55 protein-coding genes (2 of these 55 running past the window's edge) are annotated in these 56,877 nt (G+C 60.4%); 27 read left to right on the top strand and 28 right to left on the bottom strand.

Annotated elements, in window-relative coordinates:
• Together nadD and AC3WQN_RS11475 are read right to left on the bottom strand one after the other, a co-directional pair.
• Positions 1-437 carry the 5' portion of a nicotinate-nucleotide adenylyltransferase gene (nadD, locus tag AC3WQN_RS11480; RefSeq protein ID WP_371850655.1) on the bottom strand. 286 nt of this gene lie to the left of the window's left edge, so 437 of the gene's 723 nt are visible here — the first part of the coding sequence; the start codon lies at positions 435-437; its stop codon lies beyond the left edge, outside the window.
• A complete protein-coding gene (locus AC3WQN_RS11475) occupies positions 406-1,677 on the bottom strand; it encodes a glutamate-5-semialdehyde dehydrogenase (RefSeq protein WP_103400399.1) in 1,272 nt (423 codons plus the stop codon). The genes nadD and AC3WQN_RS11475 overlap by 32 nt, the downstream gene beginning before the upstream one ends.
• 163 nt (positions 1,678-1,840) lie before the next feature.
• On the opposite strand from AC3WQN_RS11475, the gene AC3WQN_RS11470 reads away from it, so the two are divergent.
• Positions 1,841-2,524, top strand: a complete 684-nt coding sequence (locus tag AC3WQN_RS11470; protein ID WP_103400400.1) for a DNA-3-methyladenine glycosylase — start codon at positions 1,841-1,843, stop codon at positions 2,522-2,524.
• Positions 2,525-2,567: 43 nt separating this feature from the next.
• Positions 2,568-3,884 (top strand): bifunctional DedA family/phosphatase PAP2 family protein, encoded by a 1,317-nt coding sequence (locus AC3WQN_RS11465; RefSeq protein WP_103400401.1) that lies wholly within the window; start codon positions 2,568-2,570, stop codon positions 3,882-3,884.
• A 7-nt stretch (positions 3,885-3,891) separates the two neighbouring features.
• Here the strand turns inward: AC3WQN_RS11465 and AC3WQN_RS11460 are convergent, their stop codons facing one another.
• The 3 genes from AC3WQN_RS11460 to AC3WQN_RS11450 are packed head-to-tail and all read right to left on the bottom strand — an operon-like array spanning position 3,892 to position 5,568.
• A complete protein-coding gene (locus AC3WQN_RS11460) occupies positions 3,892-4,482 on the bottom strand; it encodes an LON peptidase substrate-binding domain-containing protein (RefSeq protein WP_103400402.1) in 591 nt (196 codons plus the stop codon).
• 10 nt (positions 4,483-4,492) lie between these two features.
• A complete protein-coding gene (locus AC3WQN_RS11455) occupies positions 4,493-5,203 on the bottom strand; it encodes an LrgB family protein (protein WP_172736545.1) in 711 nt (236 codons plus the stop codon).
• Between the two features lie 2 nt (positions 5,204-5,205).
• A complete protein-coding gene (locus AC3WQN_RS11450) occupies positions 5,206-5,568 on the bottom strand; it encodes a CidA/LrgA family protein (protein ID WP_103400404.1) in 363 nt (120 codons plus the stop codon).
• 194 nt (positions 5,569-5,762) lie between these two features.
• Here AC3WQN_RS11450 and AC3WQN_RS11445 point away from each other — a divergent pair, with 194 nt between their 5' ends.
• The 3 genes from AC3WQN_RS11445 (at position 5,763) to AC3WQN_RS11435 (ending at position 8,709) form a co-directional block, all read left to right on the top strand.
• Entirely contained in the window at positions 5,763-6,218 is a 456-nt protein-coding gene (locus AC3WQN_RS11445; RefSeq protein WP_095080571.1) for a MaoC family dehydratase, read from the top strand.
• A gap of 103 nt (positions 6,219-6,321) precedes the next feature.
• A complete protein-coding gene (locus AC3WQN_RS11440) occupies positions 6,322-8,040 on the top strand; it encodes a C13 family peptidase (protein WP_103400405.1) in 1,719 nt (572 codons plus the stop codon).
• Between the two features lie 27 nt (positions 8,041-8,067).
• Positions 8,068-8,709: an oxidoreductase gene (locus tag AC3WQN_RS11435; protein ID WP_103400406.1), complete on the top strand. Its 642-nt coding sequence runs from the start codon at positions 8,068-8,070 to the stop codon at positions 8,707-8,709.
• 183 nt (positions 8,710-8,892) lie between these two features.
• Here AC3WQN_RS11435 and AC3WQN_RS11430 read toward each other — a convergent pair whose 3' ends face one another.
• From AC3WQN_RS11430 to mpl, 3 genes are read right to left on the bottom strand one after another with little or no spacing between them, the layout of a single operon-like run.
• Positions 8,893-9,177 carry a YceK/YidQ family lipoprotein gene (locus AC3WQN_RS11430; protein WP_103400407.1) on the bottom strand — a complete coding sequence of 95 codons (285 nt, stop codon included), beginning with the start codon at positions 9,175-9,177 and terminating at the stop codon, positions 8,893-8,895.
• On the bottom strand, positions 9,170-9,802 hold the full coding sequence (ubiX, locus tag AC3WQN_RS11425; RefSeq protein WP_095145387.1) for a flavin prenyltransferase UbiX: 633 nt from the start codon (positions 9,800-9,802) through the stop codon (positions 9,170-9,172). The genes AC3WQN_RS11430 and ubiX overlap by 8 nt, the downstream gene beginning before the upstream one ends.
• On the bottom strand, positions 9,799-11,148 hold the full coding sequence (gene mpl / locus AC3WQN_RS11420; RefSeq protein WP_095145386.1) for a UDP-N-acetylmuramate:L-alanyl-gamma-D-glutamyl-meso-diaminopimelate ligase: 1,350 nt from the start codon (positions 11,146-11,148) through the stop codon (positions 9,799-9,801). The genes ubiX and mpl overlap by 4 nt, the downstream gene beginning before the upstream one ends.
• A gap of 197 nt (positions 11,149-11,345) precedes the next feature.
• On the opposite strand from mpl, the gene AC3WQN_RS11415 reads away from it, so the two are divergent.
• Positions 11,346-12,473, top strand: a complete 1,128-nt coding sequence (locus AC3WQN_RS11415) for a J domain-containing protein (protein WP_103400408.1) — start codon at positions 11,346-11,348, stop codon at positions 12,471-12,473.
• Between the two features lie 36 nt (positions 12,474-12,509).
• Here AC3WQN_RS11415 and AC3WQN_RS11410 read toward each other — a convergent pair whose 3' ends face one another.
• Positions 12,510-14,423, bottom strand: coding sequence for a sigma-54-dependent Fis family transcriptional regulator (locus tag AC3WQN_RS11410; RefSeq protein ID WP_103400409.1), 1,914 nt, complete (start codon positions 14,421-14,423; stop codon positions 12,510-12,512).
• 302 nt (positions 14,424-14,725) lie between these two features.
• Here AC3WQN_RS11410 and exaC point away from each other — a divergent pair, with 302 nt between their 5' ends.
• The 9 genes from exaC (at position 14,726) to AC3WQN_RS11365 (ending at position 24,253) form a co-directional block, all read left to right on the top strand.
• A complete protein-coding gene (gene exaC / locus AC3WQN_RS11405; RefSeq protein WP_103400410.1) occupies positions 14,726-16,246 on the top strand; it encodes an acetaldehyde dehydrogenase ExaC in 1,521 nt (506 codons plus the stop codon).
• Positions 16,247-16,556: 310 nt separating this feature from the next.
• Positions 16,557-17,927, top strand: a complete 1,371-nt coding sequence (eat, locus tag AC3WQN_RS11400; protein WP_103400411.1) for an ethanolamine permease — start codon at positions 16,557-16,559, stop codon at positions 17,925-17,927.
• A gap of 102 nt (positions 17,928-18,029) precedes the next feature.
• Complete coding sequence (locus AC3WQN_RS11395; protein WP_103400412.1) at positions 18,030-19,424, top strand: ethanolamine ammonia-lyase subunit EutB; 1,395 nt, start codon at positions 18,030-18,032, stop codon at positions 19,422-19,424.
• 11 nt (positions 19,425-19,435) lie between these two features.
• Positions 19,436-20,260, top strand: a complete 825-nt coding sequence (gene eutC, locus AC3WQN_RS11390; protein WP_103400413.1) for an ethanolamine ammonia-lyase subunit EutC — start codon at positions 19,436-19,438, stop codon at positions 20,258-20,260.
• A gap of 129 nt (positions 20,261-20,389) precedes the next feature.
• Positions 20,390-20,851, top strand: coding sequence for a GNAT family N-acetyltransferase (locus AC3WQN_RS11385; protein ID WP_095080534.1), 462 nt, complete (start codon positions 20,390-20,392; stop codon positions 20,849-20,851).
• A 248-nt stretch (positions 20,852-21,099) separates the two neighbouring features.
• A complete protein-coding gene (locus AC3WQN_RS11380; protein ID WP_095145379.1) occupies positions 21,100-21,756 on the top strand; it encodes a DedA family protein in 657 nt (218 codons plus the stop codon).
• A gap of 5 nt (positions 21,757-21,761) precedes the next feature.
• Positions 21,762-22,574 carry a M90 family metallopeptidase gene (locus AC3WQN_RS11375; protein WP_103400446.1) on the top strand — a complete coding sequence of 271 codons (813 nt, stop codon included), beginning with the start codon at positions 21,762-21,764 and terminating at the stop codon, positions 22,572-22,574.
• A gap of 175 nt (positions 22,575-22,749) precedes the next feature.
• On the top strand, positions 22,750-23,277 hold the full coding sequence (ppa, locus tag AC3WQN_RS11370) for an inorganic diphosphatase (protein ID WP_095145377.1): 528 nt from the start codon (positions 22,750-22,752) through the stop codon (positions 23,275-23,277).
• Positions 23,278-23,506: 229 nt separating this feature from the next.
• Complete coding sequence (locus AC3WQN_RS11365; protein ID WP_103400414.1) at positions 23,507-24,253, top strand: XRE family transcriptional regulator; 747 nt, start codon at positions 23,507-23,509, stop codon at positions 24,251-24,253.
• A 361-nt stretch (positions 24,254-24,614) separates the two neighbouring features.
• Here the strand turns inward: AC3WQN_RS11365 and AC3WQN_RS11360 are convergent, their stop codons facing one another.
• The 6 genes from AC3WQN_RS11360 to AC3WQN_RS11335 all read right to left on the bottom strand — a co-directional run bounded on the left by AC3WQN_RS11360 (position 24,615) and on the right by AC3WQN_RS11335 (position 34,300).
• The gene (locus tag AC3WQN_RS11360) at positions 24,615-25,508 is read right to left on the bottom strand and encodes a helix-turn-helix transcriptional regulator (RefSeq protein WP_103400415.1); all 894 of its coding nucleotides are present in this window, start codon (positions 25,506-25,508) and stop codon (positions 24,615-24,617) included.
• 205 nt (positions 25,509-25,713) lie between these two features.
• Positions 25,714-28,818: a type I restriction endonuclease subunit R gene (locus AC3WQN_RS11355; RefSeq protein WP_103400416.1), complete on the bottom strand. Its 3,105-nt coding sequence runs from the start codon at positions 28,816-28,818 to the stop codon at positions 25,714-25,716.
• A complete protein-coding gene (locus tag AC3WQN_RS11350; RefSeq protein WP_103400417.1) occupies positions 28,815-29,867 on the bottom strand; it encodes a PDDEXK nuclease domain-containing protein in 1,053 nt (350 codons plus the stop codon). The genes AC3WQN_RS11355 and AC3WQN_RS11350 overlap by 4 nt, the downstream gene beginning before the upstream one ends.
• Positions 29,864-31,126 (bottom strand): restriction endonuclease subunit S, encoded by a 1,263-nt coding sequence (locus AC3WQN_RS11345; RefSeq protein WP_103400418.1) that lies wholly within the window; start codon positions 31,124-31,126, stop codon positions 29,864-29,866. Before AC3WQN_RS11345 ends, AC3WQN_RS11350 begins: the two co-directional genes overlap by 4 nt.
• Positions 31,116-33,020, bottom strand: coding sequence for a class I SAM-dependent DNA methyltransferase (locus AC3WQN_RS11340; protein ID WP_103400419.1), 1,905 nt, complete (start codon positions 33,018-33,020; stop codon positions 31,116-31,118). Before AC3WQN_RS11340 ends, AC3WQN_RS11345 begins: the two co-directional genes overlap by 11 nt.
• A gap of 176 nt (positions 33,021-33,196) precedes the next feature.
• Complete coding sequence (locus AC3WQN_RS11335) at positions 33,197-34,300, bottom strand: endonuclease NucS domain-containing protein (RefSeq protein ID WP_103400420.1); 1,104 nt, start codon at positions 34,298-34,300, stop codon at positions 33,197-33,199.
• A gap of 591 nt (positions 34,301-34,891) precedes the next feature.
• On the opposite strand from AC3WQN_RS11335, the gene AC3WQN_RS11330 reads away from it, so the two are divergent.
• From AC3WQN_RS11330 to AC3WQN_RS11305, 6 genes are all read left to right on the top strand, one after another.
• Positions 34,892-36,067, top strand: a complete 1,176-nt coding sequence (locus AC3WQN_RS11330) for a GGDEF domain-containing protein (protein WP_103400447.1) — start codon at positions 34,892-34,894, stop codon at positions 36,065-36,067.
• A gap of 119 nt (positions 36,068-36,186) precedes the next feature.
• Positions 36,187-37,335: a Fic family protein gene (locus tag AC3WQN_RS11325; protein ID WP_103400421.1), complete on the top strand. Its 1,149-nt coding sequence runs from the start codon at positions 36,187-36,189 to the stop codon at positions 37,333-37,335.
• Positions 37,336-37,419: 84 nt separating this feature from the next.
• Positions 37,420-37,662, top strand: coding sequence for an exodeoxyribonuclease VII small subunit (locus AC3WQN_RS11320; protein ID WP_095145375.1), 243 nt, complete (start codon positions 37,420-37,422; stop codon positions 37,660-37,662).
• Positions 37,659-38,546 (top strand): (2E,6E)-farnesyl diphosphate synthase, encoded by an 888-nt coding sequence (ispA, locus tag AC3WQN_RS11315; protein WP_103400422.1) that lies wholly within the window; start codon positions 37,659-37,661, stop codon positions 38,544-38,546. Before AC3WQN_RS11320 ends, ispA begins: the two co-directional genes overlap by 4 nt.
• Positions 38,547-38,732: 186 nt before the next feature.
• On the top strand, positions 38,733-40,631 hold the full coding sequence (dxs, locus tag AC3WQN_RS11310; protein WP_103400423.1) for a 1-deoxy-D-xylulose-5-phosphate synthase: 1,899 nt from the start codon (positions 38,733-38,735) through the stop codon (positions 40,629-40,631).
• 167 nt (positions 40,632-40,798) lie between these two features.
• On the top strand, positions 40,799-42,682 hold the full coding sequence (locus tag AC3WQN_RS11305; RefSeq protein ID WP_103400424.1) for a TonB-dependent receptor domain-containing protein: 1,884 nt from the start codon (positions 40,799-40,801) through the stop codon (positions 42,680-42,682).
• Positions 42,683-42,843: 161 nt separating this feature from the next.
• Here the strand turns inward: AC3WQN_RS11305 and AC3WQN_RS11300 are convergent, their stop codons facing one another.
• From AC3WQN_RS11300 to nrdR, 12 genes are all read right to left on the bottom strand, one after another.
• Entirely contained in the window at positions 42,844-43,641 is a 798-nt protein-coding gene (locus AC3WQN_RS11300; protein ID WP_103400426.1) for a cobalamin-binding protein, read from the bottom strand.
• Complete coding sequence (locus AC3WQN_RS11295; RefSeq protein ID WP_103400427.1) at positions 43,641-44,060, bottom strand: MFS transporter; 420 nt, start codon at positions 44,058-44,060, stop codon at positions 43,641-43,643. The genes AC3WQN_RS11300 and AC3WQN_RS11295 overlap by 1 nt, the downstream gene beginning before the upstream one ends.
• On the bottom strand, positions 44,057-44,674 hold the full coding sequence (gene ribA, locus AC3WQN_RS11290) for a GTP cyclohydrolase II (RefSeq protein WP_103400428.1): 618 nt from the start codon (positions 44,672-44,674) through the stop codon (positions 44,057-44,059). The genes AC3WQN_RS11295 and ribA overlap by 4 nt, the downstream gene beginning before the upstream one ends.
• Before the next feature lie 145 nt (positions 44,675-44,819).
• Positions 44,820-45,557: a substrate-binding periplasmic protein gene (locus AC3WQN_RS11285; RefSeq protein WP_103400429.1), complete on the bottom strand. Its 738-nt coding sequence runs from the start codon at positions 45,555-45,557 to the stop codon at positions 44,820-44,822.
• Between the two features lie 18 nt (positions 45,558-45,575).
• Positions 45,576-46,079 carry a phosphatidylglycerophosphatase A family protein gene (locus AC3WQN_RS11280; protein WP_103400430.1) on the bottom strand — a complete coding sequence of 168 codons (504 nt, stop codon included), beginning with the start codon at positions 46,077-46,079 and terminating at the stop codon, positions 45,576-45,578.
• Positions 46,076-47,041: a thiamine-phosphate kinase gene (thiL, locus tag AC3WQN_RS11275; protein ID WP_103400431.1), complete on the bottom strand. Its 966-nt coding sequence runs from the start codon at positions 47,039-47,041 to the stop codon at positions 46,076-46,078. Before thiL ends, AC3WQN_RS11280 begins: the two co-directional genes overlap by 4 nt.
• Positions 47,042-47,058: 17 nt before the next feature.
• Entirely contained in the window at positions 47,059-47,559 is a 501-nt protein-coding gene (gene nusB, locus AC3WQN_RS11270) for a transcription antitermination factor NusB (protein WP_095080503.1), read from the bottom strand.
• Positions 47,556-48,032 (bottom strand): 6,7-dimethyl-8-ribityllumazine synthase, encoded by a 477-nt coding sequence (gene ribH / locus AC3WQN_RS11265; RefSeq protein ID WP_003228649.1) that lies wholly within the window; start codon positions 48,030-48,032, stop codon positions 47,556-47,558. The genes nusB and ribH overlap by 4 nt, the downstream gene beginning before the upstream one ends.
• 91 nt (positions 48,033-48,123) lie before the next feature.
• Entirely contained in the window at positions 48,124-49,215 is a 1,092-nt protein-coding gene (gene ribBA, locus AC3WQN_RS11260) for a bifunctional 3,4-dihydroxy-2-butanone-4-phosphate synthase/GTP cyclohydrolase II (RefSeq protein WP_095080500.1), read from the bottom strand.
• A 31-nt stretch (positions 49,216-49,246) separates the two neighbouring features.
• Positions 49,247-49,912: a riboflavin synthase gene (locus AC3WQN_RS11255; RefSeq protein WP_095145364.1), complete on the bottom strand. Its 666-nt coding sequence runs from the start codon at positions 49,910-49,912 to the stop codon at positions 49,247-49,249.
• A gap of 44 nt (positions 49,913-49,956) precedes the next feature.
• Complete coding sequence (ribD, locus tag AC3WQN_RS11250) at positions 49,957-51,090, bottom strand: bifunctional diaminohydroxyphosphoribosylaminopyrimidine deaminase/5-amino-6-(5-phosphoribosylamino)uracil reductase RibD (protein ID WP_103400432.1); 1,134 nt, start codon at positions 51,088-51,090, stop codon at positions 49,957-49,959.
• Entirely contained in the window at positions 51,087-51,551 is a 465-nt protein-coding gene (gene nrdR, locus AC3WQN_RS11245) for a transcriptional regulator NrdR (protein ID WP_166590477.1), read from the bottom strand. Before nrdR ends, ribD begins: the two co-directional genes overlap by 4 nt.
• Before the next feature lie 128 nt (positions 51,552-51,679).
• On the opposite strand from nrdR, the gene AC3WQN_RS11240 reads away from it, so the two are divergent.
• The 3 genes from AC3WQN_RS11240 (at position 51,680) to trxA (ending at position 53,851) form a co-directional block, all read left to right on the top strand.
• On the top strand, positions 51,680-52,144 hold the full coding sequence (locus tag AC3WQN_RS11240; RefSeq protein WP_103400434.1) for a YbaY family lipoprotein: 465 nt from the start codon (positions 51,680-51,682) through the stop codon (positions 52,142-52,144).
• On the top strand, positions 52,141-52,797 hold the full coding sequence (locus AC3WQN_RS11235; protein ID WP_103400435.1) for a class I SAM-dependent methyltransferase: 657 nt from the start codon (positions 52,141-52,143) through the stop codon (positions 52,795-52,797). The genes AC3WQN_RS11240 and AC3WQN_RS11235 overlap by 4 nt, the downstream gene beginning before the upstream one ends.
• Before the next feature lie 181 nt (positions 52,798-52,978).
• The gene (gene trxA, locus AC3WQN_RS11230; protein WP_103400436.1) at positions 52,979-53,851 is read left to right on the top strand and encodes a thioredoxin; all 873 of its coding nucleotides are present in this window, start codon (positions 52,979-52,981) and stop codon (positions 53,849-53,851) included.
• Here trxA and AC3WQN_RS11225 read toward each other — a convergent pair.
• Positions 53,848-54,204: a hypothetical protein gene (locus AC3WQN_RS11225; RefSeq protein WP_103400437.1), complete on the bottom strand. Its 357-nt coding sequence runs from the start codon at positions 54,202-54,204 to the stop codon at positions 53,848-53,850. The genes trxA and AC3WQN_RS11225 overlap by 4 nt on opposite strands.
• A gap of 128 nt (positions 54,205-54,332) precedes the next feature.
• Here AC3WQN_RS11225 and AC3WQN_RS11220 point away from each other — a divergent pair, with 128 nt between their 5' ends.
• The 3 genes in view from AC3WQN_RS11220 to AC3WQN_RS11210 are tightly spaced (at most 47 nt apart) and all read left to right on the top strand, a layout consistent with a single transcriptional unit that may run on beyond the window.
• Positions 54,333-54,935 (top strand): DUF2796 domain-containing protein, encoded by a 603-nt coding sequence (locus tag AC3WQN_RS11220; protein ID WP_103400438.1) that lies wholly within the window; start codon positions 54,333-54,335, stop codon positions 54,933-54,935.
• A 47-nt stretch (positions 54,936-54,982) separates the two neighbouring features.
• Positions 54,983-55,693, top strand: coding sequence for an ABC transporter ATP-binding protein (locus tag AC3WQN_RS11215; protein WP_103400439.1), 711 nt, complete (start codon positions 54,983-54,985; stop codon positions 55,691-55,693).
• Between the two features lies 1 nt (position 55,694).
• Positions 55,695-56,877: the 5' portion of an ABC transporter permease gene (locus AC3WQN_RS11210; protein ID WP_103400440.1), read on the top strand. It continues 83 nt past the right edge of the window; only the first 1,183 of its 1,266 coding nucleotides appear in the window; it begins with the start codon at positions 55,695-55,697; its stop codon lies off the right edge, out of view.

Here is a 56,877-nt window from a genome sequence, read left to right as displayed (position 1 = left end):
CAGCGGTGCCAAGTGGGCAGGCCGCAAAATGCGTCCCAGCCCAAAAGCAGAAACAACTGGTCATCAGCGGCGAGTTCCGCGCGCATCAGCTCCAGGGTGTCGATAGTGTAGGACGGTTTGTCGCGCTTGAGCTCGCGGTCGTCCACCTTCAACGGTGCAACCCCAACTACCGCGCATTCGACCATCGCCAGACGGTCAAGCGCCGATACCTGCGGCGTATCCCGATGGGGCGGCCTGGCGCTGGGCGTCAGGCGTACCTCATCGAGCGTCAATGACTCGGCCACTTCCAGCGCACCGCGCAAATGGCCAACGTGCACCGGATCGAAGGTCCCGCCCAGGACACCAATGCGCCGAGGCCGGGGTTCGAGGGCAGTCGCAGCGGCGCTTTTGCCGAGGTCGCCCAAGTCAGACCGACTCCTGACCGCGCAACTGGCCATCACCGACCACAATGTACTTCTCGCAGGTCAGACCTTCGAGCCCCACCGGGCCACGGGCGTGCAGCTTATCAGTAGAAATGCCAATCTCGGCACCCAATCCGTATTCGAATCCATCGGCAAAGCACGTTGGCGTGTTGATCATCACCGACGCCGAGTCGACTTCAGCCACGAAACGCCGGGCTTCGCCCTGGTGTTCGCTGACGATCGAGTCGGTGTGGTGCGAGCCGTAATGGTTGATGTGTTCAATTGCCTGGTCCAGGCCATCGACCACCAGGATCGACAAAATCGGCGCCAGGTATTCGGTGTTCCAGTCTTCCTCGGTCGCGGCCACGGCGTCGATGATGCCGCGGGTACGCTCGCAGCCACGCAGTTCAACGCCTTTTTCGCGGAACTGGGCAGCCATGGCCGGCAGGAAGTCCTTGGCGACCGCCTGGTCGACCAGCAGGGTTTCCATGGCGCCGCAGATGCCGTAGCGGTACGTCTTGGCATTGAACGCAATGCGCTGGGCCTTCGCCAGCTCGGCGTGGGCACTGACGTAGACATGGCAGATGCCGTCCAGGTGCTTGATCACCGGCACGCGGGCATCGCGGCTGACGCGTTCGATCAGGCCCTTGCCGCCGCGCGGCACAATCACATCGACGTACTCGGGCATGGTGATCAGCGCGCCAACGGCGGCGCGGTCGGTGGTTTCGACCACTTGCACCACGGCCGCCGGCAAGCCGGCCTCGGCCAAGCCGCGCTGAATGCAGGCGGCAATGGCACGGTTGGAGTGAATCGCCTCGGAACCACCGCGCAGGATGGTCGCGTTACCCGACTTCAGGCACAGGCTCGCGGCATCGATGGTCACGTTCGGCCGCGACTCATAGATGATCCCCACCACACCCAGGGGCACGCGCATCTTGCCGACCTGAATACCTGACGGCCGATAACTCATGTCGCGGATCGAGCCTACCGGGTCGGGCAACGCCGCCACCTGGCGCAAACCGACGATCATGCCGTCGATGCGTGCTGGGGTCAGGGCCAGACGTTCGAGCATGGCCGGCTCAAGCCCATTGGCCCGGCCAGCGGCCAGGTCAAGTTCGTTGGCGGCGGTCAACTCGTCGCGAGCGGCATCCAGCGCGTTGGCGGCCGCCAGCAGGGCACGGTTTTTCTGCCCGGTACTGGCACGGCCGATCACGCGGGAAGCGTCGCGGGCAGCGCGACCCAAACGGGTCATGTAGTCAAGAACGGACTCAGTCATGGTCTGGTGTGGTCTTGGCAAAGAGGAAACGGAAGATTATAGCTGCCGCGCCCGCCTACTAACAGCGGTGACGGGCGGATGGTCAAAATAGACAGCATTCAGCCTCGATTAAGGCCGTCGTTGTTATCATAACGTCATATTTGGTCTCTATAACGCTGCCCCCATGCCCAAGCCGAGCACTCCGAAGCCGCCAAAAGCCCTGCCCGACAGCTTTTTCAACCGCGACGCTCAACTGCTGGCCTGTGAACTGCTGGGCAAAGTGATCCGTCATCGGGTCGGCGATCTGTGGCTTTCGGCGCGCATTATCGAGACCGAAGCCTATTACTGTGATGAAAAAGGCAGTCACGCCTCCCTTGGCTATACAGAAAAGCGTAAGGCTTTGTTTCTGGATGGCGGTCACATCTATATGTACTACGCCCGGGGCGGTGACTCACTGAACTTCAGCGCACACGGGCCGGGCAATGCGGTGCTGATCAAGTCGGCCTACCCCTGGGTCGATGACGTATCCGGGCCGGCAAGCCTGGCCCAGATGCTGCTCAACAACCCCGACACCAATGGCCGGCCACGCGCATCGCAAAAGCTCTGCGCCGGCCAGACGCTGCTGTGCAAGGCGCTGGGGTTGAAGGTACCGATCTGGGATGCCAAGCGCTTCGACCATGAAGTACTGTTTGTCGAAGACATCGGCAGGCCGCCCAATCGTGTTATTCAGACCACGCGCCTGGGCATCCCCCATGGCCGTGACGAACACCTGATGTACCGCTTCGTCGACAGTGCCTACGCTCCCTACTGCTCGCGGAACCCTCTGCGCCGGGGCCAGGTCGAAGGCCGCGACTATTTGCTGATCTGAACCACCGCCCTGCGGACTAACGAAAAACAATGGAGTTGTCTCTATGGGCCCTTGGCTCGATAGCCTGACCGTCTGGTTGACGGCAAACCCGCAATGGCTGGCGGTTGCGGTATTCGTCGTCGCCTGTGTCGAGTGCCTGGCGATTGCCGGCCTGATCGTACCCGGCACCGTACTGCTGTTTGCCGTGGCCGTACTGGCCGGCAGTGGTGCCCTGTCATTGGGCGAAACCCTGCTGCTGGGTTTTCTCGGCGGCATGCTGGGTGACGTGGCGTCGTACTTCCTGGGGCGGCACTTCCACCAGAACATCCGACGCCTGCCCGGGCTACGACACCACCCCGAGTGGATCGGCAGCGCCGAAGCCTATTTCCAGCGCTACGGGATCGCCAGCCTGCTGGTCGGGCGCTTTATCGGGCCATTGCGGCCGATGCTGCCCATGGTGGCCGGGATGTTCGACATGCCCTTCCCGCGTTTTTTTGCGGTGAGCCTGCTCGCTGGCGCGGGCTGGGCAGTGGCTTACCTGCTGCCGGGCTGGGCCACCGGAGCCGCCATTCGCCTGCCATTGCCCGAAGGATTCTGGCCACAGGCCGGGCTGGTGGTCGGCAGCATTGCGGTATTGATCGGCCTGAGCATCAACAGCAGCTTGCGCAGCCATCGCCGGGCCACCCTGCTGATTTCCGGCCTCAGCCTGGTGATACTGGGCGGACTGTTTATCGGCTACTCGCACCTCACGGCCTTCGACCAGGGTTTGATGACACTGGTCCAGGAACACCGCAGCCCCTTGCTGGATGAACTGGCGGTGATGTTCACCCAGCTCGGCGAGTTCAAGCACATGCTGGTGATCAGCGCGGCACTGACGATCCTGCTGTTGGTCACTCGACAATGGCGACACATGGTCTTCGCCGGCGCCACCCTGCTGATCACCGCGCTGGCCAATACCGGCACCAAGCACCTGTTCGCCCGCGTGCGCCCGGAAGTGCTGAGCGACCCGTTGACCAGCTACAGCATGCCCAGCGGCCACGCCTCAGGCTCGTTTGCGCTGTTCCTGACCCTGGCCGTGCTGGCCGGTCGCGGCCAACCGCAGCGGATGCGCCTGACCTGGCTACTGCTGGGCTGCTTGCCAGCCCTGACGATTGCCTTGTCGCGCGTTTATCTGGGGGCCCACTGGCCGACCGATGTGCTGGCTGGCGCCATGCTGGCAGCCTGTGTCTGCGCTGCCAGCCTGTGGTTGAGTCAACGCCAGGCACCACTGGAGGCGATGCCGGCAAAAGCCTGGTGGCTGGTACTGCCAACGATGGTGGCACTGTTCGGATTCTTCGCGTTGTGGCATTTACCCCATGCGATAGAGCGGTATGCCTACTGACAAAACATCAGACAAACAACTCGCCCTGCAACTTGTCCAGCAACGCCTGAATCGCATCCAGGCGTTGCTGTGGGTCGTCGAGCTGCAGCAAGTCAATCTTGTCCAGCTCCGAAAACGGCAGCAGATAGGCCAACTGATTGGCCAGCGATTGCCGGCCTGAAACCTCGCCGCCCATATTCAGCGCCTCGACCATCGGGTGTTCGGCCAATGCCTTGAGCAAGGCGATCAGATCGGCATCTTCATCCTGCAACGATTGTTCAGGCGCTTCCCCCAGCCACTCGACGTCGGCGACGATCAACTGATCCTGGCGGACGTCGGCCCCCAGCACATGAAAGCGTCGCCCGCCCTGCACACGAATCCCCAGCAAACCGTTGTCCTGCTGGGTGAAGTCGGTGATCCGCGCTTCGCACCCGAAAACCGCACAGCCGCTGGCGGCAGCACCGACTTCCTCGCCCTCCAGGATGCACACCACGCCAAAGCCTTCGCCCTGCTTCATGCAGCGGCCAATCATGTCCAGGTAGCGCGCCTCGAAAATCTGCAAATCGAGGGTACAACCAGGGAACAGCACCGTGTTCAGAGGGAAAAGCGCCAGACTCATAAAGATTTCCTTAAACCACCATCGACACCGCCAACGGCAGGAGCACTGCCGTGGCCACGCCCATCAGGCTCATCGCCAACGCGGCAAATGCACCGCACTCTTCACTTTCCTGCAAGGCCACCGAAGTGCCTACCGCATGGGCGGTCATGCCCAACGCCATGCCACGCGCCTCGGGTCCATGGACACCCAGCCGGGTCAAAAGGGCCGGACCGAAAATCGCCCCAATCACCCCGGTAATCAATACGAACACCGCGGCCAACGCCGCCACACCCCCAATCTGCTCGGCCACCAGCATCGCGATCGGCGAGGTCACCGACTTCGGCGCCATGGTCATCAGGATCATGTGCTCGGCGCCAAACCACCAGCCCAGTAACACCCCCATGCCGGTGGCGACCACGCCACCTATCACCAGCGTAGTAAACACTGGCCAGAACAGTTGGCGAATCCGCCGCAGATTGAGATAGAGCGGTACCGCCAGCGCGACGGTCGCCGGTCCCAGCAGGATGCTGAGGATTTCCGTACTTTTACGGTATTCGGCGTAGGTCAACCCACAGGCGAGCAGCACGCCGATCACCAGCAACATCGAGACCAGCACCGGCTGCAGAAAGATCCAGCGGGTTTTCTCGAATGCCGCCAGCACCAGCTGATAGGCCCCCAGGGTAATGCCGATGCCGAACAACGGATGATGAATGACCGCCGCCAATGCACCTTGCCAATCCACCATCATGGCCTGTCCTCCCGTTGCGCCTGACGCTTGACCATGCGTTGCATCAGCACGCCAGCAAAGGCCATGGACAACAGCAGCGACAGGACCAGCGCGCCGACAATGGCCCAGAAATCGGCGGCGATATCGGCCGCATACACCATCACACCCACGGCCGGCGGTACCAACAGCAGCGGCAAGTAACGCAGCAGGCTGCCGGCCGCCAGGTTCAACGGCTCGCCCACTTCACCGCGGATGATCAAGAACACCAGCAACAGCAGCAGACCGACGATCGGCCCCGGCAACACCGGCACAAACAGATGGTTGATGGCGGTGCCGAGCAACTGAAACAGCACCAGCCAGGTCAGGCCGCGAAGCAACATTCGACATCTCCAGCAAAACTTGTCCCCCCCACAAGCGGGCCGGACATTATAAGCATGGCATCTGCTATGCATGGGTATTCGCCAAAGGTATGGAAGCTTGACCGGAACAAACCGCCATGATGATCTAAAGTGGTTGTTCGGGCCCCGGCCCCCACTCAAAAACTATAAAAGTGATGAACTCAAGGAGAGTCTCAATGCCCTATGTTCCAGTTGCAGAGCTCAATGATTATGTCGGCAAGGAACTCGGACGTTCCGAATGGCTCACCATCGATCAGGAACGCATCAACCTGTTCGCTGAAGCCACAGGCGATTTTCAGTTCATCCACGTTGATCCGGTCAAGGCAGCACAAACCCCGTTTGGCGGCACGATTGCCCACGGCTTCCTGTCGCTGTCACTGATTCCGAAACTGATGGAAGACATCCTCATCCTGCCGCAAGGCGCGAAGATGTTGGTCAACTACGGCCTGGACAGCGTGCGTTTCATTCAACCGGTGAAAGTCAATTCCAGGGTTCGCCTCAAGGTCGAGCTGGGAGAAGTGACCGAGAAGAAACCCGGCCAATGGCTGCTCAAGGCCATCGCCACGCTGGAAATCGAAGGTCAGGAAAAACCGGCGTACGTCGCTGAATCGCTGTCGCTGGCGTTCGTGTAACCCTTGTCGGGTGCGAGGCGGCTGTAGCTGTTTCGCACCGCGTCTCTATATATCAGACACATAGCTGCGGCATACTCGGTCGCCTAATTGCCCGGATCCTGCTATGCGCTCACTTGCACCTCTTGCACTGACCCTGTTGCTCACCGCATGTGGCGACGGCGAATCGCTTTTGCCGCCTGACGCACGGCTGCCCGATGGTGGTCGGTATCGGGGCGATCTGGTCAATGGCTTGCTGCAAGGCGAGGGTCGCATCGACTACCCGAACGGCAGTTGGTATGCCGGCCAGTTCGACAAGGGCCAGTGGCATGGTCAGGGCGAATGGCACGGCAGCAATGGCGAGGTTTATCGCGGCGGCTTCCACCAGGGCCTGTTCCATGGCCAGGGCACGCTGACCACTCAGGACAGCAGCTACACCGGTGGTTTCAAACTGGGTCGACGCGAGGGCGAGGGCACGCTCAAGGAAAGCGGCATGATGTACCGCGGCGAGTTCAAGGCCGATCAGTATTCCGGTCTCGGACGCCTGGAGCTCGAAGATGGCAGCCAGTACCAGGGCCAATTCGCCCATGGCAAACCCAATGGCGAAGGCCAGCGCAGCGATGCCAGCGGCAATCAGTTCAGTGGGCATTTCGTCGATGGCCAGCTGGACGGCAACGGCACCTTCAGCAGCGCCGAAGGCGACGCCTATGCCGGCGGTTTCAAACAGAATCAGCTACATGGCAAGGGTCGCTACGAAAACGCCGACGGCGATGTCTGGATCGGCCAGTTCAAGGAAGGCGCCCTCAATGGCAAGGGCGAGTTGATCGGCGCTGACAACAGCCACTATATCGGCCACTTCAGCGACTGGCGCTTCACCGGGCAGGGTCGCCTGAACCTGGCCGACGGCAGTTTTTACATCGGTCAGTTCGACAATGACAGTTATCAGGGGCATGGCACCCTGGTACTGACCGATGGCACGGTGCAAAGCGGTGAGTGGATCAACGGTCAACGCGTACGCGATGCTGATGGCAAATTGCTGCCCGACACCCTCGAACTGGGGCTGCTCGCGCAGGGACGGTTGCTCGAAGCGGCACTGGCCAATGTGCCGGCCTCAACGCCTGCGATCGAGCTGTACAGCCTGACACTGGGCGGTGATGGCAAGCAGAGCGTGTTCCTGCGCGAGTCCGACTACGTCAGCAACATGCTCGCCAGCCGCTTCGGCGCCTACGGCCAGATCCGCCTGGTCAATCATCGCGAGCACCTCGGTGACCGGCCAATGGCCACCCGCGAAAACCTGCGTCGCGCCGCCCTGACCCTGGCCGAACGCAGCGGGTCGGAAGACTTGCTGTTCATCTACCTGACCAGTCATGGCACTCAAGAACACGAACTGGTACTCGACCAGCCCCGAATGGAGCTGGCCGACCTGCCGGCCGATGAATTGGCCAGCGTACTGGCCCCGCTGAAAAACCGCGACAAGATCATCGTGATTTCCGCCTGCTATTCCGGCGGTTTCATCCCGGCGCTCAAAGACGAACGCACCCTGATCATGACCGCCTCCCGCGCCGATAGGGTGTCCTTCGGCTGCTCGGAGGAAGCGGACTTCACTTACTTCGGCGATGCCCTGTTCGCCCAGGCCCTGAACCAGAGCGACGATCTGGAGCAAGCGTTCAAGCTGGCCAAGGCAGCAGTCGCCGAGCGCGAGCTGGCGGACAGCTTCGAAGCCTCCGAACCACAAATCTGGGCGCCCAAGGGCGTTCTAGCGCGCTGGCAAGCCCTGCGCAAGCAACAAGCAAGAAAAGCCCTGCAAAGTGCCGCCTCGGACAGCAAGGAAACAAAGAGCAACTAAGCTGAACAGTATCAAGGGAGAAACACTATGTACTTGACGCCTCAGCACATACTGCTCGCTGGAGCCACCGGCCTGACCGGTGAACATTTGCTTGATCGCCTGCTCAGTGAGCCGACTGTCAGCCGCGTGCTGGCACCATCACGCCGGCCACTGGCCGAACATCCCCACCTTGAAAATCCGGTCGGCGAGCCGACAGTATTCCTGCCACAACTCAGCGGACGGGTGGACACCGCCTACTGCTGCCTGGGCACGACCATCAAGAAGGCCGGCTCCGAACAGGCCTTCCGCGCCGTCGACCTGGACATGGTGGTGGCCTTCGCCAAACGTGCGCGCGAAATGGGCGCACGGCACCTGATCGTGATCAGCGCCCTGGGTGCCGATCCAAAATCGTCAGTGTTCTACAACCGCGTCAAAGGTGAAATGGAGCAGGCCCTGCGCGCCCAGAACTGGCCGCAACTGACCATCTGCCGGCCTTCCCTGCTGCTGGGGGAACGCCTGGAGCCACGTCTGGCCGAGAAAGTTGCCGGCCCGTTGTCGCGGCTGCTTCCGGGCAAATACCATGGCATCGAAGCCTGCCAACTGGCCCGCGCCATGTGGCGCCTGGCGCTGGAAGAACAGGATGGCGTGCGGATTGTCGAGTCGGATGAGTTGCGCAAGTTAGGCAAGTAGTGTCACAAACCAACACCGTCCCTGTGGCGAGGGAGCTTGCTCCCGCTGGGCTGCACAGCGGCCCCAACAAGACGATTACTGTCTTTCAGATAAACCTCGGCGACCCTTTTTTGGGCTGCTGCGCAGCCCAGCGCGAGCAAGCTCGCTCGCCACAGGCCATGCATCAAGGAACCGGGCTGAGCGCTACAACCCGCCCGTCGCCTGAAACCCAACGCCCAGTACCGTCAAGACCGACAACGGCAACAGCAACGTGTCGAGCAGTGCGCTAGCCGGCAAATCAAGGCCTGGATAGCTCGGCGCTTCAGCGCCAAACCGGTCCATCGCGCAGCATCCGCCCTGCATCACATACAGATCGAGTCGGGTTCCCGAGTACACCAGCGGCGCTCCCGGCTTGGCGGCGTCCAGGGTGCGCACGGTGGCGCAGCCGGCCAGTTGCAATGCCAGCAGAATCGCCAGCAGCTTATTCATCGCTGCTGAGATGGTGCTCGCCCCAGCGCGGCAGCATGTCTTGCGGGATGTTCAGCACATTGAGAATCCGCGCCACGACAAAATCCACGAGGTCATCGATGGTCTGCGGCTGGTGATAGAAACCCGGTGACGCGGGAAGAATGGTCACGCCCATGTTCGACAGCTTGAGCATGTTTTCCAGGTGAATACTGGAATACGGTGCCTCGCGCGGCACCAGAATCAGCTGCCGACGCTCTTTCAACGTCACGTCGGCGGCGCGCTCGATCAGGTTGTTGCAGGCGCCCGTCGCGATTGCCGACAACGTCCCGGTGGAGCACGGCACCACCACCATCGCCGCTGGCGAGCCAGAGCCCGAGGCCACCGGCGACATCCAGTCTTCCTTGCCGTAGACCCGAATCTGCCCGGCCACCGCACCGGTGTACTCGGTGAGGAAGGCCTGCATCATTTGCGGCTTGGCCGGGAGCGTGACATCGGTCTCGGTGGCCATCACCAGTTGCGCGGCCTTGGAGATCAGGAAATGCACCTCCCGGTCTTCACGCACCAGGCAATCGAGCAGCCGCAAGCCGTACTGGGCGCCAGAGGCGCCGGTCATGGCCAGCGTGACGCGGTCCGGACCGTTGTTCATTTAAGCGCCTCGGCCAGTTTGCCGTGCAGGCCGCCGAAGCCGCCGTTGCTCATAATCACCACATGGGTGCCAGGCCGGGCCTGGCTCTTGACCCGCTCGATGATGCCTTCCAGCGAGTCGCTGACGATCGAGGGCACCGTGCACTGCGTGGCGGTACCGGCCAGGTCCCAGCCCAGGTTGGCCGGGGCATACCAGATCACCTGATCGGCATCGACCACGCTTTCCGGCAAACCGTCACGGTGTGCGCCGAGCTTCATCGAGTTGGAGCGCGGCTCGATGATCGCGATCAACGGCGCGTCGCCAATGCGTTTGCGCAGGCCGTCGAGGGTGGTGGCGATGGCGGTCGGGTGGTGGGCAAAGTCATCGTAAATGGTAATGCCGTTAACCTGCGCCACGACTTCCATCCGACGCTTCACGCTTTTGAACGCGCTCAATGCAGCGATGCCCATGGCCGGAACCACGCCCACATGACGAGCGGCAGCCAGCGTCGCCAGGGCGTTGGCCACGTTGTGTTGACCGGTCATGTCCCAGTCGACCACGCCTTGCGCGACGCCTTCGAACATCACTTCGAAACGGGAGCCATCTTCACTCAACAGCTTGACCTGCCACTGCCCGCCCGCCCCCGTGGTTTGCACCGGAGTCCAGCAGCCCATCTCGATCACCCGCTGCAAGGCCGGCTCGGTGGTCGGGTGAATCACCAGGCCTTCACTCGGGATGGTGCGCACCAAATGGTGGAATTGCCGTTCGATGGCCGGCAGATCGGGAAAAATATCGGCGTGATCGAACTCAAGGTTATTGAGGATCGCGGTCCGCGGGCGGTAGTGCACGAACTTCGAGCGCTTGTCGAAAAAGGCGCTGTCGTATTCGTCGGCTTCGATCACGAAGAATGGCGTATCGCCCAGGCGGGCCGACACCGAGAAGTTCTGTGGTACGCCACCGATCAGGAAACCCGGGCTCATGCCGGCGTGTTCCAGCACCCAGGCGAGCATGCTGCTGGTGGTGGTCTTGCCGTGGGTGCCTGCGACGGCGAGTACCCAGCGGCCTTGCAGCACGTGGTCGGCCAGCCATTGCGGGCCGGAGACGTAAGGCAAACCTTTGTTCAACACGTATTCGACCGCCGGGTTGCCGCGGGACATGGCGTTGCCGATCACCACCAGGTCCGGTGCCGGATCGAGTTGCGCCGGATCGTAGCCTTGCGTCAACTCAATGCCCTGAGCCTCCAGCTGAGTGCTCATCGGTGGATAGACATTGGCGTCGGAGCCGGTCACACGGTGGCCCAGCTCTTTGGCCAGAACCGCCATCGAACCCATGAAAGTGCCGCAGATACCCAGAATATGAATGTGCATAGTCAACCTCGTAAAACATCGAGGCAGGTTAGCGTAGGGTGGGAAAATTCGCACCTTGTGTTTAGCCGGCCCGACGGTGGCTTCCCATCACGCTATACAACATTCAGAATCGTCCCGCGCTATATGGCAACACATTTGGCATGATCCGCCGCGATAATACCGCCTCTACCTTGGGGATGATCACCTTGAGCCCTCTCATGAATAACAACACTACTCAGCTCAGCATCACTCCTGACTCAGGAACGAAAAAACTGTCCGCCGGGCAACGAAAATTCAACGGGCTTGTCAAGAAGATCGAAAAACAGAGTCAGCTTCTCCAGGCATGGGAAACCTCAACCCCGCTTTATATCGAACGCTGGCACTCTGAGTTCATCCCCCAACTCGGCAAACTTCATCAACAGACTCTTGAGCTCGTGCATGTCCTTGATGACCTCAGCGAACGGACCAAGCTCTCGAAAACCGATCGCCAGACATTGACGCAGGGAATTTGCGCCCAAGCCTTCTCATTGATCGATAGCGACAGTTGCAACGATGAGGAAGAGGCAATCCTCAAAGCGCTGTACAACAAACACAGCGGCCGTGACTTCGATGCCGATGAACGTGAAGAAGACGAGCTATTCATGCAGGGACTGCAAGAGATGTTCGGCGTTGAGCTGGACGACGATATCGACATGAAGTCTGCTGATGACATTGCGCAAAAAATCTACGAGCGGCAACAAACCGAGCAAACGGCACAGCAACAAAAACCGGGTAAAAAAACCGCGCGCCAACTGCGCGAGGAAGCAGAGGCCGCCCAAGCCAGCCAATCTGTGCGCGAAGTTTACCGCAAGCTGGCCAGCGCCCTACACCCTGACCGAGAAACCGATCCCGACGAGCGCGAACGCAAGACCGTGCTGATGCAACGTGCCAACCACGCCTATAGCGAACGGAACCTGCTTGAACTATTGCACCTGCAGCTGGAAATAGAGCACATCGACGCGGACACCCTCGGCACACTTTCCGCCGACCGACTCAAGCACTACAACCAGATACTCACCGAGCAGTTCAACGAGCTGCGGCAGGAGGTGATCGCCCAGGAGCGGATATTCAAACAGCAATTCAACCTCGATCCGTTCGATGAGGTGACTCCTCAGAATCTGTCTGGCAAGTACCAATATCAACTCAAGATGCTACTCATCGACACCGAAGAGCTGAGCATCCTGTGTGAAGAACTGAAGGATCCAAAAACCCTGAAAGCCTGGCTCAAGGCGCAAAGGGAGTATCAGAAGGCCATGAACTTTGACGATGACCTATTTGATGACCTCCCGGACATATTCTTTCGCTGAGCAACTGTCGCTCAGTGTTATTCAAGGCCGTACTCTCTACCGCGTAATCCCATGCTTACGCAGCTTTCTATAGAGTGTGTTACGGCTGACCCCCAGCTGTTCGGCGGTATGGGTCATGTGCCAGCGCTGTTGCTCCAGGGCATTGAGCAGGGCCAGGCGCTCGGCATCGTCCAGTGGATGCTCCGACAGTGCCTCGGCGACCAACGCCACCGCGGGTCGGGCCTGGCGGATGATTGCCGGCAAGTCCTCCACCCTGATTCGCCCGTCCTCACACAAGGCCGCCAAGGTCCTTAACACGTTGCGCAACTGACGTACGTTGCCCGGCCAGTCAAATCCCAGCAGGGCCTGGCGCGCCGCGGCCTCGATCACGATCCCTTCACCCCCCGCTTCTTCGGCCAGCAGGAAATCCAGCAACAGGGATTTGTCCGTTCGTTCGCGCAATGCCGGCAGCGCGACTTCCAGTCCATTGAGCCGGTAATACAGATCTTCGCGGAAGCTACCGTCCTGCACCCGCCCCAGCAGATCTCGGTGGGTCGCACTGATGATCCGCACGTTGACCGATTCCGGCTCACCCCCGATCGGGACCACCTGGCGGTCTTCCAGCACCCGTAACAACCGGGTCTGCAAGGCCAGGGGCATGTCGCCGATTTCATCGAGGAACAAGGTACCGCCATCGGCCTGCTGCAACTTGCCGCGCATGCCCTCTTTGCGCGCACCGGTAAAGCTGCCGCCGCGATAACCGAACAGTTCGCTCTCGATCAGGCTTTCAGGGATGGCCGCGCAGTTGAGGGCGACGAAGGCCTTTTCGGCACGCTGACTGGCCTGATGCACGGCTTTGGCGAAAGCCTCCTTGCCGGAGCCGGTTTCGCCATTGATCAGCAGCGGCACATCACGCTCAAACACCCGCAAGGCTTTGCGAAAGTCCGCCTGCAAGCCTTCGTCGCCCAGGCAAATACCCGCCAACGCCGAACGTTCAGGGGCCACCGCTGCCGGCATCACCGGCACCGGAGCACGGCGCGTCTGCCCCCGCACCACGGCAAACAGATGCCGCCCGTCGCGGGTGCGCAACGGCCAACTGGCACTGGCATTGGCGCTTGCCCGGCCCAACAGATCATCCAGTGAGCAGTCGAAAAACGCCTCCACCGGCTTGCCCAGCAGCCCGCCGCGAATATGCCCCAACAGGTTCAGCGCACTCTGGTTGACCGCACTGATCCGCCCTTCCCCATCGAACGCTAGTAGCCCTTCACTGAACAACCCCACGGACTCGGCCTGCAGGTGAAAACGCAGTAACCACTGGTTGTCGAAATAGCGCAGGAAGTAGCAGCTCTCGATCATCTTCGCCGAGAGGTTGACCAGCGCCATGGTGTGGAACTGGCTCTGGCGCGAGACATCGTGGCGCGCCGACGACACGTCGAGCACCGCCAGCAGTTCGCCATGGGGATCGAACACCGGGCTTGCCGAGCAGGTCAGTCCCGTGTGGCGACCGCGAAAGTGTTCATCCTGGTGAATGGTCAGCGACTGGCGCTCCACCAGGCAGGTGCCGATGCCATTGGTGCCTTCGCAGGCCTCACTCCAGTCGGCGCCCAGCCAGAGACCGGCGCGCTCGAAGATCTTGCGTTCGGCGGGCGCCGTGACGCAGTTGAGGATGACCCCGCGGGCGTCGGTCAGGAGCACCGCGTGGCCGGCTCCGGACAATTGCTGATGCAGGCTGTTCATTTCGCCACCGGCAATGTGCAGCACTTGCTGCAGGCGCTCACGACTCTCAAGCACGCGACCGTGCTCAAGCACCGTCGGTGCCATGGTCAGGGCCGGGTCGAGGTGATAATCCTCAAGGCAACGCAGCCACGAACGGACAATGGACGGATCACTGCCCGGCCCATGCAACTGGTGCTTGCCTTGAGTGACGGTCAGCACTTGCCGGGCATGGCGACTCAAATGGTTGTCGTGCATTTCTTATTGTTCTCCCCGGGGCTGGTAGGCCTTGTGTGAGGTGACGCCCAGCATCCTCCAGCCTCAACCGTATTACAATGCCGGCCTGACCTGCCAGTCACAGGCTGTGCCACAAGCGGTACAAAGTGTCACAGGCCTTGTACCGCATCCGTCACAGGCCCTGATGACAGCACCTTCAACAACTACGTAACCCCTTGATTTACCTGACCTGCTGCGCAGTGGCCCGACCTTTGCTTTACGCTTATACAAGCGCTTATTGCGCGTACTCCCTTATAAGCACAAAAGCCAAGGAGACACTCATCATGCGTTACGCTCACCCCGGTACTGCAGGCGCTATCGTTTCGTTCAAGAGCAAATACGGTAACTACATCGGCGGCGAGTTCGTCGCGCCTGTCAAAGGCCAGTACTTCACCAACACCTCGCCGGTCAACGGCCAACCGATTGCCGAATTCCCCCGCTCCACGGCCGAAGACATCGAAAAGGCCCTGGACGCTGCCCACGCAGCCGCCGATGCCTGGGGCAGCACTTCTGCCCAGGCGCGTTCGCTGGTGCTGCTGAAAATTGCCGACCGCATCGAACAGAACCTGGAAGTCCTGGCAATCACCGAAAGTTGGGACAACGGCAAAGCCGTGCGCGAAACCCTCAACGCCGACATCCCGCTGGCCGCGGATCACTTCCGCTACTTCGCCGGTTGCCTGCGGGCCCAGGAAGGCAGTGCTGCGGAAATCGACGGCAACACCGTGGCCTATCACATCCATGAACCCCTGGGCGTGGTCGGGCAGATCATCCCGTGGAACTTCCCGATCCTGATGGCTGCCTGGAAACTGGCTCCGGCCCTGGCGGCCGGTAACTGCGTGGTACTCAAGCCCGCCGAGCAAACGCCGCTGGGCATCACCGTGCTGCTGGAGCTGATCGGCGACCTGCTGCCACCCGGCGTGCTGAACGTGGTGCAAGGGTTCGGCAAAGAAGCCGGCGAAGCCCTGGCCACCAGCAAGCGCATCGCCAAGATCGCCTTTACCGGCTCGACGCCGGTCGGCTCGCACATCATGAAATGCGCTGCTGAAAACATCATTCCGTCCACCGTGGAACTGGGCGGCAAATCGCCGAACATCTTCTTCGCCGACATCATGCAGGCCGAGCCGGCCTTCATTGAAAAAGCCGCCGAAGGCCTGGTGCTGGCGTTCTTCAACCAGGGCGAAGTCTGCACCTGCCCGTCCCGCGCACTGGTGCAGGAGTCGATCTACGACGAGTTCATGAAAGTGGTCATGAACAAGGTCCTGCAAATCAAACGTGGCGACCCGCTGGACACCGACACCATGGTCGGCGCCCAGGCGTCCGAGCAGCAGTTCGACAAAATCCTCTCGTACCTGGAAATCGCCAAGGGCGAAGGCGCCGAACTGCTGACCGGCGGCAAGGTGGAAAAACTCGAGGGCAACCTGGCGAGCGGGTATTACATCCAGCCGACCCTGCTCAAGGGCACCAACAAAATGCGTGTGTTCCAGGAAGAAATCTTCGGCCCGGTGGTGAGCATCACCACCTTCAAGGACGAAGCCGAGGCCCTGGCCATCGCCAACGACACCGAGTTCGGCCTGGGCGCCGGCCTCTGGACCCGCGACATCAACCGCGCCTACCGCATGGGCCGCGCCATCAAGGCCGGCCGTGTGTGGACCAACTGCTACCACCTGTACCCGGCGCACGCCGCGTTCGGCGGTTACAAGAAGTCCGGCGTCGGCCGTGAGACCCACAAAATGATGCTCGATCACTATCAGCAGACCAAAAACCTGCTGGTGAGCTACGACATCAACCCGCTGGGCTTCTTCTAAAAACCGGGGGCGGTGCAGTTAACGCTGCACCGCCCTTTCGATAGTCATCGCGAGCCGGCTCGTTCCCACAGGTTTTTGTGGTGAATCGACTTTTTTGAAGACCTGACACAGAGCCCTGTGGGAGCGGGCTTGCCCGCGAAGGCGTCCTTAATGACACAACACCCAAGGCCTGGCCGCTCTGGCACGGGCTTTGCGTACCCGCCATTCAGGATCTGCAAGAAAACCGCCGCTGCGTGAACAGCACCCACTCACTCAAACAGCCACACCGAAAGTCCACCAGATCCAACAATAAAAAAGACAGAGAGGACTTATGACTTCCACCACACAACTCAAACCCACACTCGGCACCCTGCACCTATGGGGCATTGCCGTCGGCCTGGTGATTTCCGGCGAATACTTCGGCTGGAGTTACGGCTGGGGCACCGCAGGCACCCTGGGTTTTCTCGTCACCGCCCTGATGGTGGCGACGATGTACGCCTGCTTCATCTTCAGCTTCACCGAATTGACCACCGCCATTCCTCACGCGGGAGGCCCCTTCGCCTACAGCCGACGGGCATTTGGCGAAAAAGGCGGCCTGATTGCCGGGATCGCCACCTTGATCGAGTTCGTGTTCGCCCCGCCGGCCATCGCCATGGCCATCGGCGCCTACCTGAACGTGCAGTACCCGGAACTGGACCCGAAACTCGCCGCAGTCGGCGCTTATTTCGTGTTCATGACCCTGAACATCCTGGGCGTCAGCATTGCCGCAACCTTCGAACTGGTGGTGACCGTGCTGGCCGTGGCCGAACTGCTGGTGTTCATGGGCGTGGTAGCGCCGGGCTTCAGCTTCAGTAACTTCGTGCTCAACGGCTGGTCCGGCTCCAGTGAATTCACCCTGGGTTCGATCCCCGGGATTTTCGCGGCGATTCCCTTTGCCATCTGGTTCTTCCTGGCCATCGAAGGCGCGGCCATGGCCGCCGAAGAAGCCAAGGACCCGAAACGCACCATTCCACGGGCCTATGTCAGCGGCATCCTGACACTGGTGTTCCTGGCCATCGGCGTCATGATCATGGCCGGCGGCGTCGGCGACTGGCGCCAACTGTCGAACATCAACGACCCGTTGCCTCAAGCAATGAAAGCGGTGGTCGGCAACAACTCGACCTGGATGCACATGCTGGTGTGGATCGGCCTGTTTGGCCTGGTGGCGAGCTTCCATGGCATCATCCTGGGCTACTCGCGGCAGTTCTTCGCCCTCGCCCGCGCTGGTTACCTGCCCCGTGGCCTGGCCAAGCTGTCGCGCTTCCAGACCCCGCACCGGGCAATTCTGGCCGGTGGGGTGATCGGCATTGCGGCGATCTACAGTGATGGCCTGGTCAACCTGCAAGGCATGACCCTGACGGCGGCGATGATCACCATGTCGGTATTCGGCGCCATCGTGATGTACATCATCAGTATGCTGAGCCTGTTCAAACTGCGTAAAACCGAGCCGAACCTGGAACGCACCTTCCGTGCACCGGGCTATCCGATCGTTCCAGGGATCGCGCTGTTCCTGGCGATTGTCTGCCTGGTGGCAATGGCCTGGTTCAATACCTTGATCGGCCTGATTTTCCTCGGTTTCATGGCAGTGGGCTTCATCTACTTCCAACTGACAGCCAAGCAGCGCTCCGACGCACCTGCAGACGCTATGCTCAGCGGCATCTAAATGAACCAATGCCGGGCCAATCCCCCGGCGCACGCACCAAAACAACGCTGCAGGAGCCGGCCAGCCAGCGCCTGCAGTCGATTACCGAGGAGGACACCGCTCATGGCTGCATTTGCCCATACCGTCGGCGCCCTGATCTACCGCTTCGACAACCTCAAGGACGTGATGGCCAAGGCCAGTCCGGCGCGCTCCGGGGACTTCCTGGCCGGCGTTGCCGCACAGAACGATGGCGAACGGGTCGCCGCGCAAATGGCGTTGGCCGACATCCCGCTCAAGCATTTCCTGCAAGAAGCGCTGATCCCTTATGAAGCCGATGAAGTCACCCGACTGATCATCGACACCCACGACGCCGCCGCGTTTGCCACCGTCAGCCACCTCACCGTCGGCGGCTTTCGCGACTGGCTGCTCAGCGACGCTGCCGACGAGCACAGCCTGCGGGCACTGGCTCCCGGCCTGACACCGGAAATGGCCGCGGCGGTCTCCAAGATCATGCGCGTGCAGGACCTGGTGCTGGTGGCGCAGAAGATCCGGGTCGTCACGCAATTTCGCGGCACCCTGGGCCTGCGCGGGCGCCTGTCGACCCGCCTGCAACCCAACCACCCCACCGACGAGCCGGCCGGCATCGCCGCGAGCATTCTCGACGGCCTGCTGTACGGCAATGGCGACGCGATGATCGGCATCAACCCGGCCACCGACAGCATCGCGTCGATCTGCGCGATGCTGGAAATGCTCGACGCGGTCATCCAGCGCTACGAAATCCCGACCCAGGCCTGTGTGCTGACCCACGTCACCACCTCCATCGAGGCGATCAACCGGGGCGTGCCGCTGGACCTGGTGTTCCAGTCGATCGCCGGCACCGAGGCGGCCAACGCCAGTTTCGGCATCAGCCTGAGCCTGTTGCAGGAAGGCTATGACGCGGGGTTGAGTCTCAATCGCGGGACCCTGGGACAGAACCTGATGTACTTCGAAACCGGCCAGGGCAGCGCGCTGTCGGCCAACGCCCACCATGGCATCGACCAGCAAACCTGCGAGACCCGCGCCTATGCCGTGGCCCGGCACTTCAAGCCATTCCTGGTCAACACCGTGGTCGGCTTTATCGGCCCCGAATACCTGTACAACGGCAAACAGATCATTCGCGCCGGCCTGGAAGATCACTTCTGCGGCAAGTTGCTGGGCGTGCCGATGGGCTGTGACATCTGCTACACCAATCACGCCGAAGCGGACCAGGATGACATGGACACCCTGTTGACCCTGCTGGGCGTGGCCGGCATCAACTTCATCATGGGCATCCCCGGCTCCGATGACATCATGCTCAACTACCAGACCACCTCGTTTCACGATGCCCTCTACGCGCGCCAGACCCTGGGCCTGAAGCCGGCACCGGAGTTCGAGGCGTGGCTGGCAAAAATGGGTATTTTCACCCAGGGCGACGGCAAGGTTCACTTCGGCAACGGCTTGCCACCGGCTTTCCGCCAGGCCATGGGGCAATTGGGATGAGTGACGTGCTAATGGACAAACGACCCCTGGATCCGCAAAACCCGTTACTGGAACTGCGGCGCCTGACACCGGCGCGCATCGCCCTGGGACGCACCGGCACCAGCCTGCCGACCGGCGCTCAGTTGGACTTTCAGTACGCCCACGCGCAAGCCCGCGATGCCGTACACCTGCCCTTCGACTCTGCCGGATTGCGCGCCCAATTGGCCGAGCGCGGACGCGACAGCCTGCTGCTGCACAGCGCCGCCACCGATCGCCACAGCTACCTGCAACGCCCGGACCTTGGCCGCAAACTCAGCGATGAATCCGCGCAAAGACTGCGCGAACATGCCGCGAGCACGCCTGGGGGCGTTGATTTGGCGGTGGTGGTGGCGGACGGCCTGTCGGCATTGGCCGTGCATCGACACACCCTGCCGTTTCTGGCGCGCATGGAGGAGCAGACGCAGGCCGAAGGCTGGTCGTTGTCACCGGTGATTCTGGTGGAACAGGGCCGCGTTGCCGTGGCCGATGAAATCGGCGAACGGCTGGGCGCCAGGATGGTGGTGATCCTGATCGGAGAGCGCCCGGGCCTCAGCTCGCCCGACAGCCTTGGTTTATATTTCACCTATAATCCAAAAGTCGGCCTGACCGATGCCTATCGCAACTGCATTTCCAACGTGCGGCTGGAAGGCTTGAGCTATGGCATGGCCGTACACCGCTTGCTGTACCTGATGCGTGAGGCATGTCGGCGACAGCTGTCGGGCGTCCATCTGAAAGATGAGGCCCAGGTGCAGACTCTCGAGTCAAAAAATGACGTCACCATCAAAGGAAACTTCCTGCTAAGCCCGCTGGATGCCTGAACCGAATCCGCATTGCGTTTTAGTTCCGCTTTGAGGCAGAGTCGACGAACGGCCGCCCGAGTCTTGAACCGATTGCCGTCAAATCCACTGGACACTGCCGTCATATCTACAATGAAGTTGAGGCCTAGCATGCGGATTATTCAAGCCACCCTCGAGCACCTGGACCTACTGACGCCCTTGTTCGTCAAATACCGCGAGTTCTATGGCTCGCTCCCCTATCCAGACTCCTCCAGGGCCTTCCTGGAAAAACGCCTTCGACGCAAGGAATCGGTCATCTACCTGGCCCTGCCCGATGATGAGGACAACCGACTGCTGGGCTTTTGCCAGCTGTACCCGAGCTTTTCGTCCCTGTCGCTCAAGCGCGTATGGATCCTCAATGACATCTACGTCGCCGAAGACGCCCGCCGCCAACTGGTCGCCGACAACCTGATGCGCACCGCGAAGAAAATGGCCAAGGAAACCCAGGCCGTCCGTATGCGGGTGTCCACCAGCAGCAACAATGAAGTGGCGCGCAAGACCTACGAGTCCATCGGCTTTCGCGAAGACACCGAGTTCAAGAACTACGTCTTGCCGATCAGCGACGAGCTTTAACGCCTCGTAGCGAGATGGGCGGCTGCGGCGAAGGGACGAGTCCATTCGCCGCAGAGGCTGATGCAATACCTCGGCATTGCCACTGCATCCTCGTAATTCCTCGCTACAAACTCCACACGCTTTTCACTCTTCTGTCCGTATAATTTCGACATCTATGGGCCGTAAGAAATTGTTCACAGCCCTGTAGCCTTACTTTCCAGACTTTCCGCACAGGCTTGCCGAGCCGAGCCGCTACCCAGGTGCCCTCCATGGATTTCAACCCGATCGACCTAATCCTGCATCTCGACGTGTACCTCGATTTGCTGGTGACCAATTACGGGCCATGGATCTACGCCATTCTGTTTCTGGTAATTTTTTGCGAAACCGGCCTGGTGGTCATGCCGTTCCTGCCGGGCGATTCGCTGCTGTTCATCGCCGGCGCCGTCGCGGCCGGTGGCGGCATGGACCCGGTGTTGCTGGCCGGCCTGCTGATGCTCGCGGCGATACTCGGGGACAGCACCAACTATGTCATCGGCCGAACGGTGGGCGAAAAGCTGTTCAGTAATCCAGACTCGAAAATCTTCCGTCGGGATTACCTGCAACAAACCCACGACTTCTATGACCGGCACGGTGGCAAGACCGTGACCCTGGCCCGTTTTATGCCGATCATCCGGACCTTCGCACCCTTCGTCGCCGGCGTCGCGAAAATGCCTTACCCACGCTTCTTTGCGTTCAGCGTGTTCGGCACCCTGCTGTGGGTTGGCGGCCTCGTCACCCTGGGCTACTTCTTCGGCAACGTACCGTTCATCAAGCAAAACCTGTCGTTGCTGGTGGTGGGCATCATCCTGTTGTCCCTGGTGCCGATGATCATTGGCGTCATTCGCAGCCGCCTTGGCGCTTCGAGTTCCAAAGCCCAGTCGCGCTGATGCCCATGGGACTCCTCAGTACCTGGCGTCGCCAGCGCACACTGGCCAAGCACCCCGTGACCGATGACACCTGGCAGCGAGTGCGCCAGCACCTGCGTTTTCTCGACGGCCTGAGCGAGGCCGAAGACCAGTGGCTGCGCGAATCCTCCGTGCTCTTCCTGCAAGACAAGCACCTGACCTGCCTGACCGGCGTCGAGCTGCATAAGGAACAGCGCCTGCTGCTCGCCGCCCAGGCCCAATTGCCGTTACTGCACCTGGGGGACTTGAACTGGTACCAGGGCTTTCATGAAATCGTGCTCTATCCCGATGACTTTCTCAGCCCCCAGCGTCATCGCGATGCCAGCGGTGTCGAGCACGAGTGGGATGGCGAACACAGCGGTGAAGCCTGGCAGCAGGGCCCGGTCATCCTGGCTTGGCCGGGGGTCATGGCCAGCGGTGGCTGGGAAGGCTACAATCTGGTGATCCATGAGCTGGCGCACAAGCTCGACATGCTCAATGGCGACGCCAACGGCTTGCCTCCACTGCACAGCGACATGCGGGTCAGTGACTGGGCCAGGGTGATGCAACATGCCTACGACGACCTCAACCGCCAACTCGACCACAACCCTGACGCCGACACGCCGATAGACCCCTACGCCGCGGAAAACCCGGCGGAGTTCTTCGCGGTCACCAGCGAATACTTCTTCAGCGCCCCGGATTTGCTGCACGCCACTTATCCACAGGTGTATCAGCAGCTACAGCTGTTTTATCGCCAGGACCCACTGGCCAGGCTTGTGCGCCTGCAAGCCGGGCATCCGGACTATCAGGCACACGAGTAAGGTTCTCGACCTTGGTCCACGATCTTGATCCACGACCTTGGTCCGCGATCTTGGTCTATGACCTAGCTCCATACGACCTCCGGTACGTGGCACCGGCGGCGGAATATGCCTATAATCGCCGCCACTTTTTGGTCAATCCGGCCAGTCATCTGGCCACTTACGGGGGCACCGCCCAATGAGCTACAGCAAGATTCCGGCTGGCAAAGACCTGCCGAACGACATCTACGTCGCGATCGAGATTCCGGCCAACCACGCGCCGATCAAATACGAAATCGACAAAGACAGCGATTGCCTGTTCGTTGACCGTTTCATGGCCACCCCAATGTTCTACCCGGCCAACTACGGTTTCATCCCGAACACCCTGGCGGACGACGGTGATCCCCTCGACGTACTGGTAGTCACCCCTTATCCGGTTGCTCCAGGCTCGGTGATCCGCGCGCGTCCAGTCGGCATCCTGAACATGACCGACGACGGCGGCGGCGATGCCAAAGTCATCGCAGTCCCACACGACAAGCTGTCCCAGTTGTACGTTGACGTGAAGGAATACACCGACCTGCCAGGCTTGCTGCTGGAGCAGATCAAGCACTTCTTCGAGAACTACAAAGACCTCGAAAAAGGCAAATGGGTGAAGATCGAAGGTTGGGGCGACGCTGAAGCCGCTCGCGCCGAAATCATGAAGTCGGTTGCCGCCTACAAAGGCTAAGCAACAGCGGTCATCCGCACGCTTCAAACACTCGAAAAACCCCGGCTAGCCGGGGTTTTTCATGCGTGTTAAAACATCAACTCACACTTAAAAATAATACAGTTTGGAATAAAGTTTAGTGCCGTTTAGTTCAAGTTAACTCTATCGCTCAAAACAACAGAATATTCCCGCGCAATTTGAACGCCATGTTTATTCAACCGCGCCACATCGGTCGGTAAACTCCGTGTTTATGAAAAAACATCATTGCGGCCCACGCTTCAAGGCACTGCTGAAAGAAGTGGGCATTACCCCTTCCCAGTTTGCGATCTTCTGCAAGGTCGAGCCCCAGCACGTAAACAACTGGTACTTGCGCGGCGTGCCCTACCCACGGCTGGAAGAAATCGCCCGCCTGTTAAGCGTGAACAGTCAGTGGCTGCTGAACGGCGAAGGCCCCAAACACCCCACCTGCGAACCTGCCATCCAGACCAGCGCGGCATGCGACGCCCAGGACACTCGCGAGATCTATCAGGTACATGTTGCACCCCTCGACATCGAACTCCCGCTGTACAAGGAAGTTCCCAAGACGCCCGGCGCCAGGGACACCGAAGTGGCCGAAATACCCGGCACGTTTGTCCGTCTGCCACGCCACTACCTGGAAAGCCTCGAAGTCGAACCGCACCAGGCCATTTGCGTGCCCATGATCGGCGACAGCATGTCGGAGAAAATCGAAGACGGCTCAACCCTGGCCATCGACCGCAGCCTGACCCAAATCGTCGACGGCCAGATCTACGCCCTGAAACATGACGGCATGTTGCGTATCAAATACCTGCACCGCCTCCCGGGCGGCGCCCTACGCCTGCGCAGCCACAACAGCGGCGGCTATCCCGATGAAATCTTCAGCGCAGAACAAATTGAAATACAAAACATCGAAATCCTCGGCTGGGTGTTCTGGTGGTCCACCCTCAACAAACAGCGACCGCCCGTGCCGTTCGGCTGAAGCAACCCAGCCAACGGTTTCGCGCGCTTCTTGCAGAAGCGGACTGCCCGCAAAAACGGTCCCCCCGGCGCAGAGCCTTCACGAGTAAACCCGCTTGATGGCTCTACACCGCAGATCCCACTGGGAATTACCCACAAAAATCAGTATGCTGCGCCCCACATTGGCATCGACCCGCCCAGCGCCGGTCCGATCGCCCCGACAAGGCAGATGACTTTCTCGCCAAGTCCCACAGCCGGACGCAAGATCCGGATGTACGTTTTGAAGGCTGGTACGGTTTACCAAAAATAGACCAAGCCAGTCCCCGAGAAGCCGGCCACAAGCCGGCTTTTTAATGCCCGCGATTTGATATGGACTCAACCACCTACAAGCTTTCCGACTCTTCCATCGACGCCCGAGCCGCCTGCTGATACTGAGTCAGCGGCATGCTGACCAAGGCGACCTTGTGAGTAGGAAAGAAATTTAACTCACCGCTGTGCTCATTTCTCAGAACAATCTTTTCTGGTGTCTGACAATCGGCCTCAAACGTCAATGAAAGTAGGTCGTTCGCCTCGGCACGAAACACCACCTCCGCCCCAGACTCAAGATATAGAAACGTGCACTCAAGCAGTTTGAACGCCTCCTCCTCACCTATAGCGTGCTCTTCGATCTGATCAATGGCGATTTTTTGCAAGGCGTCTGAATAATCGGCCTCAAAGGCTTGCTCATCCCAGAAATAATCGTTGATTGCGCTGTAAACCTCAGGAGATAGCCCGTTGTAGCCATCCCACGTCAAACTCCAACTGTCATCGCTTGGCGTATCAGCAGCATCATCCAGTAATCTGATTCGCTGAACCGCAGCCGGGTTAATCAGCAGTACGCGATTGTTCAGAGTCGCGACTACCAGCCAACCCGATGAACTCACGACTCCTTGTAAATTACGACTAATCCTTGCCTGCTCTCCGCTGGTTACCGGGTACCAGTGATGGTCTAAACGGCTAGGCAACAACACACCTAGATGGCCCCAAAATCCATCGACCATCTGATCGTCTGCAGGCTCCCAATGCTGAGATGATATCCGAGCGCCTCCCGCCTCAAATTCCACCAAATCATCCACGCTCGTACCCACTACAGTGGCAAGGTCTCTCAGCATGGTGAGACTGGGCTCTGCATCGCCCTTTTCCCAACGAGCTATCGCTTGTTGAGAAACACCCAATGCCTTGGCAAGACCCGCCTGCGTGAACCCTATAGCCTTTCGTAAGTCTCTCAATCGCTTCATCGCACCACCACAAAAACAACAAAAAAGAGTTTAAACACTAAAAAAGTGTATTTTCATTTCTGTCTTTTGTAAATGGCCGCTTGAAATCAAATCCAAGAGCAATAAAAAAGGTGCTGAACGCAAAAAAGCGACAGCACCTTCTCATTTCCCGTAAAGGGGAGCATTGATAGCTAGCCCCAACCAATCAAGACTGTGAGCCCTACAATTACCCCCACGCTTCGCAGAGCGCCTCTGCCTGCTCCAGAATCAGCTTGGTCGCCTCATCTTGCTGGTCCGGTGGATACTTGTATTTGCGCAAGATTCGCTTGACCAGCAAGCGGAGCCTAGCCCTTACGCTTTCTCGGTTGTTCCAGTCGACCGTGACGTTCTTGCGCAAGCTTTCAGTCAATTCGTGGGCAATATCGGCCAGTACCTTGTCACCCAGCTCACGCACTGAAGACTCGTTATTTGCCAAAGCATCATAGAACGCCAGCTCATCATCATTCAGGCCGAGCTCATCGCCACGTTTACTGGCAGCAGCGAATTTTTTCGCCATCTCGATCAGCTCTTCGATGACTTGGGCAGTTTCAATCGAGCGGTTCTGATAGCGTTTGATCACGCTATCAAGCAGCTCGGAAAACTTCTTGTCCTGCGCCAGATTGTTGCTGAAACGGCTTTTGATCTCACCTTCAAGCAACCGTTCAAGCAGCTCTACCGCGAGGTTTTTTTCCGGCAAGTTACGGACCTCCGCGAGAAAGTCGTCATCCAGCAAGCCGATGTTGGGCTTATCCAGACCAACCGCCTGGAATACATCAACTACTTCACCCGAGACCACCGCGTTACCAATGATCTGGCGGATCGCCAATTCACGCTCTTCGTCAGTCTTTTTCTGCTGACTCACATCGCGCTTGATCAAAATGACCTTGATCGCCTGAAAGAAAGCCACTTCCTCGCGCACCGCTTTGGCTTCGTCCAGGGTGCAGCACAAGGTGAACGCCTTGCTCATGGCCAACGCCGCATCCGCAAAACGTTTTTTCCCGTCCTTGAGCCCCAGAACATGGTTGGCGGCACCCGCCAACAACTTGTGTCCGCCCTTCAGGAAGTCGCTGTAGTCAAAGCCATGCAGGAAACTTCGAAGCAGGTCGAGCTTTTCCTCGAGCACCGCATAGGCCTCATGAGCATCCACTGTCGGCCGCCCTTTACCTTTGCTTGCGGTGTACTCCTTGAGCGCAGCTTTCAACTCGTTGGCGATACCGATGTAATCAACCACCAAACCGCCCTGCTTGTCCTTGAACACCCGATTGACCCGTGCGATGGCCTGCATCAGGTTGTGGCCCTTCATCGGCTTGTCCACGTACAAGGTGTGCACACATGGGGCGTCGAAACCGGTCAGCCACATGTCACGCACGATCACCAGCTTGAGTGGATCTGCTGGATCCTTGAAGCGCTTCTCCAGACGTTTCTTCACCTGCGCTGGATAAATATGCGGACGCAACAGAGCCTTGTCCGAAGCACTACCGGTCATGACGACCTTGATCGCGCCCTTTTCCGAGTCTTCGTCGTGCCATTGCGGGCGTAACGCCACAATCTCGTTATACAAGTGCACGCAGATTTCGCGGCTCATGGACACGATCATGGCCTTACCGTTCTGTGCCTGACTTCGCTCCTCGAAGTGGGCCACCAAATCCTTGGCCACGCTTTTTATGCGCGGCTCGGCGCCCACGACTTTCTCCAGAGCCGCCCAACGGCTCTTCAGACGTGATTGCTGCCCCTCTTCTTCGTCCTCAGCCAACTCATCGACCTGGTCATCAATCGTCGGCAGCTCGCTGGCTTTAAGCGACAACTTGGCCAGACGTGACTCGTAGTAAATGGCGACAGTCGCACCATCCTCTTTGGCCTGCTGCATGTCGTAGACGTGGATGTACTCGCCAAATACCGAACGCGTATTGCGATCCTCGCTGGACACCGGCGTCCCGGTAAACGCTACAAAGGTAGCGTTGGGCAGCGCATTACGCAGGTGCTCGGCATAACCAACCTGGTAACGGGTTCTGGTTTCAGCGACTTTATTGACATCGGGTGCTTTCAGCTCGGCGTTAAAACCATACTGGGTGCGATGTGCCTCGTCAGCGATAACCACGATGTTGCGGCGCAGGGACAGCACCGGAAAGCGGTCTTCATCCACTCCGGGCATGAACTTCTGGATGGTGGCGAAAACGATGCCGCCGCTGGGGCGGTTGTCCAGCTTGGTACGCAAGTCCCCACGGGTTTCGACCTGCACCGGCTGCTCACGCAACAAGTCCTGCGAGAGTGAAAATACCCCGAACAACTGACCGTCAAGATCATTGCGATCGGTGATCACCACAATAGTCGGGTTTTCCATCACAGCTTCCTGCATCACGCGGGCAGCGAAACAGGTCATCGTGATGCTTTTGCCCGAACCCTGGGTATGCCAGACCACTCCGCCCTTGTGAGTGCCTCCCGGGCGGGATGCAATCACCACCTGCTGAATGGCCGCGCGCACCGCATGAAACTGGTGGTAGCCCGCAATCTTCTTTACCAGTCGACCATCGTCCTCGAACAGGACGAAGTAACGCAGGTAATCCAGCAGCATCTCTGGGGCAAACACGCCACGGATCAACGTTTCCAGCTCGTTGAACTGACCTAACGGGTCCAGGTCCTGGCCATCGATGGTGCGCCAGTTCATGAAACGCTCGGCGTCCGCCGACAGCGAGCCCATGCGCGCTTCAGTACCGTCGCTGATCACCAGAATTTCGTTGTACTGAAACAGATCCGGGATCTGCTCCTTATACGTCTGGATTTGCTCGAAGGCTTTCCAGATGTCAGCGTTCACATCCGCCGGATTTTTCAGTTCCAGCAACACCAACGGCAATCCATTGACGAACAGAATGATGTCGGGTCGACGAGTGTTCTTTGGCCCCTGTACAGGAAATTGATTAACCGCAATCCAGTCGTTGGCCCTCACCTGAGTCCAATCGATCAGACGAACGAAATCACCTCGGGTCTCACCGTCCTTCTGGTACTGCACCGGCACACCGCCCACCAACAAACGGTGAAATGCCCGATTCGCCGACATCTGCACCGGCACGCCCAAATCCAGCACCTGTTTGAGCGCATCTTCGCGGGCAACTGAAGGTACTTTGGGATTGAGCCGATCGATTGCGCTGCGCAAGCGCCCCACCAGTACTACCTCCCGATAGCTATCGCGCTCGGGGCTGTCCCCGTCGGGGGCAATCGTGGGTCCATAGACATGGCTGTAACCCAACTCGCCCAACCATCCAAGGGCTTCGTGCTCCAACTGGTCTTCGGTCATTCCAATTCACTTCCTGTGTCCATGTCACCGGCCAGTTCCGCCTCGATTTCAGCGATGCTCGGTAGTTTGCCGCCCAGTGTTTCAGGCAGGTCACGCAATAGTTGGTATTCAGCCACGCCAATCGGCTTATCGATGCCGGACAACGCATACTCGGCAACCAAACGGTTCTGTTGCTTGCACAGCAAAAGGCCGATGGTGGGGTTGTCGTCCTCGGCCTTGATCTGCGCGTCAACGGCAGCCAAATAGAAATTCAATTGTCCGGCATGTTCCGGTTTGAACGCCGTAGCCTTGAGCTCCACCACCACATAGCGTTTGAGCCGTATGTGGTAGAACAGCAAGTCGATGAAGAACTCGTCCCCACCCACTTCCAGGCGAAACTGCCGGCCGACAAACGCGAAACCAGCGCCCAGTTCCAGCAGAAAGCGGGTGATGTGGCGGATCAGTCCTTCTTCGATCTCCCGCTCCTGGGCGTCATGCCCCAACCCAAGGAAGTCGAACAGATAGGGATCCTTCAGCGTTTCATGGGCCAACGCTGAATCGGCGGCGGGTAAACGAGCGACAAAATTGGTGACCGCCGCGCCTTGGCGCTGCTGCAAGCGACTTTTGATGTTCAGTTCCAGCGTGCTGCGCGACCAGCCGTGTTGCACGGTTTGTTGCGCATACCACTCGCGCTCGCCGGAGCTGTCCAGCTTGGTCAGCAGGGTCACCACGTGAAACCAGGGCAATTGGTCAGCAGCCTGCTGACCAAATCGAACATCCGGGCAGTGTTGCGCAAAAAAACGCATGTACTTCAGATTGCTGGACGACCAACCGCGCATATCGGGAAACGCGTCTTTCAGATCCAGGGCCAAGCGCTCGATGACTTTCGCGCCCCAGCCTTGGGATTCCTGCCGCTGCCGAATCTCGCCCCCGATGCGGTGATAGAGCTGTATCAGCTCGGTATTGACCACCAGCGCCGCCCGTTGGCGGGCTTGGGCGATGTCACCTTTCAGTTGGGCCAACCAGGTGGCATAACCCTCGGGGAGTGCGGGGGGCGAGGTTTTGCTCATGCACAGGTCTCCTCGACCAGTTCCTCGGCTTCAGGGAGGCGGATCTGGCCGGAGATTAGGCGAGGGAGTAGGGTGTCGCGGAGTTTGGTGAGAGTACTGGCTTGCTTTTCATTCGCCCGAACACGCTCATGCAGTGGAAGTGCAATGGACTCGAAAGCGGCAATACAGGAGCTGTCCGGGATGATGTATTTCAATCCATGAATATGATTACGATTAAGACTAGGGACAGCCGAACCAGCGTTGAACGAAGCAAAATCAATCAGCCTCAGCAACTCATATGCATAACAAGGTGTTGCTGCACGAAACTCTTTAACCCAAAGTGTAGTATTAAGCGGCCAAAAGTCCTCAAGCTCAAGAAACACACGCCCTAATACACCGGACCTACCCGTGACAACACTGGGCCCTTTTGACCTAGCCTCACTATGAGTACCACTAGGTCCACTGGCTGCAATTATCGGATAAAGCCCCTTGGTACGTGCGCTTGCAGGGAGGTCGAAGCCCCGCTGAAGCACAAGAAGATCCATTAAGGTTTTAATTTCCCACCCCTTCGGCAACAACCCAAGCTCGGACTCTTCGAAGCTGTCGGGAAACAGGGCAGCGGTCGCGGTGTCCATACTTTCAGGCTCAAACCCTTCGACTTTGGCGCGCACGGGGTCAAAATCGACGAACCACGATTTGAACAGCGCTTGGGCAATTGCTTCCAGAGTGACGTTGGTTTCGCGTAGCAGGGTGATGCGCTCGTCAATCGGTTTCAGGCATTCAACGACATGAAGCTGCTGCTGCATCGAAGGAATAGTCACGGCCATCCGCCGCTGATCTCGTAGGCTGACGTAGTCAGCCATATCTGTTTGACCTTTTAGATAGCTAACTTGATGTAGGAACTCTTGACTGCTCATCCAGTAGTACAGGTACTCAGGAAGGATATTTCCTGAATCAAGCGACCGCCAAAAGCATAACTGGGGTGAGTACACAAAACGTTGGCTATGTTGTTCAACTAAAGCAAAACGGCCAACAGTCCCCTTAGACGTAAAGACAACATCGCCGGGGCGACTGACCTTTGCCCCTACTCGTGACAGTTCCGACTCAGGGAAGAAATCAGCGTCATCAAATTTGAACCCATCGTTAATGTTTCCCGCTCGCGCAAACGGGATGCCTGTTTCGGCCAACTCAGAGTTTTTCGCTCGATAGCCATCTCCAATTTCAAGCAGTCCCATACTGATTAACTCTTCAACGCGATAGGTCCTAGGCTCAGAACTCATACCCCTGCCCTCCGAGCTTCTGTCGGATCAACTGATCGAGCTCCGTGCCCTTGGCTATCTGCTCCCCTAACAAAGCAGTGAGATTCTGCATCTTGTCGGCAAAAGCCTCGTCATCGTCCTCTACGGCTTCGATGCCAACGTAGCGACCCGGGGTCAGCACATGTCCGTGCTCGGCGACCTCCGCCAGGGTCACGCTGCGACAGAAGCCGGGGATGTCAGCATATTCCGCGATGTTGCCACCGACGTCCAACGGCTCACCACGCCAATTGGCTACGGTTTGAGCAATCAGTTCGATATCGCTTTCCAAAAACTCAATCTGCACCCGGCTAATACGGGTCCCAATCTTGCGCGCATCGATAAACAGCACTTCCCCAGGACGCTTAGCCTTCTGCCTGGCCAGGAACCACAAGCACGCTGGAATCTGCGTGTTGAGAAACAGCTGCCCCGGTAACGCAACCATCACCTCCACCACATCCGCCTCAACCATTGCGCGACGAATCTCACCTTCACCGCTCTGGCTCGAACTCATCGAACCATTGGCCAACACAATCCCCGCACGTCCAGTCGGTTTAAGGTGATAAAGCATGTGCTGCAACCACGCATAGTTGGCGTTGCCTTGCGGCGGTGTGCCATACACCCAACGCGGATCACCTTCCAGGCTACCGTGCCACCAATCACTGATATTGAACGGCGGGTTCGCCAGTACAAAATCAGCGCGTAAGTCCGGGTGCTGGTTACGCACGAAGCTGTCTGCCGGCTCCTTGCCGAGGTTGCCCTCGAAGCCATGGATGGCAATGTTCATCGCCGCCAGACGCCAGGTCGTAGGGTTGGACTCCTGGCCATAAATAGACGCGTCGCCCCGCTTACCACCGTGGGCTTCAATGAATTTTTCCGACTGGACGAACATGCCGCCAGAGCCGCAGCACGGATCGTAAACCTTGCCATGATGCGGATTGAGCACCGCTACTAGCGTTTTAACGATGCTGGCGGGGGTATAGAACTGGCCCGCGTTCTTGCCTTCGGCACGGGCAAACTGACCGAGGAAGTACTCATACACCTGCCCGAGCAGGTCGCGAGCCTTGCCAATGTCCGATCCGAAACCAATCGTCGAAATCAGATCGACCAGTTCACCCAACTTGCCATCCGGCAATTCGGCACGGGCAAAACGCTTGTCGAGCATGTTTTTGAGCTTGGGGTTTTCCGCCTCAATGGCACTCAGGGCCTCGTCGATACGCCTACCAATATCAACTTGTTTGGCAGCTGCTCGGATCGACTCCCAGCGCGCCACTTCCGGTACCCAGAAAACGTTGACCTCGCGGTAGTAATCGCGATCTTCCAGCTCATCGGCCAGCAAACCAGCCGTGTCAGCCCCTAGATAATATTCGTCCGTAGTATCGGTAAACTTGCCTTCCAACTCAGCACGGCGACCCGCGAAGCTATCGGATATGTACTTGAGGAAAATCAGCCCGAGCACAATATGCTTGTACTCGCCAGCGTCCATGTTGGCACGCATTTTATCGGCTGAGGCCCAGAGTGTTTTCTCCAGGTCGGGCATCGTCGTAGTCGCTTGCACCTTGGACTTTTTGACTTTAGAAACAGGCGGCGCTTCCTGAGCAGAATCAATACGCTCCCGCGCCTTGCTCAATGCCTGCTCGGCCAGACTCACCGCGCTACTCACCGGTAGCTGGGCACGTTTCACCGCTTCACCACGTCCCCGCGCCTTGGCCAACACACCCTCTGTGAGCAACCCATCCCGTGTGGTTCGCAGCTCTTCTTCGGTCAACTGCGAGAACTGTCCGCGCAAGCGCTCAAGGAGTGATTGAATGCCAATGGTGCTGCCATCGGTAGGCACCGCCGCAAGGAGTGCCTCGCGAAGGGGGGTGATATCCGTCATTTACTGCTCCAACAGCCCCCGCATTGCAGGGGCTACAAATTATGCGTACTCATTGTTAAGCGTGAGTACGTCGTCAATACGCTTGCACGAAGAAAAAAGCGCTGATTATCGCGCATCAGTGATGCTCTCGGGTGCCTGATTAACCTTCAGGTCACACCAACACGCTATGGCAATTTTTAGTCTTGCGCTGCCTGTACCTCATCAAAGCGCGGAAACCTTTGCTTCAATCGCTCAATCGTCCATCGCCACCTCGACGCAGTCGGACGACAAATCGTGTTCTGATTACCAAACATCCCGATCTCTCTTACTGCCTGGCTCATGGGCACACTTTGCAGCCACTGGATCGGAACAAAGTACTCACAGCGCTCCGGATCATCGACAAACTCAGCGTGATAGCTGGCGCGCGTCGCGGCTTCAAGCACAGGCCGCTCCTCGCCGTCTTGCGTCACGGTAAACTCGTTCGCAGGTGTGGAGGTTCCAAGAACACGCCCAACGCCGACATAGCCCAGCTGCGGAATATTTACCCAAATCCGATCGCCCGGAGACAGCAACTGCAGGGTCTTGCTATACCACGCACCTCCCCCGCCGCAAATGAACCCGAACTCCACGGCATCGGCCCAGGAACGCGAGACAGAATCTCCGAACGAACAGTAAAATTCGCCATTCCAGGGTTCGCCATGGCCTTCACTTGTCGACACCGCATTCACTTGAGTCTGAACAGGATCAAGTAACCAGGATCGACTCAGTAACTGCTGGTCGCCCACTTGGAAAATCTGAAAACAGAGTACGTTGATCGGAATATCTCGCTTGCTGAGGTATTCAACGATCCGCTCGCTACTGGCGTCCAGCTCAGTGGCGACGATGATCAGTTGATGGCTTTTGTTCAACTCTTCGTCGTCCAGTACACGACCGAAACGTGCCAGGAAATCTACATCCAGACTGCAGCCAGGTTTGAAACGTTTGTAGATCGCTGCGATTTCATCTCCACGCAGGCTGTCGACCCACGCGGCGTAATCAAGCGTTTGAGCAACCACTTCACGAGGCGTACGGTCGCGTTTGAGCTCGATTAACACCAAGGCACCGTCAGGTGCGATGGCCAACAGGTCGATCCGACCACCCATGCCGGTATTTTCTTGCCGGCCTATCAGCATCCATTCATCCGAGAGGATGCTTGGGGAGCTGATGATCATCTCTTCCAGCAGTTGCTCACTGGCCAAGCGGCTTGAGCGCAACTTGTTTGGTGAAAGACCAACGGTCCAGACGTCCGTTTTGATAGGCAAGCTTTGAGTCCTTTTTGGGGTATATAAGCGGCATTTAAACAGTGAGAAACACAGCGGTGATTAGTGATCCATTAATGATCCTGAGTGATCGTGGCAGCCATAAGAAGCGCTACCTAGCCTCCAGCAACACCCCAAACCCTGAAGCTTGAATCTCTGAAGTGTAGTGGTCAACTAATCCCGGACACGACGTTAAGTCTTTTATGAGCCTGAACTGGCGTCAGTACACGGTCGGTATCCACTTCGCTTTCAAACCACAGACCACGCGTTCCATCTGCGCATTGATGCTCCTAAGTCCACAAAATCGGACCGAGTCGGCTAAATCCGCCAGGATCAATGGGTCACCAGACCTGAGACCGGACGAACTTTTTGATTGTTTCCGTGCCCCCTAAGAACACCCTGAGCGGCCGGATCCACCCCACACTTCAGCGACAAACCATCGATCCATCTCAGTAAACAACCCACGCACCGAGCAAAGGTTGCCGTTAAACTCTCGCCCAATCGCTTAACCCCCACTTACAACACAGCCTCTTGTGCTCAAGTTGCTTTCCATAGGGGGAGGCCTCGGAACGACGTTCAATGGGAACCAAGGACATGGTGCTGCACATCCCGACCCTGCTGGTGGTCTCGGTCTTCGTCTTTGCCCTGATGGGGCTGTTGACGGTGCACGCCTGGCTTCGAGAAACCCGCGAACGGCCGCTGGCGTACCTGGGCTGCATGATGCTGCTGGCAGCGCTGGGTGTGGTGCTGATCAGCCTGCGGGGCAAAGGCTTCGATGTCGTGGCGATCATGCTGGGCAACGTGATCCTGTTGTTGAGCGCGGCCATGAACTGGACGGCCATGCGCGTGTTCGCCGGGCGCTCGCCAAACGTACCGGGAATACTCGCCGGAGCCGGTGTCTGGCTGGGGTTGTGCCTGGTGCCGGCCTTCTATGAGGCGATGCCGGCTCGTGTGTCCACCTATTCGATGTTGGCCGCCGGCTATGGGCTGCTGACGACTCTGGAGTTTCTGCGCAGCCGCAAGACCCTCGAGGTCGCCTATCTGCCGGCGCTGATCCTGACCGTGCTGCACACACTCTTTTACTGCGTACGCAGCGTTACTGATCTGGGCCTGCCCCTGGATCAAGCGCTGACCGGCGCGGGCACGGGCGTGCCGTTCTTTTCGTTCATGCTGTTCGAGTCGATGCTGTATGTCATCGGCATCGCCTACGTGACACTGGCCATGGTCAAGGAACGCGCCGAGCTCCGATTCAAGGCCGCTGCTTTTTGCGACTCGCTGACCGGTGTCGGCAATCGCCGAGCCTTCATGCTGTATGGCGAACAACGCCTCAAGGACTGCCAGCGCCGCAGTCAACCTGTCGCCCTGCTGCTCTGCGACCTGGATCACTTCAAGCGCCTGAACGACACCTTTGGCCATCATCTTGGCGATCAAGCCCTGATCGCGTTCGGCCGGGTCATGACCGACAGCCTGCGTCATCAGGACGTGTTCGCCCGTATCGGCGGCGAAGAGTTCGCCTGCCTGCTGATGGACTCCGACATACGGCAGGCGGTGTTGGTCGCCGAACGGATTCGCCAGGCGTTTTCGCAGCTGACGTTGCTGGAGCCGGGGTTGCTCAGCGTCAGTATTGGCGTGGTGACTACCCGCGAGTCGGGGTACGACCTGGTGCGGTTGCTGTCGCAGGCGGACGCAGAGCTGTATGGCGCCAAGAGCAACGGGCGGGATCGGGTGCAGGCTGCGGGTTTGAATGAGCTGATCAGGCAGAATGTTTGAGGAGGTCTTGTTGTCGGCATAGATCCAGCGCTGGACGATGAGCCGAATAACTCACACAATCGGCTCACGACATGAGCCGAATAACTCTCCTATTCGGCTCACCCCCAAGGACAGTACCCATGGAACAACCTCGCTGGATCTGGCAACAACCCGATTGGCCGCACTTGCACTGGCAAGCCGAACGCCTGTCGTCGCTGTTGCGTGAGTGCGTGCAGGCCCAAGGTCATTTACTGGGGATGTCCAGCTCTGTCGGAGGTGAACTCAGCGCGCAAAACGAGCTGGATTCGCTGCTGCAAAACATCGTGACCTCATCCGCCATTGAAGGCGAACAACTGAATGTGGACTCGGTTCGCTCCTCATTGGCTCGACGCCTTGGCCTGGAAGATGTTGATGCAGGTCGGGCCAGCAAGCGCAGCGAAGGGTTGGCGGACCTGATGCTCGATGCCACCCAACACTTTGCCGCCCCGCTTGATTTCGCCCGTTTGCTGCACTGGCATCAATGGCTGTTCCCCACTCAGGAAGAAGACTTCAACGCGCGCCATATCCGTGTCGGCGAGCTGCGCGGCGATGAACCGATGCAGGTGGTCTCCGGCCGCGTGGATCGCCCCACCGTGCATTTCGAAGCACCACCACGCGAGGGTCTGGAACAACAACTGGGCGACTTCCTCGACTGGTTCGAAACCAGCCGAACCAACACCCAGCTCGACCCCTTACTGCGCGCCGGCATCGCGCACTTCTGGTTTGTCACGCTCCACCCATTCGATGATGGCAACGGCCGCCTGACCCGTGCCATCACTGACCTGGCACTGGCTCAAGGTGAGAATCAGGCCATCCGCTTTTATGCCATGTCCGCCAGCATCCTCGACGACCGCGCAGGTTATTACCGGGTACTGGAAAACTGCCAGCAAGCCACACCAGACATTACCGACTGGCTGCTGTGGTTCCTGCAAACGTTGCTGCGCAGCTTGCAACAGGCCATGACCCGGATCGAACGGGTGCTGAGCAAAGCGCGATTCTGGCAACACTATCGTAGCCAGGGGTTCACGGCTGAACAGGTGAACGTACTAAACCGCTTGCTGGATGGCGGCGAGAATGGGTTTGAGGCGGGAATTCGCGCTGCGCAGTATCAGGCCGTGGCGAAAGTGTCCAAGGCGACGGCGACTCGGCATTTGGTGGAGTTGTTGGAAAAGGGTTGCCTGATGCGGCTGCCAGGAGGCGGACGTAGCACTCGATATCAGATCAACCATTCAGACAATTCCATCGCCTGATCCGGTTGAAAGGCCTGCTCATTTGCCCCACACCCCCCTATCTGCTAGTGTCGCGCCGGTTCAAACGTCACCTGGATAGCCGCCATGGCCCGCAAAAAAGCTGCACTGGATTTCGAACAATCCCTCGCCGACCTGCAAACGCTGGTTGAGCGTCTGGAGAACGGCGAGCTGTCGCTGGAAGACTCGTTGGCTGCCTTCGAGCAAGGCATCGGCCTGACCCGCGACTGCCAGGCCGCGCTGGCGCAGGCCGAGCAGAAGGTTCAGGTGCTGCTTGAGCGCGACGGCGAGCTGGCAGAGGCCCCCTTTGACGCGGAACAGCCAGAATGATCGCGGTGTATTCGGCCAACAGCCAGGCCCGGGTCAATGCGGCGCTAGAAACCTTGTTCAGTGCGCCAAGCCCTGAGCTCGCACGCTTGTATGAAGCCATGCGCTACAGCGTGATGAACGGCGGCAAGCGCGTGCGTCCGTTGCTGGCCTACGCGGCCTGCGAAGCGCTGGGCGGTGAGGCCGAACACGCCAATGGCGCGGCCTGTGCGGTGGAGTTGATCCACGCGTACTCGCTGGTGCATGACGATTTGCCGGCGATGGACGATGACGACCTGCGTCGCGGCCAGCCGACCACCCACAAGAAATTCGACGAAGCCTGCGCGATTCTCGCCGGTGACGGCCTGCAAAGCCTGGCCTTCAGCGCCCTGCTTGACCCACGCCTGAACAATGCCGATGCCGAGATTCGCCTGCAGATGGTCAGTACCCTGGCGTTGGCGGCGGGCCCGGCCGGGATGGTCGGCGGCCAGGCCATCGACCTCGGTTCGGTGGGCTTGAAGCTCGATCAAAAAGCCCTCGAGTTCATGCATCGGCACAAGACGGGCGCGCTGATCGAAGCCAGCGTCAAGCTGGGCGCCCTGGCCAGCGGCCGTGCCGAAAAGGCCGAACTCAAAGCGTTGCAGACCTACGCACAGGCCATCGGCCTGGCGTTTCAGGTGCAAGACGACATTCTCGACGTCGAGAGCGATACCCAGACCCTGGGCAAGCGCCAGGGCGCCGATATCGCCCGGGACAAGCCGACCTACCCGGCCCTGCTCGGCCTGGAAGCGGCCAAGGCCTATGCCCTGGAGTTGCGCGATCAGGCCCTGCACGCCCTGCGACCGTTTGACGCGTCGGCCGAGCCGCTGCGTGAGCTGGCGCGCTACATCGTCGAACGCCGCAGCTGATCCGGCGCTCGCTGCCCAGGGTCTATCGACGCTTGGTGGCGAGCCGCGTTGGCACGCAATCCGTCGCGGCTGCTACCAAACATCAACAAACCCTACGCATATCGGCCAAGTTCCGAGCTCTGCGTGGGCAGCGTGCGATGCATCAGGTAAACTGCCGCCTCTTTTATACCTATAACGATTCGCCTGATGCCCACGACGTTTCATGAGATTCCCCGCAAGCGCCCGACCACGCCCCTGCTCGACCGTGCCAACACGCCGGACGGCCTGCGCCGGTTAGGCGAAGCCGAGCTGGAAACCCTGGCTGATGAGTTGCGCCTGGAATTGCTCTACACGGTCGGTCAGACCGGCGGGCATTTCGGTGCCGGCCTGGGCGTCATCGAGCTGACCATCGCGCTGCATTACGTGTTCGACACCCCGGACGACCGGCTGGTGTGGGACGTGGGTCATCAGGCCTATCCGCACAAGATCCTCACCGGGCGTCGCGAGCGCATGGGCACCCTGCGCCAGAAGGACGGCATCGCCGCTTTCCCGCGCCGCGCCGAGAGCGAGTACGACACCTTTGGCGTCGGCCACTCCAGCACCTCGATCAGCGCCGCGCTGGGCATGGCCATCGCCGCCCGCCTGCAAAACAGTGATCGCAAGGCCATCGCCGTGATCGGCGACGGTGCACTGACCGCCGGCATGGCGTTCGAAGCGCTGAACCACGCGCCCGAAGTGGACGCCAACATGCTGGTGATCCTCAACGACAACGACATGTCGATCTCGCGCAATGTCGGTGGCCTGTCGAACTACCTGGCGAAGATCCTTTCCAGCCGCACCTATGCGAGCATGCGTGAGGGCAGCAAGAAGGTCCTGTCGCGCCTGCCCGGCGCCTGGGAGATCGCCCGGCGCACCGAAGAATATGCCAAGGGCATGCTGGTCCCCGGCACCCTGTTCGAAGAGCTGGGCTGGAACTACATCGGCCCGATCGACGGTCACGACCTGCCGACCCTGATCGCCACCCTGCGCAACATGCGTGACCTCAAGGGGCCGCAGTTCCTGCACGTGGTCACCAAGAAGGGCAAAGGTTTCGCCCCGGCGGAAGTCGACCCGATCGGCTATCACGCCATCACCAAGCTCGAACCGCTGGACGCTCCGGCCGCCGCGCCGAAAAAAGCCGGTGGGCCGAAGTACTCCGGTGTGTTCGGCGAGTGGTTGTGCGACATGGCCGCTGCCGACCCGCGCCTGGTAGGCATCACCCCGGCGATGAAGGAAGGCTCCGATCTGGTGGCCTTCAGCGAGCGCTTCCCGCTGCGTTATTTCGACGTGGCGATTGCCGAACAGCACGCGGTGACCCTCGCTGCCGGCATGGCCTGCGAAGGCGCAAAACCGGTGGTAGCGATCTATTCGACCTTTCTGCAGCGCGGCTACGACCAGTTGGTGCATGACGTTGCGGTGCAGAACCTCGACGTGCTGTTTGCCATCGACCGCGCAGGCTTGGTGGGCGAAGACGGCCCGACCCACGCCGGCAGCTTCGACCTGTCGTTCCTGCGTTGCATCCCCGGCATGCTGGTGATGACCCCGAGCGACGAGAACGAACTGCGCAAGATGCTCAGCACCGGCCACCTGTACAACGGCCCGGCAGCGGTGCGTTATCCACGCGGTACCGGCCCGAATGCCACCATCGACAAAGACCTGGAACCGATTGAAATCGGCAAGGGCGTGATGCGTCGCCAGGGCAACACTGTCGCCCTGCTGGTATTCGGCGTGCAAATGGCCGAGGCGTTGAAAGTGGCCGAGAAGCTGGATGCGACCGTGGTCGACATGCGCTTCGTCAAACCGCTGGATGAAGCGTTGGTTCGCGAGGTTGCCAGCTCTCATGCGTTGCTGGTGACCATCGAAGAGAACGCCATCATGGGTGGTGCAGGTGGCGCGGTCAGCGAGTTCCTGGCCCGCGAAAACATCCTCAAGTCGGTGCTGCACCTGGGCTTGCCGGACGTTTACGTCGAGCATGCCAAGCCCGCGCAAATGCTGGCCGAGTGTGGCCTGGATGAAGCCGGTATCGAGGCCTCGATTCGTCAGCGCCTGCAACTGCTCGACCTCTAACTACCAGACAGATGTAGAACCCTGTGGGAGCGGGCTTGCTCGCGAAGACGGAGTGTCAGTCGACATGACCATTGACTGATCGGCCGCCTTCGCGAGCAAGCCCGCTCCCACATGGGTTGTATGAACCTACCCAGGTTGTGTTCGCCCAACGTGCCAATAGACAGCCCATGAACCTCCCCCGCCTCGCCCTGACCCTCTCGCTGCTGCCCACCGCCTGCGCCCTCGCCGACACTTTCGAGCGCGAACAGGCCCTGAAACTGCCCGACGTGCTGATCAGCGCCACCCGCCAGGTCGAGGCCCGCAACGACAGCAGCGCCGCCAACACCGTGTTCACCCGTGACGACATCGACCGCCTGCAGCCAGGCAGCGTGACCGACCTGCTGAGCCGTGTGCCGGGTGTACAGGTCTCGCAAACCGGCGGTCGAGGCAGCCTGCCGGGGGTCTACATTCGCGGTACAAAATCGGCGCAAAGCCTGGTGCTGGTGGACGGCCAGCGTATCGGTAACTCGACGTCGGGGGACAGCAACCTGCAACACCTGAACATTGAGCAAATCGAGCGTGTGGAAGTGCTGCGCGGCTCGCGCTCGGTGATCTATGGCAGCGACGCCATTGGCGGGGTGATCCAGATCTTTACCCGGCGCAGCGCCGAACCGGGCCTGCAACCGCGCCTGCACATGGGCTTTGGCAGCAACCAGACGTGGGAGCGCAGCCTCGGCCTGTCCGGCGGCGATGCGCAAACCCGCTTCAACCTCGGCGCCAGCCTGGATGACACTGCGGGTATCAATCGCACCGATGAGTCGTACCCCAGCGACGGCGATCACGATGCCTATCGCAACCAGTCCTTGAGCCTGAGCCTGAGCCACGCCTTCAACGACGACCTTGAAACCGGGATGAACATTCTCGATAACCGTGGCAAAAGCGAGTTCGACAACCCGTTCGGCCGCTTCGACATGAACACCTTTGAAAGCGTCGAACAAAAACCCTACAACGACTTCACCGTGAGCAGCGTCAGCAGCTACCTCGACGCTCGCCTCAACGACGGGTGGAAATCCCGGGTGGAACTGGGCCACAGCGAAAACCGCGAAGAAACCTTCGACAAGCTCAGCGACGAGCACAGCGTGTTCAACACCTACCGCGACTCGCTGAACTGGCAGAACGATGTGACCCTCGACGACCAGAACAGCCTGATTCTCGGCGGCGACTGGTACGAAGACCGGGTCAACAGCAGCACTGCGTTCGAAGAAGACAGCCGCTGGAACCGCGCGGGCTTCATTCAACATCACTTCCAGGCCGAGCAGTTTTCCACCGAACTGGGCCTGCGCCGCGACCAGAACCAGCAGTTCGGCGGCCAGAACAGCTGGAGCGGCACCTTCACCCTGCCGCTCAATCCGGACAACGATGTATTGCTGACCTACAGCGAAGGCTTTCGTGCCCCCACCTTCAACGACCTGTACTACCCGGACTTCAGCAACCCGGACCTGAAACCCGAAACCTCGAAAAGCTACGAGCTGCAGTGGCGCAGCCAACTGAGTGACTACAGTCGCCTGGAAGCTTCGCTGTACCGCACCGACCTTGAAGACGCGATCATCTTCGGCAGCCACTCACGCCCGGAAAACGTCGCCTCGGCACGGATCAACGGTTTCGAAGCCGCCCTCAAGCAGGAGCTGTTCGGTTGGCAGAGCAACCTCGGGATTTCGTTCATTGATCCGCGGGACCGTGACACCGGCCACACCCTGGCCCGCCGCGCCCGACGGACGTTGAACCTGGACCTGGACCGGCAATTCGACCAGCTCGGCCTGGGCGCCACCTGGCAAGCCGTCAGCAGCAGCTATGACGACAATGAAAACCGTCAGCCGCTGGGCGGTTATGGTCTGCTCGGCCTGCGCAGCAGTTGGGCGGTCAACCATGAAGTCACGCTGCAGATGAAGGTCGACAACCTGCTGGACAAGGCCTACACCCGTGCGCTGTATGAGCATGACGGCAACCAGTATGGGTATCGCGAAGAAGGTCGGGCACTGATGTTCGGGGTGACGTGGATGCCGCAGCTCTAACCCGCGCCACGCTTTTTTTGTGGCGAGGGAGCTTGCTCCCGCTGGGTCGCAAAGCGGCCCCAACATGGCACATGTCGACACCCAGTACCGGGGCCGCTACGCAGCCCAGCGCGAGCAAGCTCGCTCGCCACAGGGTAGGTATGCCGCTCCCGGAACCCTGATCACTGGTTCGGCGCGATCAACCGGCACAGCTTGGCCGTCGCCTCAATCATCTGCCCGCTCGGTCGCTCCAGGCCCTTGTCCGTCACCAGCAACAAACGCCCCTGGGTCACCGCGGCCACCTGCGGCCAAGCGTTCCAGGCATCCAGTTGGTCCTGGCTGCCGGCAAGAATCGCCTCGGGATTACGCGCAAGCACCGCTTCCATGCTGACCTGCGGCGCCGGCAAACTCATGTCGGCAAACACATTACGCGCGCCGCAGACCGCAAGCGCATCGCTGATGATCTGCCCTCCACCCACGGTGTAGAGGGGCTGGTCCCAGACCTGATAAAACACCCGCAGCGGTTCGGCGCGCTGATAGCGTTGGCGCAATGCCTCGAGCCGCTGGCGCACGTCAGCCGCCAGGGTGCGCCCGCGCTCAGGCCGCCCCAGTTGCCCGGCGATGGCTTCGATCTGCGAGGCGAGTTGTTCGAGGCTGTGGGGTTCGGCGACGTAGGTGGGAATGCCCAGGCGGCTCAGTTGCTCGCGCTGTGCCGGGCCGACGCTGCCGGGCCAGAGCAGCAACAGGTCCGGCTTGAGGCTGAGCAGGCGCTCCATGTCCAGTTGGCCATAACGGCCCACCGAAGGCAGATCGTTCAACTCAGGGGGACGCTCACCGGCATCGAGTACGCCCACCAGCAGGTCGGCCGAGCCCAGTTCAACGACGATTTCCGAGAGGGACGGCGCCAGGCTGACCACCCGCTCCACTGCGGCCGCCGAGCCGCTGATGGCCAGCAGCACAACCGCCAGCCAGTGGCGCATCAGGCGAGTTGACGCGGAATACGGTAGAGGTAGAACAGTACGGCGGTCGACAGCGCCAGCAACACCTGTGGCACCGCCTCAAGACCGACGAAGACCGCCAGGGCACCGATCCAGGCCGGCAAGGAGGCGGCCAGGAAGGCTTTGCGACGCTCAGCCGCCAAGGCCGTCCAGGCAGCCGGCTCCTGCGGGGTATCGAGGGCTTTCTGGGTCGTGATCAAGCCGTGTTTGTAGCCGCCAAAAAATTTCAGGCTGACAAACATCGAGGTCATGCCCGCGATGAAGAACGGCATGGCCAGTACCGGCGCAATTGCCTCGCCGTCACCGAACACTGCGTTGATCACGAACAACGGCAACAGGGCGAGCGCCAGGTATTGCCACCAATTGACGGACAGACGCCGACGAACCTGGCCACGCGTCACGCCCGGTCTACCTCGCCCTGATGCTCGTTGCCCATCATGTGGTCGAGCTTGCTGGCCTTGGTCGCCAGGTAGAGTTTATTGTGCGGATTGTGCCCGGTGTGCAGCGGTACGCGCTCGGCAACCACGATGCCCATGTCGGTCAATGCCTTGACCTTGCGTGGGTTGTTGGTCATCAGGCGCAGGGACTTCACCCCCAGGTGCTCCAGCATCGGCAGGCATATGGCGTAATCGCGCTGATCCGCGGCAAAGCCCAGGCGCTCGTTGGCTTCAACCGTATCGGCGCCACCGTCCTGTAGCTCGTAGGCACGGATCTTGTTCAGCAGGCCAATGCCCCGCCCTTCCTGACGCAGGTAGAGCAGCACGCCACGGCCTTCGTGAGCGATGGCCCGCAACGCGGCTTCAAGTTGCGAGCCGCAGTCGCAACGCTGGCTGAACAGGGCATCGCCCGTCAGGCATTCGGAGTGCAACCGGCCGAGCACCGGAGCACCGTTGGCAACCTCACCCAGGCTCAGCACAACGTGCTCGCGGCCAGTGGCCTCATCGAGAAAGCCATGCATGGTGAATTGCGCAAAAGGTGTGGGCAGCTTGGAAGCGGCGACAAAAACGACAGGCACCGGTGTGCTCCTGATCTGTGTACTGGAGATTCGCAGAGGCGGCATTGTAACAGTAAGGTTCCATACCACGCTTATGCTGAATTATTGGTCATAACGATCAAAAAGTTTGATCAAGCGAGCCCATCACCCACCTCGGGCTACGCGCTCAGTCCAACTCAAACGGATAAGGCTGTTTCCAGCGCTCGAAAATCGGTTTCAACTCGCCATTCTTCACCAGTAGCTCCATGCGCTGGTCGAACAGCGCCATCAACTGTTCAGCCCTGGGCGTCTTGGCAAAGCACAGGTACAGCGGTAGTTCCGCGATGTGCGTGCGACGAAACTGCGAGGGATCCTCGGCCTGGCTGACGACGTAATCGATTTCGGTCAGCCCGTCGATGTAATAGTCGGCACGGTGCTGGATCAGCATCGACAAAATCCCGGTACGACGAATGACTTCGTTATAGCTGTGTACATTAGGCAGGTAGGACTCATAGCCATAGCCGCGAACCCATGCCAGCCGATAGTTACCCAGCGTTTGCGGGGTCGGTACCGGGCTGCCGGCCAGGCCCAGGGCATAGATGTGATCGTTATCGAAGTTCCAGCGGGGATAATGCAGGTCCCGGGCCTCATCACGATAGGAACCGACACAGGCATCCACCTCGCCCCGTCGGGCCAGGCCCACGGAGCGGGTGTAGGGCTCGGTGCGAATGTCCAGCTTCACGCCAGCGGGTTCGAAAATCTGGCGCAGCACGTCCCAGGCCAGGCCACGGCCATCGGCTGCGGTGTAGCCCTCCCAGTCTTCACCGGCCAGATGAATCACCGCCGGTGTCGCCGGTGCCTCGACCGCACCGGCAACCGTACAGAACAGTGCAAGCACCCCACCCCACAGCCAGCGAACGACCATCCTGAGCTCCTCAACCTGCTAGGCGAAATACCAGACCAGCCCCTGCATGCCCAACCAGGCAAACACCCCCGCCAACACGTCGTCGAGCATGATCCCGACACCGCCGTGTACATGGCGGTCGATCCAGCGAATCGGCCACGGCTTGAGAATGTCGAAAAAGCGGAACATCAGAAACCCCGCCAACAGCCAGTACCAACCTTCCGGCACCAGCCACAGGGTAATCCACATCCCGACCATTTCATCCCAGACAATGCCTTCGTGGTCGTGTACCCGCAAATCGTCGGCGACCTTGCCGCACAGCCAGAATCCGAACAGCATGGTGATGCCCAGCATCAGCCAATAGCCCCAGTCGGGCAGCATCTGCCAGAGCGGGATAAAAGGCAGTGCAACTAACGAGCCCCAGGTGCCTGGTGCCTTGGGCAACGTGCCCGAGCCGAAACCGAACGCCAGGAAATGCCAGGGATTACGCCAGACCGAGGGCGGCACGACCTCTGCCGGGACCTGTTTGGAATGATCTGTCACGGTGTCTCCTGAAAATGTTGATAACCCCGGGCTTGCGGGGTGATGTCCTGTCCATTGGCATCCAGCAACGTCACACCCTGCCCGGCCACCACCTGGCCGACCACATGAATCGGCCAGCCAGCGGCAAGCAGCGCCGGTAGATGGACAGGAGGCAATGTAAACGCCAGCACGTAGTCGTCTCCGCCACTGACGGCCGCCACGCGGGCCGCATTCTCGCCGAGAAAGCTCAGCAGTGCGGCGGACACCGGCAGCTTTTCGTTGTCGATCAGCAAACTGACAGCGGACGCCTTGGCGATATGCCCGCAATCGGCGAGCAGACCGTCGGAGATATCCAGCGCCGAGGTGGCCTTGCCACGCAACACCTGCCCCAACGCCAGTTGCGGCTGGGGCGACCAATAATGTGCCAACAACGGCTCGGCCACTTCGGCGGGCGCGACGCGCTCCCCCAGCACCAGCGGCAGAGCACCGGCCGCATTACCCAGCGCCCCGCCCACGCACAGCAAGTCACCCACCCGGGCACCGCTGCGGGTCAGGGCCTGCCCCGCCGGTACACGACCGAATACGGTCATGGTCAGGCTCAGCGGGCCACGCGTGGTATCACCACCTACCAGCCGCACACCGCAGTTCTGCGCCATGGCGTTCAAACCACGGGCATAGGCATCCAGCCAGTCGGCGGTCACCGTCGGCAAGGTCAGGGCAAGGGTAAAGGCAATGGGCGTGGCGCCCATGGCAGCCAGGTCGCTGACCGCCACGGCCAGCGAACGCTGGCCAAGCAGAAACGGGTCGCAGGGATCCGCGAAATGCACACCGGCCACGAGGGTGTCGGTGGAAATGGCCAGCTGCTCCCCTGCGGGAACAGCGAGCAAGGCGCAGTCGTCGCCGATCCCCAGTGCAACGCCCTCGCCGCCCTGCGCACAAGGCGCGGCGGCGAAGTAGTTGCGGATCAGCTCAAACTCGCCCATGGCAGCTGCAGCGCGAATCAGCGCTTGAACGCCTTCACTTCAGCTTCACGCAGGCGCGGGGCCAGTTTGTCGAGGACACCGTTGACGAACTTGTGGCCGTCGGTGGAACCAAAGACTTTAGCCAGCTCGATGCCTTCGTTGATCACCACGCGGTAAGGCACGTCGACGCGCTTGAGCAGTTCCCAGGTGGACAGGCGCAGAACCGCCAGCTCGACCGGATCCAGCTCTTCGATGGTCAAGTCCATGCAAGGCTTGAGCGCGGTGTCGATTTCGGTCTTGAACTGCGGAACCCCGTGCAGGATTTCACGGAAGTACGCGCCATCGACATCGGTGAAATCGTTATCGACCCGGAACTGCGCTTCGATCTCGTTCAGCGACTGCTTGGCCATGTGCCATTGATACAGGGCCTGGGTCGCGAGCTGACGGGCTTCGCGGCGCTTGACGCTTTTCGATGGTTTACCAGCATCCGCAGGCTTTGGATCGCGCGGGTTGAAACGATCGCTTTCGTCGCTAATCACTTGGCCTCCAACTGCGCCAGCAGGCTGACCATTTCCAGGGCGGACAAGGCAGCTTCAGCACCTTTGTTGCCGGCCTTGGTGCCGGAACGTTCGATGGCTTGCTCGATGGAGTCAACGGTCAGGACGCCAAAGGCAACCGGTACGCCGAACTCCATGGACACCTGGGCCAGGCCCTTGGTGCACTCGCCAGCCACGTATTCGAAGTGCGGAGTACCGCCACGAATGACCGCGCCCAGGGCGATGATTGCCGCGAACTCGCCCTTCTGAGCGACTTTCTGCGCAACCAGCGGGATTTCGAAGGCGCCAGGGGCACGGATGATGGTGATGTCGCTTTCGCTCACGCCATGGCGAACCAGGGCATCAACAGCACCGCTTACCAGGCTTTCAACCACAAAGCTGTTGAAGCGGCCAACAACCAAAGCGTAGCGGCCTTTGGGGGCGATGAAGGTACCTTCGATGGTCTTCAGGGTCATTCGACAAATCTCTTAAAGAGCCGGGACGCGTTCAGTACGCGCCCCTCGGTGATATTTGAACCGCGAACAAGGGGTGAAAAAACACCGGCCTTTATTCGGAGGGCACGTATTCTACAACTTCCAGGTCGAAACCGGATATCGCATTAAATTTCATTGGCGCACTCATCAGGCGCATTTTGCGCACGCCCAGGTCACGCAGGATCTGCGAACCGGCCCCGACGATGCTGTAGGTGGTCGGTTTTTTCACGGCGGCGTGGTCGGCCGTTTCGCGAATATGCGCCAGCAATACATCGCCATCGAGCGGGTGACCCAGCAACAGCACCACGCCGCTGCCAGCCTCGGCCACCGCGGCCATGGCGGCGCGCAGGCTCCAGCGCCCCGGTTGCTTGACCATCAGCAGGTCGCGCAGCGGGTCCATGTTATGCACCCGGACCAGGGTCGGTTCTTCGGCGCAAACGGTGCCCAGGGTCAGTGCCATGTGCACGTCGCCTTCCACCGAATCACGATAGGTCACCAGGTTGAATTGGCCCAGTTCGCTGTCCAGTGGCTGCTCGGCAATCCGCTGAACGGTACGTTCGTGGATCATCCGGTAGTGAATCAGGTCGGCAATGGTGCCGATCTTGATGTTGTGCTCCGCCGCAAAGGCTTCCAGTTCGGCGCGACGGGACATGGTGCCGTCGTCGTTCATCACCTCGCAGATCACCCCGCTCGGCTCGAAACCGGCCATGCGCGCCAGATCGCACGCGGCTTCGGTGTGACCGGCGCGGGCCAGGGTACCGCCGGCCTGGGCCATCAGCGGGAAGATGTGGCCAGGGCTAACAATGTCTTCGGCCTTGGCATCACGGGCAGCAGCAGCTTGCACGGTACGCGCACGGTCGGCCGCGGAGATCCCGGTGGTGACGCCGGTGGCCGCTTCGATGGACACGGTGAACTTGGTGCCGAAGCCGGAGCCGTTGCGCGGCGCCATCAATGGCAGCTTGAGCAGCTCGCAGCGCTCGCGGCTCATCGGCATGCAGATCAGGCCACGGGCGTGCTTGGCCATGAAGTTGATGTGTTCTGGCTGGCAGCACTCGGCGGCCATGATCAGGTCGCCTTCGTTCTCGCGGTCTTCGTCATCCATGAGGATGACCATCTTGCCTTGGCGGATGTCTTCAACCAGTTCTTCGATGCTATTGAGCGCCACAAGGCACCCCCCTTCTTTCGAAATTTGAGCTTCAGGATTTGAGGTAGCCGTTTTGGGCCAGAAAGCTTTCGGTAATGGTGCTGCCAGCCGTTGGCTCTGCAGCCTTGTCGCCCAACAACAGGCGCTCCAGGTAACGGGCCAGCAAGTCCACTTCCAGATTCACCCGGCGACCTGGCTGGTAGGACGCCATGATGGTTTCGCTCAGGGTGTGCGGAATGATCGTCAGCAGGAACTCGGCGCCATCGACCGCGTTCACCGTCAGGCTGGTGCCGTCGACGGTGATCGAGCCCTTATGGGCGATGTACTTGGCCAGTTCTTTCGGCGCGCGGATACGAAATTCCACAGCGCGGGCGTTATCGGTACGGGTCACCACTTCGCCGACACCGTCGACGTGACCGCTGACCAGGTGTCCACCGAGACGGGTGGTCGGGGTCAGGGCTTTTTCCAGGTTGACCGGGCTGCCGCTCTTGAGGTCGTTCATGGCGGTGCAGTCGAGGGTTTCGCGACTGACGTCCGCCGCAAAGCCGTTACCAGGCAGTTCAACCGCCGTCAGGCACACGCCGTTGACCGCGATGCTGTCGCCCAGTTTGACGTCGCTCAGGTCGAGCTTGCCGGTTTCTACATGTACCCGCACATCCCCGCCTTTGGGGGTCATTGCACGGATGCTGCCGATGGATTCGATGATGCCGGTAAACATGAAGCCCTCCTCGAGAACAAAACCTTCTTGGCCGCAGCCGGGAATTATACGCTCGCTGCTGGCACAGGAATGGCAGTGACCCGCCAGTCATCGCCAACCGCGCGAATTTCGGTGATCTTGAGCTCCGGCGCATCCTTCATTTGCGCAAGCGGCCAGTCAAGCAGAGGCCGCGCCGAAGAGCCCAGGAACTTGCCGGCGATGAAAATCTGGTACTCGTCCACCAGACCTTGCTGGGCAAACGCCCCGGCCAGACGCGGACCGGCTTCAACCAGCACCTCGTTGACACCTCGGGCCGCCAGTTCGACCAGCAGCTTGCGCAGGTCGACCTGACCATCGTCGCCTGGCACGATCAGGCATTCCGGGCCATTGGCGTACTGCTCTTCCACCGCGACACAGGTGGCGACCAGTGCCGGACCGGCCTTGAAGAACGGTGCGTCAAGCGGCACCCGCAGGCGGCCATCGATCAGCACGCGCAACGGTGGACGGCTCATGGCCAGGGTGGTGTGTTCGGCATCCAGGCCCAGCTCATCGGCACGCACGGTCAACCGCGCATCATCGGCCAGCACCGTATCGGCGCCGGTCAGCACCACGCTAGCCTGCGCTCGCAGGCGCTGCACCGCGGAACGGGCAGCGGGACCGGTGATCCACTGGCTTTCGCCGCTGGCCATGGCGGTTCGGCCATCCAGGCTCATCGCCAGCTTGACCCGCACGAACGGCAAGCCATGCTCCATGCGCTTGAGGAAACCTTCATTGAGTTTGCGTGCCTCGCCTTCGAGCACACCGCTTTGTATGGCAATGCCGGCCTGTTCCAGGCGCTGCAGACCGCGACCGGCGACTGCCGGGTTCGGGTCCTGCATGGCCGCCACCACCCGTGCCAACCCGGCGTTGACCAGTGCGTCGGCACACGGCGGGGTGCGGCCGTGATGGCTGCAGGGCTCCAGCGTCACGTAGGCAGTGGCGCCCCGCGCATTTTCGCCCGCCGCGCGCAAGGCATGAACTTCGGCGTGGGGTTCGCCGGTGCGCACGTGCCAGCCTTCGCCGACAATCTGCCCGTCACGCACGATCACACAGCCCACCCGCGGGTTGGGATGGGTGGTGTAGTGGCCGTTGCGCGCCAGTTCCAGGGCACGCGCCATGTAATGGGCGTCAAGGACTGCCTGTTCTGTAGAAATCATCATGGCTTGACCGGCTCACGGGCCAGGCGATCGATCTCTTCGCGGAACTCGTTGAGGTCCTGGAAGCGGCGATACACCGAGGCGAAACGAATGTAGGCGACTTCGTCGAGCTTTTGCAGCTCGGCCATGACCAGCTCACCGACCACCAGCGACTTGACCTCGCGCTCACCGGTTGCCCGCAGCTTGTGCTTGATGTGCGCCAGCGAGGATTCCAGGCGTTCGACGCTCACCGGACGTTTTTCCAGGGCGCGCTGCATGCCGGCGCGGAGTTTTTCTTCGTCGAACGGCTGACGGCTGCCGTCGGTTTTAATCAGGCGCGGCAACACCAGTTCAGCCGTCTCGAACGTGGTGAAACGCTCGCCGCAGGCCAGGCATTCACGCCGGCGGCGCACCTGTTCGCCCTCGGCGACCAGTCGCGAGTCGATGACCTTGGTGTCGTTGGCACCGCAGAAGGGACAGTGCATGGTGGCAGGCAACAAAAAAAGGGAGGGCCATGGTAGCGCATCCCGGTGGCAAGACAAGCCATAGGGTTTACGGTATACAGACGGACTATATTACCTGAACCACGGATTTCACCTTGCTGGAGCCGCAAATGCCGCTACGTCCGCTTGTTTTACTCAGTTTCGTCAGCCTGCTGGCGGCCTGTAGCAGTGATGCGCCAAAACCTTCCGAGCCTGCTCCCGGCCCCGCGCCACAGATGGCCGAGAAGAAGGCCAGGGCCTCGGCCGACTTGGGCCCCCTGCCCGCGTACCAACGCGAACTGAGCGGCGCCTTGCTGGGCGTTCCGGCCGGTGCCGAAGTTGAACTGGCGCTGTTGGTGATCGACGAGCGCTCACGCCCCCAGCAATTGCTCGCCAGTGCCAACCTGATCGGTACCAGCCAGGCGCTGCCGTTTCATCTGCGCTTCAACCCGGACGTCTTTCCCGCCGGTGCCCGTGTCGAACTGCGTGGTCGCGCCAGCCAGTCCGGGCAGTTGATCCTGCATCTGCCAGCGCAACGCATCTTTCAACCGACCACCCAGGCACTGGGACAGTTGCAGTTCGTCAAAGCGCCATGAATGCACCGCTCGACCTGCAACGGGCATTAAGTGAACTGCTCGGCGACGCGCGGCTGGTGCCCTGCCCGCTGCCCGCCACCGAACTGAAGCTCTGGCTGATCGATGGCGACAACATGGATCGCGCCTTCAGCCCGGAAGAAACCCGGCGCATCCTGCATGAACCGCCGTACTGGAGCTTCTGCTGGGCCAGCGGCCTGGCGATGGCCCGTTACCTGGCCGAGCGTCCGCAGTGGGTCGCCGGCAAGCGCGTACTGGATTTTGGTGCCGGCTCCGGGATTGCCGGGATCGCGGCCGTCAAGGCCGGAGCCCTGGAAGTGGTGGCCTGCGACCTGGATCCGCTGGCGATTGCCGCTTGCCGGGCGAATGCCGAACTCAATGAGGTCGAACTCGGCTACTCGACGGACTTCTTCGCCGAAGCCGATCGCTTTGACCTGATCCTGGTGGCCGACGTCTTGTACGACCGCGCCAACCTGCCGCTGCTCGATGAGTTTCTCAGCCGTGGCCGTGAAGCACTGGTGGCGGATTCGCGGGTTCGGGACTTTCGTCATCCCCTGTATCAACGGCTTGAGATGCTTGAAGCCATGACCTTGCCGGATCTGGCCGAGCCCGAAGAGTTTCGGCATGTGAGCCTGTACCACGCCAAACGCACATGATCGTTCCCACGCTCGGCGTGGTAACGCGCGGCTCGGGACGCTCCACGTCCCTTAGACGTCGTGACGCAGAGCGTCACAAGAGGCATTCCCACGCAGAGCGTGGGAACGATCGGTGCACTGCGCTTTCGGCGGCCCCAGCCAAGCCGTATAGTTGTCTCATCCACGTTTTTCGAGAGACCCCATGAGTCAGGAAACGCCGTACATCTTCGACGCCACTACCGCCGATTTCGACCAGTCGGTGATCGAGAACTCGTTCCACAAGCCGGTGCTGGTGGATTTCTGGGCCGAATGGTGTGCGCCCTGTAAAGCGCTGATGCCGATGCTGCAAACCATCGCCGAGAGCTACCAGGGCGAGTTGCTGCTGGCCAAGGTCAATTGCGACGTCGAGCAAGATATCGTTGCCCGCTTCGGCATTCGCAGCCTGCCGACCGTGGTGTTGTTCAAGGATGGCCAGCCGGTGGACGGTTTTGCCGGTGCGCAGCCTGAATCCGCGGTACGCGCCCTGCTCGAGCCCCATGTGCAGATGCCACCACCGCCCGCCGCCGAACCGCTCGAACAGGCTCAGGCGTTGTTCGATGAAGGTCGTTTCGCCGAGGCTGAAGCCACGCTCAAAGGGCTGCTGACGGAAGACAACAGTAACGCTCGCGCACTGATCCTCTATGCCCGCTGCCTGACAGAGCGCGGTGAGCTGGGCGAAGCCCGGATCGTGCTGGATGCCGTCAAGACCGATGAACATAAAGCCGCGCTGGCAGGCGCCAAGGCGCAAATCCAGTTCCTCGGCCAGGCCGCGGACCTGCCGGATGTCGCCGACCTGAAATCGCGCCTGGCGCAAAATCCGCAGGACGATGAGGCGATCTACCAACTGGCGATCCAGCAACTGGCCCGCCAGCAATACGACCCGGCACTGGACTCCCTGCTCAAGCTGTTTATCCGCAATCGCAGCTACAGCGAAGGGTTGCCGCACAAGACCTTGTTGCAAGTGTTCGAACTGCTGGGCAACGATCACCCGCTGGTGACCACCTACCGCCGCAAGTTGTTCGCCGCGCTGTACTAAGCCCCGATCCAGCGATAGAGCGGCGTATCCCCGCCGCTCAGCACCTTGACCTCGGCACTGTGGCGCAAACGCACCAACAAGCGTTTGCCGGCCACCGCGCTGCCGGTCAAACCCTCCAGTTGCTCAAGCAGATCCGGCCCCGTGAGTTGCCCTGACGTGCGCAGCAGCTCCCTGGCAAGCTGCCATAACGAATCGTCCTGACTCACCGGCTTGACCGGCGTACCGGCCACCGGCACGACGCCATCGGTTCGGCTGACCTGCAGCTGCGCGCCCAGTTTCGCCCAATCGCTGTCATCGAGTTCCAGCGTCAAATCCACCGGCCAGTCGCCGATGCTTCCCCGTATGCGCAACATTGGGCTTTCCTCCTGTTTATGAGGAACATGCTCCCACGCGCCTTGCGCAACGCCAAGCATGCGGTCAAACTCTCGCCAGCATTGTTATAAGATCACATAACAAAATATTCATCTTCCGGAGACTCCCCATGCGCCGCCTGCTCCTCGCTTTGCCGTTTGCTCTGCTGCCGCTGGCTGTCGCCCAGGCGGCCGAGGTTCACGACCATGAACATGCCAGCCTCGGCGCTCACGAACATGGTGTCGGGCGCTTGAACGCGGTCCTCGATGGCCAGACCCTGGAGCTGGAACTGGAAAGCCCGGCGATGAACCTGGTGGGCTTCGAGCATGCGGCCAGCAGCGCAGAAGACAAGGCCAAGGTCGCGGCGGTCCGCGCCCGGCTTGAGCAACCGCTGACCCTGTTCAGCCTGCCCGAGGCCGCCCGCTGCGTGGTCAGCCAGCAGGAACTGGAAAGCCCGCTGTTCGGTGACACGCCCCACGCCGATGAGCACGACGACGATGACCACGCCACCGACGGCAAAGGGGCTGCGTCTAAAGAACATCACCCTGATCACAGCGAAATCCACGCGCATTACCAGTTCACCTGCGCCGCCCCGGGCGCACTGAAGACACTGGATCTGGCGAATGTATTCAAGACCTTCCCCGCCACCCGGAAAATTCAGGTACAACTCATCAGCCCGAGCGCCCAGCAAGGGGCTGAAGTCACCGCCAACGCTGCTGCGCTGAAATTCTGAGTGCCGCCCACTCCCACAGGGCTCACCTCCAACCGGACCGGCTCCACATGACCCAAGCACTCATCGAACTGTCGGACCTGGGTTTCAGCTGGCCCGGTCACCCGCCCTTGCTGGACATCCCGGCGTTTCGCCTGGAACCCGGCGAAACGCTGTTCCTCAAGGGCCCCAGCGGCAGTGGCAAAACCACCCTGCTAGGCTTGCTCGGCGGCGTGCAGAAACCCGATCGCGGCAGCCTGCGCCTGCTTGGCCAGGAGCTGACCGAGCTCTCGGCCGGTGCCCGCGATCGCTTTCGGGTCGACCATACTGGCTACATCTTCCAGCAGTTCAACCTGCTGCCGTTTCTGTCGGTACGCGAGAACGTCGAGCTGCCGTGCCACTTTTCCAGACTGCGCGCCCACCGGGCGATCCAGCGCCATGGCAGTGTCGACAGCGCCGCAGCGACCTTGCTGGCGCACTTGGGCCTCAAGGACGAAAACATCCTCAGCCGTCGCGCCGACTCACTGTCCATCGGCCAGCAACAACGGGTCGCCGCCGCCCGCGCGCTGATCGGCCAGCCGGAACTGGTGATCGCCGACGAACCGACCTCGGCCCTCGACTACGACGCTCGCGAAGCCTTTATCCGCCTACTGTTTGCCGAGTGTCGCGAGGCCGGCTCCAGCCTGTTGTTTGTCAGCCATGACCAGAGCCTGGCACCGCTGTTCGATCGCCACCTGTCGCTGGCCGAACTCAACCGCGCCACCACGCCCGCAGAGGTCTGAGATGTATTTGTTTCGTCTGGCCATGGCCAGCCTGGCTAACCGCCGCTTCACCGCGATCCTCACGGCACTCGCCATCGCCCTCTCCGTGTGCCTGTTGTTGGCCGTGGAGCGTGTACGCACCGAAGCCCGTGCCAGTTTTGCCAGCACCATCAGCGGCACCGACCTGATTGTCGGCGCACGTTCCGGCTCGGTGAACCTGCTGCTGTACTCGGTGTTTCGCATCGGCAACGCCACCAACAACATCCGCTGGGACAGCTTCGAGCACTTCGCCAATAACCCGAAAGTGAAATGGGCGATCCCGATGTCCCTGGGAGATTCCCATCGCGGCTACCGGGTGATGGGCACCACCGACGCCTACTTCCAGCACTATCAATACGGGCGCCAGCAAAACCTGCAACTGGCCAGCGGCCGAGCCTTCGCCACGGACCCGTTCGAAGTGGTGCTGGGTGCCGAAGTGGCTGAGGCGCTGCACTACACACTCGGTGCAAAACTGGTACTGGCCCACGGCGTGGCGGCGATCAGCCTAGTCAAGCACGACGACAAACCCTTCACCGTGGTCGGGATCCTGAAACGCACCGGTACGCCGGTCGACCGCACGCTGCACATCAGCCTGGGAGGCATGGAAGCGATCCATGTCGACTGGCACAACGGCGTACCGGCCCGGGGCGATGGTCGTGTCAGTGCCGACCAGGCGCGCAACATGGACCTCACGCCGCAAGCCATCACCGCGTTCATGCTCGGCCTGAACAACAAGATCTCGACGTTCGCCCTGCAACGCGAGATCAACGAATTCCGTGGCGAGCCGATGCTGGCGATCCTTCCGGGCGTGGCCTTGCAGGAACTCTGGAGCCTGATGGGCACCGCCGAAAAAGCCCTGTTCGTGGTATCGCTGTTCGTGGTGCTGACCGGATTGATCGGCATGCTCACGGCGATTCTCACCAGCCTCAACGAGCGCCGCCGGGAAATGGCGATCCTGCGTTCGGTCGGCGCCCGGCCCTGGCATATCGCGACATTGCTGGTGCTGGAAGCCTTTTCCCAGGCCGTGTCCGGAGTGGTCGTGGGCCTGGGCCTGCTGTACCTGGGGATCGCCGTGGCCCAGGGGTATATCCAGTCCAACTACGGCTTGTACCTGCCGCTGGCCTGGCCAAGCGAGTATGAATGGACGCTGCTCGGTGGCATCCTGC

It is taken from the genome of Pseudomonas sp. FW300-N1A1 (assembly GCF_058789115.1).
Note: the sequence above shows the minus strand (reverse complement) of the source record. Positions and strands in the feature narration are given on the sequence as shown.

Bases quoted from the DNA above. Each gene is read 5' to 3' on its own strand.
- AC3WQN_RS11395 (WP_103400412.1), top strand. From the start codon at position 18,030: ATGGCTGCATTTGCCCATACCGTCGGCGCCCTGATCTACCGCTTCGAC.
- AC3WQN_RS11445 (WP_095080571.1), top strand. From the start codon at position 5,763: ATGCCCTATGTTCCAGTTGCAGAGCTCAATGATTATGTCGGCAAGGAA.
- mpl (WP_095145386.1), bottom strand. From the start codon at position 11,148: ATGCACATTCATATTCTGGGTATCTGCGGCACTTTCATGGGTTCGATG.
- AC3WQN_RS11465 (WP_103400401.1), top strand. From the start codon at position 2,568: ATGGGCCCTTGGCTCGATAGCCTGACCGTCTGGTTGACGGCAAACCCG.
- AC3WQN_RS11225 (WP_103400437.1), bottom strand. From the start codon at position 54,204: ATGTTGCGCATACGGGGAAGCATCGGCGACTGGCCGGTGGATTTGACG.
- AC3WQN_RS11345 (WP_103400418.1), bottom strand. From the start codon at position 31,126: ATGAGTTCTGAGCCTAGGACCTATCGCGTTGAAGAGTTAATCAGTATG.
- AC3WQN_RS11410 (WP_103400409.1), bottom strand. From the start codon at position 14,423: ATGCACGACAACCATTTGAGTCGCCATGCCCGGCAAGTGCTGACCGTC.
- AC3WQN_RS11215 (WP_103400439.1), top strand. From the start codon at position 54,983: ATGACCCAAGCACTCATCGAACTGTCGGACCTGGGTTTCAGCTGGCCC.
- AC3WQN_RS11360 (WP_103400415.1), bottom strand. From the start codon at position 25,508: ATGAAGCGATTGAGAGACTTACGAAAGGCTATAGGGTTCACGCAGGCG.
- AC3WQN_RS11385 (WP_095080534.1), top strand. From the start codon at position 20,390: ATGCGGATTATTCAAGCCACCCTCGAGCACCTGGACCTACTGACGCCC.
- AC3WQN_RS11475 (WP_103400399.1), bottom strand. From the start codon at position 1,677: ATGACTGAGTCCGTTCTTGACTACATGACCCGTTTGGGTCGCGCTGCC.
- AC3WQN_RS11450 (WP_103400404.1), bottom strand. From the start codon at position 5,568: ATGTTGCTTCGCGGCCTGACCTGGCTGGTGCTGTTTCAGTTGCTCGGC.
- thiL (WP_103400431.1), bottom strand. From the start codon at position 47,041: ATGGGCGAGTTTGAGCTGATCCGCAACTACTTCGCCGCCGCGCCTTGT.
- AC3WQN_RS11325 (WP_103400421.1), top strand. From the start codon at position 36,187: ATGGAACAACCTCGCTGGATCTGGCAACAACCCGATTGGCCGCACTTG.
- dxs (WP_103400423.1), top strand. From the start codon at position 38,733: ATGCCCACGACGTTTCATGAGATTCCCCGCAAGCGCCCGACCACGCCC.
- nrdR (WP_166590477.1), bottom strand. From the start codon at position 51,551: ATGCACTGTCCCTTCTGCGGTGCCAACGACACCAAGGTCATCGACTCG.
- exaC (WP_103400410.1), top strand. From the start codon at position 14,726: ATGCGTTACGCTCACCCCGGTACTGCAGGCGCTATCGTTTCGTTCAAG.
- eat (WP_103400411.1), top strand. From the start codon at position 16,557: ATGACTTCCACCACACAACTCAAACCCACACTCGGCACCCTGCACCTA.
- AC3WQN_RS11255 (WP_095145364.1), bottom strand. From the start codon at position 49,912: ATGTTTACCGGCATCATCGAATCCATCGGCAGCATCCGTGCAATGACC.
- AC3WQN_RS11460 (WP_103400402.1), bottom strand. From the start codon at position 4,482: ATGAGTCTGGCGCTTTTCCCTCTGAACACGGTGCTGTTCCCTGGTTGT.
- AC3WQN_RS11300 (WP_103400426.1), bottom strand. From the start codon at position 43,641: ATGCGCCACTGGCTGGCGGTTGTGCTGCTGGCCATCAGCGGCTCGGCG.
- AC3WQN_RS11340 (WP_103400419.1), bottom strand. From the start codon at position 33,020: ATGACGGATATCACCCCCCTTCGCGAGGCACTCCTTGCGGCGGTGCCT.
- AC3WQN_RS11415 (WP_103400408.1), top strand. From the start codon at position 11,346: ATGAATAACAACACTACTCAGCTCAGCATCACTCCTGACTCAGGAACG.
- AC3WQN_RS11285 (WP_103400429.1), bottom strand. From the start codon at position 45,557: ATGGTCGTTCGCTGGCTGTGGGGTGGGGTGCTTGCACTGTTCTGTACG.
- trxA (WP_103400436.1), top strand. From the start codon at position 52,979: ATGAGTCAGGAAACGCCGTACATCTTCGACGCCACTACCGCCGATTTC.
- ubiX (WP_095145387.1), bottom strand. From the start codon at position 9,802: ATGAACAACGGTCCGGACCGCGTCACGCTGGCCATGACCGGCGCCTCT.
- AC3WQN_RS11375 (WP_103400446.1), top strand. From the start codon at position 21,762: ATGGGACTCCTCAGTACCTGGCGTCGCCAGCGCACACTGGCCAAGCAC.
- eutC (WP_103400413.1), top strand. From the start codon at position 19,436: ATGGACAAACGACCCCTGGATCCGCAAAACCCGTTACTGGAACTGCGG.
- AC3WQN_RS11305 (WP_103400424.1), top strand. From the start codon at position 40,799: ATGAACCTCCCCCGCCTCGCCCTGACCCTCTCGCTGCTGCCCACCGCC.
- ribD (WP_103400432.1), bottom strand. From the start codon at position 51,090: ATGATGATTTCTACAGAACAGGCAGTCCTTGACGCCCATTACATGGCG.
- AC3WQN_RS11430 (WP_103400407.1), bottom strand. From the start codon at position 9,177: ATGAATAAGCTGCTGGCGATTCTGCTGGCATTGCAACTGGCCGGCTGC.
- AC3WQN_RS11380 (WP_095145379.1), top strand. From the start codon at position 21,100: ATGGATTTCAACCCGATCGACCTAATCCTGCATCTCGACGTGTACCTC.
- AC3WQN_RS11320 (WP_095145375.1), top strand. From the start codon at position 37,420: ATGGCCCGCAAAAAAGCTGCACTGGATTTCGAACAATCCCTCGCCGAC.
- AC3WQN_RS11330 (WP_103400447.1), top strand. From the start codon at position 34,892: ATGGTGCTGCACATCCCGACCCTGCTGGTGGTCTCGGTCTTCGTCTTT.
- AC3WQN_RS11440 (WP_103400405.1), top strand. From the start codon at position 6,322: ATGCGCTCACTTGCACCTCTTGCACTGACCCTGTTGCTCACCGCATGT.
- ppa (WP_095145377.1), top strand. From the start codon at position 22,750: ATGAGCTACAGCAAGATTCCGGCTGGCAAAGACCTGCCGAACGACATC.
- AC3WQN_RS11350 (WP_103400417.1), bottom strand. From the start codon at position 29,867: ATGAGCAAAACCTCGCCCCCCGCACTCCCCGAGGGTTATGCCACCTGG.
- AC3WQN_RS11235 (WP_103400435.1), top strand. From the start codon at position 52,141: ATGAATGCACCGCTCGACCTGCAACGGGCATTAAGTGAACTGCTCGGC.
- AC3WQN_RS11470 (WP_103400400.1), top strand. From the start codon at position 1,841: ATGCCCAAGCCGAGCACTCCGAAGCCGCCAAAAGCCCTGCCCGACAGC.
- AC3WQN_RS11435 (WP_103400406.1), top strand. From the start codon at position 8,068: ATGTACTTGACGCCTCAGCACATACTGCTCGCTGGAGCCACCGGCCTG.
- AC3WQN_RS11240 (WP_103400434.1), top strand. From the start codon at position 51,680: ATGCCGCTACGTCCGCTTGTTTTACTCAGTTTCGTCAGCCTGCTGGCG.
- AC3WQN_RS11355 (WP_103400416.1), bottom strand. From the start codon at position 28,818: ATGACCGAAGACCAGTTGGAGCACGAAGCCCTTGGATGGTTGGGCGAG.
- ribH (WP_003228649.1), bottom strand. From the start codon at position 48,032: ATGACCCTGAAGACCATCGAAGGTACCTTCATCGCCCCCAAAGGCCGC.
- AC3WQN_RS11220 (WP_103400438.1), top strand. From the start codon at position 54,333: ATGCGCCGCCTGCTCCTCGCTTTGCCGTTTGCTCTGCTGCCGCTGGCT.
- ispA (WP_103400422.1), top strand. From the start codon at position 37,659: ATGATCGCGGTGTATTCGGCCAACAGCCAGGCCCGGGTCAATGCGGCG.
- AC3WQN_RS11365 (WP_103400414.1), top strand. From the start codon at position 23,507: ATGAAAAAACATCATTGCGGCCCACGCTTCAAGGCACTGCTGAAAGAA.